Raw genomic sequence first — 57,086 nt, forward strand, 5'->3', positions numbered from 1 at the left:
CGTTGCGGCCGTTGCGCTTGACCATCTGATCCCACAAAGGATCGGCGCGCTGTGCACGCCCCGCGTCGGTGTTCCCACGGGGTATCCAGAGGCCCTCTTGCCAGCGCACCGCCAGATGCGGCTTGTCCCGGTTGATGCGGATCCACACCGTCAGCGCCGTCGATTCCAGGTCGTCGATCTCGGTGACGTCCGGATCGGCGAACACGCCGATCACGTAGCCGTGACCAGCGTTGCCCCACTCGCCCTGCCCGGCGTCCCGCGCGGTGAACAACATTCCGGCTGCGGTCGCGGCACCGCTGTTCAGCCGCCACTGCTCATCTGCATGCATCAGACTCACCGCTGCGATCAGCGAGGACTTGCCTGCCCCGTTGGAGTCCACCGGCCCCTGGCCAGCAATCGTGATCAGCGTTCCTGGAACAAGCGGAACCGGATCAGTCGACAACCGTGAAATGTTGATCATTTGGATGCCGACAAGAACCCGGGAGCCCACGACGTCGCGTTCGCCCGCGTCGCCGAAGCCCGGACCGCTCGGTTCAGGAAAAGTCATCGGTCTCCCTCGGAGTTCTGAGAATGATTGCGTCGCAGCCGAATCGCATCGGCGAGTGCGGTCTCCGGGCCCGCCGCGAGGATGAGTTCGTCTTGCAACCGGGCCCGCGCTGCCGGCGTCAACCGGTGGAACTGAGGGCCAGGTACGTAAGACGCACCCGACACGCCCAGGTGCTTGGGGGTCGTGACCCGGCGGAGGAGACCTGCCGCGTGCAGGCGGGTCAGGGACTCCTGCACCGCTCCCTTGCCGAGCTGATTCAGCTCCTTGAGATCAACCGGCGTGGTCGGGTGCGTCGACACCCACTCGTCGCGCGCCAGGGCACCCTGCGAACGCGGGATCGCCACCGAATAAATGAGAACGACCACCAGCACGGCCCGATCGACGTCGGTGAGATGGTCACCACCCTCACTGACCAGCTCCGCCGCGATGTCGTCCCGATATCCTGATGTCCAGCGACCGTTACCAACTCGGATCAAGGTTCGACCGGAGATCGCCAGCAGCTCATCCAGTTTCGCGCGGAGCGTCACGTCGCGAAGTGCCCGCAACGACATCTCGGACGCGGGTTCCGACTGAGTCTCCACAGCGGCCCATGCAGCCACGACGTCGGCTCGGTTGGACTCGCTCAACGAACTCAGGGTGGACTCGAACGGATCGCTCATGCGCTGCTCTCCGACCTCCCCCTTGGCAGGGTGCGGCAGATTTCTGCGAACTGATCAAGGTCGGCCTGCGGCCACGTGGCGACTCGGGCGCCGAGACGGATGACGCCGGTGTCCTCGTCCCAGAGCAACCATCCGGATGCTGAGAGCCGGCGAGCGACTTCCGTGACCCCGTCACGCAGCTTCCCGCACGTCTGGGTGGGCCGAAGCAATGCCCGTACGTCGGTTACCGCGCCCACCGACGTGGGGATGCCCGGCCACGGGGACGAGGCGAAGTCGGTCCAGCACAACCGAAGGCAGCAAGCGAGCACCTCGCAGGTCAGCACCGAACGCTCCACTGTGGGCGGGCTCATCCCCAATTCGTGAAGCACGGCCGGGGTCACATCGTCGGGAGTGCCCGGAACCCACCACACCTGGTCACCGCCGGGCTCGATCAACCGTGACATGCCGACCGGAGTGCGTCGTCCCGCATCTTTTCGCTCAAGTCCGCGCGCTCGACTCCGCGCCCAGGCCAGCGCTTCCGAGCGCACCTCATCCATCCGGCAGCTCCGCCACAGCAGCGAGCCTTCGACCGAACCAGCCGTCCGTCACCCACGAGGGCGTTAGGCCCGGATCAGCGTCGAGACGAGGTCCCCACGACAGCTCGTAAGGCAAGTTGGATTCGTTAGCGATCGCCGTCAACTCCGCGAGTACGCGTCGGGCAGTGGGCCAGTCACCACAGTCCCGGAGGAGGTCATGCACCGCGATCCGATCGCGGCCATCCAGAACATCCTCGGCGATCTCCCGCAGTGCCTCACGGTCACGCATCGTCCGATCGTCGACAGACTCCGGTGACACCGGATCCGTCGTACTGGACCGGGGCGGCGCCGTGCGCTCCGTCGTCGGTCGGGCGAGCTGATCCAACGCATCGCGCATCTGTCCTGGTTCAATCCACGGCATCGGCGCATCGAAGACGAACGAGGTCAACACGGTGCTCAGCTGTTCCACCGTCGCGTGCTTCACGAAGCTCGTCCAGGCCCGCGGCGGCAACATCCCGAGTGCACGGGTTGTTCCTGCTGACGACTGCAACCGAGCACATGCCGATTGGGTGGCATCTCCATACGCCCGAATCGCCGCACGCAGCTCGGCGCACGGACGGGCGAGAACGGTCCACTTGTTCAGGATCACGCGGTGGACTTCGTCGGCCTGCGCCTTCAGCGTGTGCGCGTCCCATAGCAGCACCGCCTTTTCCCGCAGCCGCTCCTCGTCGTCCGCGACAACCAGGCTCGACAGCTCCGATGCGATCAAACGAAACACATGAGTCAGGCGTGCCGCAGCTGCCCGGCCGTCCGCTTTGGTCGCGCTATCGCTGTTGAGATTCAGTTGCTCCATCGCCAGTAGTTGATGCAACTCCGACTGCCCACCGCGGGCCATCATCCGACGCAAGAACAACAGCGAGACATATGTCGTGAACGACGCCCGTAACTGCCGTGCGTTCGGGCGCGGAAACATCGGCTGAACTGCACCGAGGTCCTTCAGGACGTTGAAGCGTTGAGCGAAGACCTTCTCCGGATACTCGCGACACGCATGCCGTGCCTGCTCGAACGTCAGCCCGTCGACGCCGGCCTCCGCGAACGCCGCAAACAGAGTGTCAGCGATCTCCACCATGACCGGATCAGTGATCACAGAGCCCGCATCCCGCCCCAACACGGCCACGATCTGCCGATAGATCGACAGCACGGCCTCGTCCTCGGCCGCGCTCTCCAACGCCAGCTGCGATTCGTCCACGACCGCGAAGGTAGAGAAAACGGCCGACAGCTCCGCGTCTCAAACACCCGTTCGGATCGCTGAGCGTAACTCCGATTGATCCATTCGGAGCTGCCTGCGCTCACCTGTCGCAGTGAGCGCAGGGAGTAGAAAGTGCCGGGGTGGCTCCGTTGTCACCGTCGTCGCGTACGTGCCCCCTTCAGGTGATCACCAGTGTCCTAGAACACACACCGAAAGCCCAATGGCGGTCCAGAGCCGATTCTGAACCGCTCCCAGAACGTTCGACGGACACTCCGCTGTGCCTTATACCGCGTCCTTGCAGTCCGCGGGATCACAGGGGCTCTTGTTAGGGGTGTGTGGCGACAGGGTGGCCGAGGAGAGGGGCCGCGGTGCGGCGGGCAGCGGCTCCAGGTCTGCCGCCGGCAGGCTTGGCCGCGCTCCGCAGCTGGGGTGGGCTGTGTTCAGCGAATGCGTGACACGTCTAACGGGGTGAACCTTTCCAGCGGATAGTGATGAGTCCAGTCGAGGTGTCGGCGTGTTCTGGCAGGGTGACCGGGTGGGTGCCGTGTCAGATCTTTCCTCCGTCGATGAGCTCCGCGCTGCAATGGTCGCGGAGATGCGAGAGCGGGGCTTTCTTCGTAGTGATGAGATCGCGGCGGCGTTTCTTACGGTTCCGCGGCCACGTGTTTGCGCCGGAGGTGTCGCTGGAGGCGGCGTACGCCCTGGATGTCGTGCGGACGAAGTTCGACAAGCACGGCAGCGCGATCAGCTCGGTGTCTGCGCCGCACATCCAGGCGATGATGCTTGAGCAGGCCCAGGTCACGCGGGGGATGCGTGTGCTGGAGATCGGGTCCGGCGGCTATCACGCGGCGCTGCTTGCGGAGCTGGTTGGCCCCGCAGGAGAGGTCACCACGATTGACGTCGATCCGGACATCGTCGCCCGCGCCACGCGCTTTCTTACTGCCGCGGGCTACGGGCAGGTGGCCGTGGTGCTCGCCGACGCCGAACACGGCGTCCTTGATCGTGCGCCCTACGACCGGGTGATCGTCGCCGTCGGGGCCTGGGACATCCCATCGGCCTGGACCGACCAGCTCGCCGAGAATGGTCGGCTAGTGGTGCCCCTGCGGCTGCGTGGCCTGACCCGCTCGGTGGCACTCGACCGGGCAGACGGTGATGGTCATTGGGCCAGCGTGGACCACCAGATGTGTGGCTTCGTGTCGATGCAAGGGGCGGGGGCCCGTGACGAGCATGTGGTGGCGTTGCACGATGACGTCTGTCTGCGCATTGAGGATGATCTCCGCGTCGACATCGAGGGGTTGCGCAGGTCTCTGTTGGAGTCGGCGGTGCAGCGATGGAGTGGTGTCGAGGTGGCCAATGCTGAGCCGTTCGACGGCTTGCACCTGTGGCTGGCCACCGCGATCTCTGGCTTCGGACGACTCGCGGCTGAGCAGGTAGCCGTGGACAACGGCCTCGTCGACCGCATGGCGCGCTGGAACACCCCTGCTGCGATAGACGGCGCCTCCTTCGCCTACCTTGCGACCCTGCGCCCGAACACCGACAACACGCGGCATGAGTTCGGGGTGCGTGCCCGCGGACCGGATGCCGAATAACTCGCCGACATCTACGTCGAGCAGATCCAGACCTGGGACCGGTACTACCGCGGCCGGCGGGCCCGTGTCGATGTATATCCAGCCACGACCGAGCCTCCGCCGCCGGCCGTCGGCCGCATCATCGACAAGCACCACGCCCGCGTCGTGCTGCACTGGCCCGAAGCCGCAGCCACATGATCTGAACCGCAGCAGCTGTGCCTGTGATTCGTAGTTGGCCCCTGTGATCGATAGTTGGCCCGTTGAGGTTGCTCAGTTTGGTGAGAGCGGGTCTGTGCCGGTGTCGCATCGTGCCGCGAGGTCGGTGGCGTATTGCTTCAAACGGTGGCGTAGTTCGAGTGAACCGGCGGTCTGGCGGCTGGGGGTGAGGAGCTGAGCGACCCGGTCGCTGACTCTGCGGGCCTCCGGAGCGTCGGTCCGGCGTAGAGCATTCAGGGAAGGGCACTGCAGGGGCTCGGCTTGGGTGACCTCAGACCACACGAGTACGGTGCCGATTAAGGGGTTCTGGGTGGCCATCCGACCCATCTTGGGAATGTCGGCGCAGAGCCGTTGCCAGTCGGGCTGGGGCATTTCCCAGGTGGTCATGGCGCGCCGCCGGTTGGCGTAGTTGATGGGTTCGGAGTTGTTGTCGAGGGTGCGGGCGATCTGTTCGACTGCGGTCTCGAACTCCTGCCACATGGCGTCGTTGGGGATCTGCTTCCTGAGGACGGCCATCGTTCGTGATGCGCTTCCCTTGGGCATGCCCAGGGTTTCGGCGCTGTCGGCCCAGTGGGTGCCGGTGGTCATTTCGACGAGCTTGAGGGAGGCTGCCCTGCGCAGGTGACGTGTCGTCCAGCTGTTGGTGTTGATCATGCGCTGGGTGAAGCCGGTGAAGTGGGCTTCGAACCATTTCTGGGGTAGCAGCGGGGGGATTTCCTCGGTGGTGAACAGGCAGTCGCGGGAGGGGACGAGTAGGCGAGCTTGTTCGCTGCCGTGGTGGAAGGTGAACACGCGGCGGATCATCGCGCGTGCCATACCTGGCGAGAAGTCCGCGCCACGAATCGCGTGGTAGATGCGTGCGGGTGCGCGGTCGTAGGCTGCCTGGATCAGCGGTTGGACTCGTTCGCGCAGCGAGGCAGGGTCGCGATCTCCCAGGACAGCATCGGCTGTCAGCAGGAGCGCTCCGCATTGAGCGGCATTGTCCGGGGCCGCCCAGAGGTCGGAGATGCGCCGGTAGGCTCCAGCGGCTTTCGAGGGTCGGCTCTCCAAGGCGACCGTGATCGGTTCGATGTGCTCGCTCAGGAGAGCGGCCGTCGCGTCGGAGGGTGCGAATGCCGATCCGGCAGGCCAGCTCACCTTGATCAGTTGGCTGGCGATGATGAGGTCGGGAAAATAGAACGCATCCGAGGTGTCCCCGGCACCGTCGTGGCGGTGCTGGTCGAGGCGCTGATCCAGGCGGTTTTGGAGGACAAGGAGGAGCGCCAGGTCCTCTGGCGGAAGTGTGGTCCCTGCTGAACGCGGAGCGGTATCGAGGCGTGCACCGCAGGACGCGTGATCACGTGATGCTGTCCCTGCCAGCTGGCCGCCAGGTGGTGCGTTGCGGCACTGCAGTGGGTGAAGTTCTCCTCTGCCTGGCCGGCGGATGAGACTGCCGCGGCCTCGGATGGACCCGCCCAGCGGGTTGCGGCAGGCCGGGCATGCGCTTTCCAGTAGCCGCTGATGCGGGGTGCACGCGAACGCGACGGGCAGATGCCAGCGGAGTCTCCAGGGTCCGCCGAGGCTGGTCTGGATCGGGCTTCCGTCGCCGGCGAGGCATTGGGGGCAGTAACGGCTGGAGTTGTTGAAGGCCCAGTTGTCTCGTTGTATGGCGCCGTTCCGGGTGGTGTGGGCTTGGATCTTCGCCAGAGCCGGGTAGGTGACGGCGTAGGTGTCGAGGGTGAGGGTGCGCGCCTCAGCGATGGACAGACGTGTCGTGGAGGCGAAGGCCGCAAGGTTGGGCAGGGTGACGCCGCTAATTGATTTTGGCCAGAGTTGCTCGCTGAAATTCCCCACTCGGGGGCGGTGGTTAGCGTAGCGGTTGGTGGGTGCCGGTGGTGGTTTTGCGGAGCGTGTCGGCGCGGGCTTGGTGGTCGCGGAGGCGGTAGGAGTCGCCCTCGAGGGTGAGCACGACGGAGCGGTGCAGGAGCCGGTCGAGCAGGGCCGCGGCGACGGTGGTATCGCCGAGGACCTCGCCCCAGGATCCGACGCCGCGGTTGCTGGTCAGGATGATCGAGGTCTTCAGATAGCGTTGGGAGACAACCTGAAACAACGCGGAGGCGGCCTCGGCGGGCAGCGGGAGGTAGCCCAGCTCGTCGATCACGAGGAGGGCCGGGCCGTTGAAGAAGCGCATGGTGGTGGCCCAGCGGCCTTCGATCGCGGCGCGGTGGCAGCGGGCGGCCAGGTCGGCGGCGGTGGTGAAGTAGGTGCGGTAGCCGGCTTCGGCGGCTTTGCGTGCCAACCCGACGGCGAGGTGGGTTTTGCCGAGGCCGGGCTGGCCGATGAGCAGGACGTTGGTGGCCGACTCGATGTAGCGGCAGGTGGCCAGCTCGGCGATGAGCTTGGGATCGACGGTGGGGGCGGCGTCGTAGTCGAAGTCCTCCAGGGTGGCGGGGGTGGGCAGCGAGGCGAAGCGCAGCCTGCCGGCCAGGCGGCGGGCCTCGGTCGCGGACACCTCGATGGAGCAGAGCCGTTCGAGGGCGGCGGTCAGGGTGAGACCCTCGGCGGTCGCGGACTCGAGGACACCGGGCAGTGCCTCGGCGGCGGCGTGCAGCTTGAGCGTCGCGAGGTGACCGCGCAGCTGCTGGTAGAGGCTGGCCTGCGCCGGTGTGGACGGGGCAGCGTCGAGGGTCGTGTTCGAGGTTGTTTTTGTTGCTGTCACTGTGTTTTCCTCTCTCGTTGTTACTTCTCGTCGGCCGGGTCGGCCGGGGGCAGGGTGGTGCGGGCGGCGGCTGCGGCGGCGTAGCGGGCGAGATCGATCACGACCTCACCACTGGCGTCCACGCCGCTGGTCGGCGCTGTGTCGGTGCGCTGGGCGCGCAGGGCGTCGGCGGCTGCTCGTGCGTCCGGTCCGGGTGGGATGCGCTGCTTGCTGCGGTGCGGCCGCGCGGTGGTGGTGGCGGCCAGGGCGGCTTTCTCGAGCGCTAGGACGTGGCCGTGGTCGCGGACCATGACGCCGGCGCCCTCGGGTGCCAGGGTGTGGCGGGCGATCACCGTCCCGGACTCGGTGGCGACATCCACGTGGCCGGCGCCGAGCCGGTGGGAGACGGTGACGGTGGCGCCGGCGAGTTCGGGGGCGACGCTGTAGCGGTTGCCGCGGAAGGACACCAGCGCCTGCGCCGAGACGATCCTGGTGACCGTCAGGGTCGCCGGGAACGGGTCCGCGGGTGGGGTGCGCAGCGGCTCGGCCGCGGCGACGGTGGCCACGCTGGCTTTGCCATCCGCGGTGGCGCGCAGCCGGGTGTCACCGCGCGTGGAGCACCAGGCCTCGAGCCGCTGCTGGGCCTGCTCGGGCGTGACATCGTCAGGCAGGGTGCGCCAGAACCGTTGCGCCGCAACATGATTAGCTTTCTCCACGACTCCCTTGCGGTTACCTCGCCGCGGTGGGCATGCCCGCACCGCGACACCATAATGCTTGGCCACGGCCGAGAACGAGGCCTGCACCCGACCGGACTCGGGGTTGATGACGGTGGCCATCCGGTCGAACCGCCACGCCCGGGTCAACCCGCCCAACGCGCGGGTAACCCGGTCCAGCCCATCGATCAGGTGCGGCTGATCAGTACTCGGGCACAGGACACCGCGCCACCGGCTCGAGTGCGACAGTGCCCCCACCAGCAGATGCGCGCATCCACCCCACCCCCAGTGCTCGGGTGGGTCGGGCAGATCAAGCCAGTCCCACTGCGTCTCATCCCCCGGTGGGTGCTCGATCACCGCCACCGCCCGGCCCTTCGCCGGTCGGCACGGCTCACACGCCGGACGCAAACCCCGGTCGCGGATCTGGCGGGTCAGCGTCGGATACGAGTGCGCATAGCCCAGCTCGTGCAGCTCGTCGTAGAGGGTGGTGGCCCACAGATGCGGGTCCTCGGCCAGCCGCGCCGAACAGTAGGCCACGAACCGCTCGAACGGATCCGGCCTCGCGCGGGCACGCGCCCCCGCCTCGCGGACACCGGACAGATAAGCGCGGATGGTCTTGCGGTCCCGCCCCAGGTGACGGGCGATCGCCGAGATCGTCCAACCCCGGGCACGCAGGGCGTGCGCGTCGATGTCTTCCTCCCGTGTGAGCATGAGACGTGGGGCTCCTTCGAGCTGGTGTGTGGTCAGAGACCGCCAGACTCGAAGGAGCCCCGCCCGTCTCGGCGGAGCCACGCCGGGTGGGGAATTTCAATGAGCAGGTCTGGGGAGATTCACCTGAGCGCCGTCAAGGGCGAGGAGGTGATCGGCGGAGATGCGCCTGGAATCGCTGCTCAGCCCGGTCAGCTCCGCGACCCGGACCGGGGACAGACCAAGTCGATGCGAGAGCCGGAGCAGAAACCCCGGGAGTGACTCATCACGGAGCGGGGCCAGGCTTCTGGCGAGGGGTTGTCCGGGGGAGGCTGTCACAGTCGTTCAGCTTGCGGTTTCGGAGGTTCCACGGTCGTCGAAGACTGTGTTGCGGGGCTTGGCGGTCTTGCGTGCCGACGCGGTGGGAGGCTCTGGGATGTGGGGGATCTCGCCGGATTCGGGGTCGAGGTCGGGCAGGTCGGCGGGGCTGAGGGCGAGTTTGTCCAGCAACTCGATGGTGATCTTCTCGTGTCCGGTCTCGATGGCGTACCGGCATCCGGATTGGATGAGTTTCTTCAGCAGTCCGACGACGCCGCCGGTGCGGCGGTAGAGGTATTCGGGCATGTCGCCCTCGCTGAGTATGCCGTCGTGGGCTTTCAGGAGCCGTAGTTGCTGCTCGATGCCGACCAGGTGGGCGGTCCAGGCAGCCATAGCGGGTTTGGTGTCGTAGGTGAACGGGCCGAGCTCCAACAGGTCGAAGCGCAGGTCGGTCTGGCCTGGGGCATCGATGTTGGCGCTCTTACCGCGGTCTTTGACCGGGGGGAACAGCCATTGGCCGGTGCGAGGGTCGCGGCGGCCGTCGCGCAGCAGCCCGGAGGAGGGGATGCCGACGCCGACGAGAATGAGGGTGACCGGCAGGCTCATCAGTTCACGGATCAGGTCCAGGACGTCCTGGTCGGCCTCGCGGTGAAGCTTCAACCTCGTAATGTCGTCGAGAACCAGTGCCTTGGTGGCGTGGTCGTAGATCGCGGTCTTGACGGTGCGGATGAGGTCTTCCTGGCGCATCCCTTTGTAGTCCTCGCCGTAGAAGTCCAGGATCCGCTGGCAGGTGGAGATCGGGGTCGCCTTGACCGGGGTGCGGACGTAAGCGACCGGGGCATGCAGGTCACGGGTCCCGGGGATGGCGCCGGGAATCTGGTCGTAAAGGCTCAGCCACGCTTCCTCGAACAGAGCCAGCACTTCGCAGACCGTCTCGGTCTTGCCCTGGCAAGGACCACCATTGACCATCGCGCCGGGCCGGGTGTCGGGACCGTGGTTGAAAGCGTTGTCCTCGATCAGCGCCCGCAGTTTCCACACGACGTTGGCGCTCATCGGGGTTTCCTGGATCACCAGGTTGGAGTGGGTGGCGATCCGGTGCAGATTGTGTACCCGCTGCTGCCGGTTGCTCAGGTCCTCGAACGCCTTGAGGGTGATCTTCGGGGCAGGGACGAAGTCGTGGCGGGCGCGCCGGAACCGGTCCCAGCCCGACCAGACCGTCCGATCCGGGATCGGGCCGGGCAGGAACATCGCCGGCGGTGGAGTCTGGCGCTCGGAGGCTGGATCAGGCTTCGGCCTGCGCGTGGCCACTACTGATCCTCCTCGGGGAGCAGCAGGAAGCTGGTGCGGCGCAACCGATCCCCCAGACGCTCGGGTGGGGCGGGCCGCTGCCGGACGGCTTGCTCGCGTCGACGGCGCCGTTCGACATCGACAGCGTCCCCGACCTCGCCCGCCCGGTCGGGCCAGCGCAACGGCACGACCCTGCCCCCGCCGTCCTCCCGGGGCCGATCGTCGGCGCCGGCCAGATCCAGCCCAGACCGTGGGGCAGGTACGGGTCCTGGCCGGTCGCTTTCCGCCTGGTCACTTTGGGCGACCTCGCGAGCCCGTTCCTTCTTCGCCTTCTTACCCAGTTGGGTCGGCCACTGCTCGACCGGAACCAGCCCACCCAGCAGCTTCAGCAGCACAGGCAACAGGTCGGCGTCGGACTGGGGAGACAGTCCACAGACACGGGCCTCGCGCAGCAATTCCTCGGCGGTCTTGTCGGAGAACGCGGGGATCTCTCCCTCGGGCGGCAGCCCGTTCCATCGCAGAACATGCCAGGCCGACGGGTCAGCGGGGTCCTGGAAGAACACCGTGCGCCGGTCACGGCGGTCGCTGCGGATCACCCATTTGCCCTTGTGCCGGCCACCCCGGTCCGACGGTTTACCGCGGTAGGGCTCCAACACCGGATGAGACTTGCCATACCACAGTCCGCCGATCTTCACTCCGCGGCGGCCGTGGATCTTCACATAGTGAGCCGGAAGGAGCTGGTAGTACAACTCCGGCTTCGGGATTTGCAACGCGAAACCGCCCTGGTTCATCGCGGCAGCGAACAGGGTATTGGGGCTGTGCTCCTCACCCGGACCCCAAGCCGGGGCGTGTTCACCTAACCGCCTGGACTGCCACACCCTGACGAGCCAGGTCGCGATCACATGCTCCATCTCGGCCATGGTCAGCACCGCGTCGACCTCGGGGTCGACGCCACGGTCGGCGACGTCCACGCCGGTGTAGCCGGGCAACTGCTCGAACAGCAGGCTTCGTAGGGCCCCGAAGGCCCTCTCGCAGGCAGCCTTGTCCTGCGGGCGCAGAGTGCGGGCGGGGAGGATGTTGCAGCCCAGTACCCTTTGAGCGTCCACAAGGGCGTGGTTTTTGTAGACGGCCCCGTGGTCGGTGGTGACCGTCTCTGGGGCGAAGAACGGCAGCGCGGCCACCTTGTATCCGGCGAAGGAAGCGACGATATCGGCGGGCACTCCCGGGTAGGGCCACTCCATCTCCGGGCCCCAGCCTTCGCGCATCGGCAGCGGCATCATCACATCGCGGAGCAGCATCGCGACATCGACCGAGGTGTCCGACACCAATGTCAGCCGGAACCCGACCACCGAGTGCGTGAACAGGTCCAGCGCGAGCGTCAAATGCGTCGATACCGGGTCGCCGAACACCCCGTCACGGACCTTCACCGGCAGGATCGTGGTGTCCAGGGCGACAACCTGGCCAGGCCGGTGCACCACCACATGAGCCTGCGAAGCGTCGACGGCCGCCGCCGAACGGACATAGCGCTGGCGGGTGCCGCTGGGTCCGAACCATTCCAGCCAGACCGCCCGCAGCGTCCAGTAACACGGGACATGCACGTGCGGCCCGAATTTCTCGGCGACGTACTGGTTGATCTGAACGCACCGGGCCTGCATGCTCATCTTCGAGCGGTGAAGACTCTCGGTCCGGACCGCGAAGATCGCCTCCCGGACCTCCTCGGTGATACTGGGATGGCCGCCTCCCGCCCGTAACCATCGCCCGTCGGCGCAGCCGATCGGGCCGCTTTCTCGCCAGGCAGCGGCCATCCGCTTCAGCGTTCGTTCGCTCACCCTTCCCAGCCCGAGAAGAGCAGCCTCATCAACACCGAGCTCGCGCAGTTCGGCGACCTTGGCTCGCCGCCGCTGCCCCAGCGTCGTGTTCTGCGGGTCATAGTCGGGACGGGGTTCACCAAGCTCAGGGCGCAACGGGTCTCCACCACGGAACCCCGTCTCGGTCTCCAGCAGGTGAGCAACGCGAAGCCGTACGACCTCCCGCTGATAGTCGGTCAGGTCATCCATACTCGCCGGCTGCCTGACCGGGCCAACCCCTTGCTCCGTCTCTGCTGGAACGCTCTGGCAGTCGCGGTGATGCGACAGCCACCGGATACTCCGCCACCGCTCGTCCTCTCCCGCACCCAATAGCACGCGGCCGTACTGAGCCTCGATGGCCGCCACCGTCCACTCCACACCGTCCAGCCGCAGCACCGAGCCCACCGACAGCTCCAACAGCCCAGCCTGGCTCGACATCAACATTCCTCCGCCGCCGACCACACCAGCGAGCGATCTCCCAGCGGGCAAGACAACTCGACCCCCAGTCGTCGATGCCAGAGCAGGTGCAGCGCGTGCGCGCGTGCGACCACCGGCAGCGCTGTCGCGGCCACCAGTTCCCCGAACGTGACCGGTCCCGCGCCCGCGACCCGCAGAAGTCGATCCTGCAGGCCCAACTGGTCCTCAAGCGCCCTGCGCTGCGCTGACAGGGCGTCCAGCACGCTCAACACATGCGGTCGCCAGCCGGTCACCACCGAATACCGCCACCCCGACGCCAGCGCTACCTCTCCGGCCGCCGCGAAGCATGGCTCGTCCTTCTCTTTGATCAGCCGAGCGGGGCGGACATCGAACAGCCACCTCGTGCCGTCTTGGAAGACTGCCAGGAAGTCGGGAGTATGCTCGCGGAATCCCTCGGCGACGGTCTCGAACCGTAGCCGGAACGGCTGCGGCAGCACATCCACCACGGTGCCGACAAAGTCCAGCGCGAGCAGTAATGACCGCTCCTCCAGCGACTCGAACCCGTGTAAACGGCCGGTGGAAACTAGGAACTGCAGCCCCGGTCGGTGGCGCTGCCGCGACCGCCAGGAGAACCGGCGCACTGGCACAGACTGCAAGGTAGGCATGGTCGCGAGGTCCCGGACCGGACAGACGATGTCACCCTCTGCCGTCTTCCATGTGGTCACCCATCGGCGAGGCCAGTCACCATCGAGGCCCAATTCCGACGCCGGCGTGCCTGGGATTTCGTACGGGTACAAGAGATCGTCCAGTCCGCACGAATGCGACCAGATCGGGCCAGAGATGCCGTCGGCCGGACATCGCGCTGGGTCCACCCGACGAGCACACCGCAACTTCGGTAGGTCATGCGGAGGACACGCCCGTGACTCAAACAGACCACTCGTACAGAGCAGCGTCACAGTGACCGACTACCGCCCGAACTGGACTCAAGCAAATCAAACCTGAGCCGCGGACCGAGGGGCCACCTATCGATCACAGGGGCCAACTACGAATCACAGGCACACTCGCCGAACAGATCCCCCTGGTGCGCCGCCCCAAACCACTCGGGCTACCCCTGGAGAAGCGGATCGCGGAGCTCACCGCACTGACCGACTGGCCTGCTGGCGCGGACCACCACCAACAGGTAGCCCGCGCCAGCGGCGTCATCAACGTCGCCGCCCTCATCGCCTCCGACATCGGCCTTGCACACCTCGCTGAAGACCTCTGCTGGCGTCTGCACACGATCTTCGCCGAGCCGCGGGATGTCACCCCCGATGTTGCGGTGATGGCACTGATGCCACTGACCAACACCGCGCGTCTACTCATCCGCGAAGGCAAGCTCACCGAGGCCTACGAACTGCTCCAGCAGCTCTATCACGCAGCACGACACCGCGAGGTGGCCACGATCCGCGGCCAGGACATCGACCTCTCGGCCTGGACTCACACCCGTGAACACCACCGCCGCGTCTGCACGGAACTGTGGAGCACGGTGCTCATCGACGGCGCCCGCGCCCTGGCGCGCGCTGGGTGCTGGACCCGCGCTGCCGAAACGATCGCCGCCCATCGCGGCATCGGAAACCGGCTCCTCGACGGCCGCCAAATCAAGATCATGGCCCTGCTCGAACAAGACCACCGCTTGCAGGCGACGGCCCTGATCGACTCCACCATCCCCAGCGAAACCTGGGAAAAAGCCGTCGGCCAACTCCTACGCCTGTCCTGCGGACAAGGCACCTCGACAACACTACGCGACCAAGTCTTTTCCGCGGTCGACACGGCGCTTGCGCTGATTAACGACACAGAACCCAGCATCACAGCGTTCCGAGTTCGCCTGGGGCTGACCACATTGGACCTGGTTGGCGACCGCTCCACCAAGACAATCACGCAGTTGCGACAGACAATCGTCTCCGCCGCGCTCTCCGACGCTTACGCCGCACGCGAAGCGCTGCGGAACCAGACGTTCTGTGCTCAGCTCACCACTGAACAAAAACACCAACTCACCACCGTACTGACCGCCTCAGGACTCGGCCAACGAACGATGTCCGCAGGCCAGGCCCAGGAGATCGCAACCGCGGTCCGCCACGCCGAAGAGCATCTGCGGACGCTGATCAACTTCCGATAACGGGCATGCCACTCAGAAGGGGCGTGCAGTTCAAGGCCTGGGCACCGGGCTCCGGTTGCTCTGGATGGGTGCTGTTGCACCCTTTGGAGTTTGATTGCGACCCCACGCGGCGTTGGTCCGGGGTCATCGCGGCTACACCCGAACTCGCCGAGCAGGTTGCCGAGGTGATCAAAGCTGACGTGAATGCCTGACGTGTTCGCTGCTCCAGGCATTAGGAGGCCATTGCTCTGTGGCGAGTTGCGCGCCGAGTTGTTCTAGAAGCACGGCTGCGTTTCGCATGCTGCGTCCGACGTCGCGCTCGATGCTGGTCAATGTGTAGGCGGACGTGATGCCGGACTTGCGGAGCCGCTCAGCTGGAAGTGTGCAGGTGCCCGCGATCGCTATCACCGGGACCCCGGCAGTGCGGGCGTGCTGCGCCACACCGGCTGGGGCTTTGCCGTGCAGGGTTTGTTCGTCCAGGCGTCCTTCGCCGGTGATGACCAGGCGCGCTCCCTGGAGTTGTTGTAGAAAGCCGGTGAGTTCGAGGATGACCTCCACACCGAGGCGCCGTCGTGCTCCCAGGGCAGCGAGTGCTGCAAATCCGACCCCGCCCGCGGCGCCGGCGCTCGGTGCCGTTACCATGTCGCAGTCGCCGCCTTTGGCGACTGCGCACGCCCACCGAGCCAGGGCGGTGTCCAGAAGCTCAACCTGGCTCGGATCAGCGCCTTTCTGCGGCGCGTATACACACGCTGCACCGTGCTTCCCGAGCAACGGGTTGTCCACATCAGACGCCAATACCACTTCGGTGTCAGCGAGCCTAGAGTCCAGTGTGGTGAGGTCGACTCTGGACACGTTCAGCAGTGCTGCTCCGCCTGGGCGCAGTTGGGTGCCGGAGGCGTCGGTGATGCGGGCGCCGAGGGCGGCGAGCATTCCGGCGCCGCCGTCGGTGCAGGCGCTGCCGCCGACGCCGAGTACGATGGTGCGGGCACCGGCGTCGAGTGCGGCGCGGATGAGATCACCGGTGCCGTAGCTGGTTGCGGTCAGGGGCGCGAGCTTGTGGTGGGGGACGAGTGTAAGTCCGGAGGCGGTGGCCAGTTCCACGATCGCCGTCGGGCCCTTGATGGCGATGTCGGCGTCGACTGGCTGGCCGGTTGGTCCGGTGACGCGCACGCGGTGTCGTTGCGCGCCGGCGGCCAGAGCGGCGGCGACTGTGCCCTCGCCGCCGTCAGCGACTGGGACCAGTCGCAGCTCGAGTTCTGGGCGAGCTTTGCGGATACCGGCTGCGATTGCATCGGCGACTTCAGGCGCGGAGAGGGAGCCTTTGAACTTGTCCGGTGCGATCAGTACGGATCCGACTGGAGCTTGTTCATGTCCCAGTTGGTGCTTCTTCTTGTCAATGCGGTCGAGGTCTTGATCTCTTGCGTGCGTAGGTGGAGTCATGACCGTTCGGTGTCGTTGGGAGTGAGCAGGGTTTTGACGTGCCGTTCCGGGTGGGTGGTCAGTTCGCGAACCGCCTGCTCGAAGTCCTCCAGCGCGTATCGTGCGGTGACCAGCGGGCTGAGATCGACGCTCTGGTGCTGGAGGAGGTCCAGGGCACGGGTGAAGTCGCGGCGGGTGTAGTTGCGAGCGGTCGCGATGCTCAGTTCCCGCGCGTAGAGGCGGTCGTAGTCGATGGCGAGGGGAGCGCCGGTGTGGGGCGAGCCCACCGCAACATAGCGTCCCCCAGAGCTGAGCAGTCCTAGAGCCGCGTTCGCCGAGGCGGTAGTACTGACGGTGTCGATGACGACATCGCATTCTGCCAGCGGATCCAGGGCAGCAGAGTCGTCGTCGCCCGGCCGGTGGATGACAAGCTCGGTGAGCCCGCATGCCGCCGCGACGTCGCGGCGGGTGTCGAATTGGTCGATCATGCTGACGCTGGCTGCGCCGGAGGCTTGTGCGGCAATACCGACGCTGAGTCCGATTACCCCGGCACCGAAGACAACAACATTGTCATCTGGTGCCAGGGCCGCTTGGAGGAGGATATGTGCCGCTACGGCAAGCGGTTCCAGCAGTGGTCCGGTCGTTTGTGCTGCTGCCGTGGGCATGGGAATCAGTTGTGATGCGGGCATGCGGAGGCTGGGTTGGAAGCACCCGTAGGGGTGGCTGAGCCCGAATACTTCCATGTCGGGACAGCGGTTTTCCCATCCTGCGTGGCATGCCGGGCAGGTCCCGCAGCTCACGGTAGGAAACACGATGGCGTAGGTGCCGGCAGGCAGGTTCGCCCCGGAGCCCTCGGTGACTTGCGCCAGGCATTCGTGGCCGAGGACGAGCGGGTAGCGGGCGAGTGGGTTAGTGCCGGTCAGCACTGACAGGTCGGTGCCACAAATCCCGGCACTGACTAGTTTCAGCTGCACCAATTCCGTGGAAGGGAACACTTCGGCGGCCTGGTCGCCGGCGGTGGAGGACCAACGCCAGCGACCAGGTGCCTCGACGTACACGGCCACTTACGGCCTCGCCTTCTTCAGGCCGCCGAGTCGTCCGCCTCGCGCCCAGTGTTCATCGTCGGCCTCGACGAGAAAGACCTGCACGGCGTCCGGCGAAACACCGTACGCCGTGACCACGGCCTCGGTCACCCGGGCGACCAGATCGGTTCGTTCGGCGAGGGTGTGTGGACGACTGTGCACGGTAACGATCGGCATGGATATCCTCGCGTCTCGGTGGATCAGGACAGGAGTCCGAACTTGCCGACACGCGTGCCGGTGCGGATCTGGATGGTCTTGATCTGGGTGTACTCTTCGAATCCTGCTTTGCCCATTTCTCGGCCATACCCCGAGGCCTTGTACCCGCCGAAGGTCAGCTGCGGAGAACCGTCGATGGTCGTGTTGACCCACACAGTGCCGCTGTGCAGGCGGCGGGTCACGGTGAGGGCCTTGTCGATGTTCTTGGTCCACACGGTGTTCCCCAGCCCGTACTCGACGACATTGGCGAGCTCGATGGCCTCGTCCGCACCGCTGAACCGGGTCACTGTCACAACGGGACCGAAGATTTCCTCCTGGAACACGCGGTCTGTCGGCGTGACATTGTCGAGGATCGTGGGCTGGACGAAGCAGCCCTGGGCATACTCGGGGTGATCGAGCTGGCCTCCTCCGGCGCGAATGCTGGCGCCTTCCTGCACGCCCACGTTGATGTAGTCCAGGACCTTCCGCATGTGGTCGGGGTGAATCAGCGCACCAAGGTCCGCCTCGTCGTCCGGTCCTCCGAGCCGCAGATCGCCTGCTCGCTTGGCCAGACGGTCAAGGAACTCGTCGGCGACGCTGTCTTCCACCAGGAGCCGGGCGCCGGCCACACAGCATTCGCCCTGGTTGTGGATTGCGGCGAACAAGACACCTTCGACGGCGTCGTCGAGATCCGCATCAGCGAAAACGATCTGCGCTGCCTTGCCACCCAGCTCAAGCGACACGCGCTTGAGGTTGCTCTTCGAGGATTCCAGGACTCGTTGCCCTGTGGCAGTGGAGCCTGTGAAGGACACCAGGTCGACGTCGGGATGTTCGGCCAGGCGCTGCCCGACGGGATTGCCGTAGCCGGTGACGACGTTGACCACGCCTTCGGGGATTCCTGCTTCCAGGGCGAGTTCGGCGACCCGAACGGCGCTGCCGGAGGTGAATTCCGACGGCTTGACCACGGCGGTGCACCCGGCCGCGAGCGCATAGCCCAGCTTCTGACACAAGATCAAGGTCGGGAAGTTCCATGGAACGATCAAACCGACAACACCGAGTGGCTCGCGGACGAGCAGACCGGTGAAGTCCGGCCCCAGATTGGTGTGAATCTCCCCGTGCAGTGTGCTGGCCAGCGAGGCGGCAAAGTCGATCTGACCGATACCCGCTTCGACTGGACCGCGTGCAACCCGCTGCGGTGTGCCGACCTCAGCAGCGTCGAGGGCGATGAGCTCATCCACATGGTTGCGGAGAACACTGGCGAGCCGGTTGAGCGCCCGGCCCCTTGCTAGTCCGGGCAGATCAGACCACACACCGCTGTTGAACGCGTTGCGTGCGGCGAGAACCGCTGCGTCGATGTCGGCTTCGGTGCCCGCTGCGTACTCGGCGACGACCTGCCCGGACACAGGGCTGTAGCGGGCAATCACCTCGCCGGACCCTGAGCCCGGCTTTCCGTCGATGAAGTGCTGGTACCGCCGGATGTCGCTACTGGTCGCGGGATCGCGCAGGGTGTCGGTCATTCTGGTGACTCCTTACAAATCGTGGACGGTCGTGGAGCTGGTTGTCCAACCTGGGATGGATCTGTCCCCTCTGGTCACAGGGCGGCCCGGTAGAGGGCCTCCAGATCGGATTTGGTGTTGCTACGGGGATTTCCGGGACGATCGATTTGGCTGAGTGCGTCATCGGCCAGGCGTGGAATAGCGTCCTCGGGGATGGAAAGTTCGGTGAGGGTGCGCGGGACTCCGACGTCGGCAGCAAGTTCGTGGACTGTGGCAGGCGCGCGTTTGGCGGCTGCGATGGTCGAGAGGTCGTCCACTCGTTCGCCGAGGGCATCGGCGATCGTGGCGAACTTCGGCGGGTTGGCTGCAACATTGAATTCCATGACGTACGGGAGAAACAACGCGTTGGCCGTGCCGTGGTGCACGCCGAAGTGGCCGCCGAGTGTGTTGGCCAGGGCATGTACCAAGCCCAGACCGGCGTCGTGAAAGCCTGCCCCTGCCATGCAGGAGGCGACGAGCATCTGGTACAGGGCGTCGCCGTCGCCAGCTACAGCCGGTCGGAGGTAGGTGCCGATCAGCTTGATGGCGGCCAGGTTCAATGCGTCAGTGAAGGGGTTCGCGCCCTTGGCGACGTACCCTTCGACTGCATGGGTAAGGGCGTCCATGCCCGTACCCGCCGTGATCGCCGGTGGAAGCGAGGCGACCATCCGCGGATCGAGCACTGCCATTGTCGGGAACAGCAGGTCGCTGACCACGACCATCTTGACCTTGGTTGCGGGGTTGGTGATGACAGCGCCCTTGGTTACTTCGCTGCCGGTGCCAACGGTGGTGGGAACGGCCACGAGCGGTAGGGGCGACTGCGTGAACTGGTCGACTCCCTCGTAATCCTCGACATTTCCCCCGTTGGTCGCGAGCACGCCGGCGGCCTTGGCGACGTCGATGGGGCTGCCTCCGCCGACCGCGATGAGCACGTCGCTGCCGGACTCCTGTTGCGCGTTCCGGCAGGCGATGACCTGCTCAACGGTGGGGTTTCCGCCGACGGCGTCGAAGACCGTGGCCTCGACTCCGTCGGCTTCCAGCGGCTTCGTGACGAGCTCGATGAGTCCGGTCGCCGCCAGCCCGGCGTCGGTGACCACCAAGGCTCGCTTGCCCAGCTGGCGGACCTGCGAGCTGACCCGGTCCAGCGCATCTGGGCCCATCACGACCTTGGTCGGTGACAGGAACTGCAACATCACATTTCTCCAATCAGGAGTATCCAGTACAGACAGAGAGCGTCTTTTCCTTGCAATGAAGGCGTGACGGCCTCCGCGTGTTACCTGTGAAGGGTGTATGGCTTCCCGGAAAGTTCCGGCCGGGAACGATGGTTGCTGTGACGAACCCCAAAAGACTAATTGAGGGACGCCAAATCCCTGCGATAGCAGGAAGTGTTATCGACGTGGGTGGGCCGCGTTGTCGTGGGCCTACTTATGCGGTGTCCGAGAAAGCTTCGGTGGTCAAACTGAGCTCCGATTCGCAGGAAGTGTCGTGTTCGCTCAGGCGGTGCGGGCGGCGCGCTTGTTGAGAAAGTCTGCGACCAATTGCCGTTGCATATCGGTCTGGCAGCACGCAGCGACAGCATCTGCCTCGACGAGTTGCCCCTCGGACAATCCCTTGTCGAGTCCGATGTGGATAGCGCGTTTCGCGCCGGAAAGCGCCGCCGGGCTCTTGGCCGCCAACTGGTCAGCCAGGGCCATGGCCGTGGAGAGGATCTGGTCATCGGCGACAACGCGGTTCACGAGTCCGATGCGGTGTGCCTCGTCGGCCCCGATCTGTTGGCCGGTGAAGATCAGCTCATTCGCCGTACCGAGGCCGACCAAGCGGGGAAGGCGCTGCGTGCCGGCCCAGCCAGGAATGTTGCCGAGCAGGATCTCGGGCTGCCCGAATCGCGCCGATCTGCCGGCCACCCGCAGGTCGCAGGCCATCGCCAACTCCAGGCCACCTCCGAGCGCGTAGCCGTTGACGGCGGCGATCACTGGGACTGGTAGTAATTCCAGGCGGCGGAACAGATCTTGGACCCTGCGCATGCGTGTGCGCGCGGTGTCCTCATCGAGGTCAGCGAGTTCATGAATGTCGGCACCAGCACAAAACGCCTTCTCGCCACTGCCGATGATCACCAGGGCTCGCGTGTCGTCGCCGCGTTCAAGCAACTCGACGTGACGTTCCAGCGCTGCTGCAAGTTCACTGTTGAGTGCATTGGCCTGGCGGGGCCGGTTCAGGGTCAGCAGGAGCACCGAGGCGTGGCGCTCGGCGACGATGATAGGAGCAGGGGTGTCCACGCTCATCGCGCACCTCCTGTTGGTTTGGGAAGCATGAGGTTCATGGGGGAGTTCCGCAGGATCGCAGGATCCACGGTGCGCAGCTGTGGTGCGATCTTCGGCCGGAAACCCATCTGTGCCACCACGTCGCGCTCGAGGTCTAATCCTTCAGCGATTTCGACGAGGGTGAGTTGGCCATCAACAAGGCCGAACACTGCGCGTTCGGTCACGTAGCGCACGTCCTGGCCGTTGCTGGCTGCGCGGGCGCCGGAGAAGCTGATCTGCTCAACCTCGTCGACGAACTTTGGCGTCGCACCGCCGTGGATGGTGATGCCTCCGAGACCGTCCAGTGTGCACTCCGCACCAGCGACGAAGGTTCCAACAAAGACGACCCGATGTGTGCCTTGGGATATGTTGATGAAACCTCCGACGCCGGGCACCCGGCCACCGAACCGGCCGACGTTGACGTTGCCCTCGGGATCGACCTGCGCGAACGACAGCACTGCAACGTCGAGGCCGCCGCCGTCGTACCAGTCGAACTGGTAGCCGGCATCGATCGTCGCGTGCGGGCTGCGGCATAGGCCAAAATCGCTGCCGCCGGCGGGAACGCCGCCGATGTGTCCCTGCTCCACGGTGAAGATGACCTGGTCGCTGAGTCCCTCCTCGGCCAGGACTGCCGCGACGCCGTCCGGCATACCGAACCCGAGGTTGATCACGTCTCCGGAGACCAGTTCCAGCGCCGCGCGACGGGCGATCACTTTGCGGACGGTCAGCGGCATGGGTTCGCAGTGCGTGCCGGGATGCCGTAGGCGACCGGTGAGGTAGGGATCGTCGGTGGTGGCTGCCGACAAGCGTTGTTGCGGCGCGACCACGACGGCATCCACCAGCGGACTCGGCACCTTCACCCGGCGAGGATCGAGTGCGCCAGCGGCAGCGGCGGCGCGGACCTGCGCGATTACCACACCTCCGGTGTTTTTGGCGGCTTGGGCTGCGGACAGCGTTTCTGCGAACAGGCCCTCGTCGTCCATGCTGATGTTGCCGTGCTCGTCGGCGACGCTTCCCCGAATGATCGCGACGTCTATCGGAAACGCGGGAGTAAAAAGCCATTCCTCACCGCTTAGCTCGGCAAGATGCACGATGTCGTCCTTGGCTGCGGTATTGAGCCGTCCGCCATGCTGGCGGGGATCGACGAACGTGCCCAAACCGATCTTGGTCAGCACCCCGGGGCGATGACCAGCGATCTCGCGCACGAGTTGGGACAGGGTGCCTTGAGGCAGGCAGTAGGCCTCGATTTGCTCAGCCATGGCGAGATCCTGCATCGGCTTGGACCAGCCCCAGTGGCCACCAATAACCCGGCGAGTCATCCCTGGATGAGCGAACCGGCTCAGCCCCGAGCCCATCCCATCGCCCATGCCGGACACGTGCACCACAGTGAGGTCTCGGGGCGCTTGTTCGGCGATGAATCGACACTCGAGAGCGGCGAGGATCTCGTCGGGCTCGTTGACCCCGCCACCCGATCCGTCAACGAAGACGGTGGCCGCATCGGGTACGAGGGCAGCGGCCTCGGTCGCGCTACAGAACTTCATGCGTACCGACCTCGATCAAACCGGCGCGCTTGACGGCGTCGAGCATCTGACTGCGATCATCGCTGGTGAGTGGGAGCAACGGGGGCCGCACGGTGGCGTTGCCGATCACTCCCAAAGCGATCAGGGACTCCTTGAGCCGTGCGCGATTGTTGCGCAGTGGCTGAGCAAACATTGCCTCCGCGAGGGGCTGCATCCGTTCTCGATTGATCTGCTCAGCGGTGGCGTAATCCCCAGCGCGTACCAAATCGAGCACCTCTCTGGTCAGACCGGGGGCCAATCCGGCGAACCCGAGCAGACATCCGTCTGCGCCAAGCACGAACGATTCGTAGATGAAGTTGTCGCAACCGCTGAGCACCGCGGCAGGCCGCGCGGCGGCGCGAACCGCATTGCGGGTGTCCACAAAGGTCACCGGGTCGAAGCTGGCGTCCTTGACCGCGACGATCAGCTCGTCGTTGATGAGCTTGGTCAACAGTTCCGGACCGAGCAGAGCGCCACCGAGCTCCCGGGTCAGGGAAAACGCGATGGCAGGGGATCCGAGCTCGGCGATGGCCGCGTAGTAGCGGTAGACCAACTCGTCGGGCAAGGGCTGGCCGGCGAACGCGGGAATCGAGAACACCAGCAGCCCGTCAGCTCCAGCATCCAGCAGCTCGCGGCCGTACTCGACGGCCTGCGCAGTGTGGGCGGCGATCAGCCCCGACACGACCGGTACCGTCTCGCCGGCCACGTCCTTGACCGTGCTGATAACCTCGGTGCGCTCCTCCAACGAAAGGTGGGCACCTTCGCCGGTGTCCGCGTTGACTGTCAGCGCGTCCGCGCCCTGATCGACCACCCAGCCGACATAGTCCCGCAGCGCGGGAAAGTCGGGCTGCGCCCGCCGGGTCATGGGCAGCGCGATACTCGCGTTGACCCCATGGAGATGCAAATCGGTCATGATCTCTCCGTTTCCGGAATCAATCGGTAGTCCAGCCGCCATCGACGACGAGGAGCTGACCGGTCATGTAGTCGGATGCCGCAGAAGCAAGAAAAACAAAGACCCCAGCCAACTCGTGTGGTTCGGCGAAGTAGCCCAAAGGAATTCGATCGAGTAGTTTCCGTGTTCGCTGCTCGTCGCCCCACAGCCAGTCCGAGGTCATCGTGGTGTCCACGTAGCCGGGAGCGATCGCGTTGACGCGGATCCCGTAGCGGGCGACCTCACGGGCGAGGCTCACGGTGTACTGGGCGACGGCTCCTTTGGTGATGGCGTAGGCGGTGCGCCGGTCCAACCCTGTCACGCTGCCCAGCGAACCGAGGTTGATGACCTTGCCATGGCCAAACTCGATCATGTCGGCCAGAAGTTCCTGGGTGAGGGCGAAGGTGCTGCGAACGTTGATCGCCCACAGCCAGTCCAGGTCCTCGACCGTGGCCTCGGTGATCTCGGTACGTCGCACCGCCCCCGCGGCATTCACAAGAATCCCTACGGCACCGAAAGGACGGGCGGCGTCGTGGATCTGTCTGATCGCGTCCTGATCGGTCAGATCACACGGGACACCATGTGATTCATAGCCTTCAGCGGAAAGCTGCTCGACCGCGTCTCGCAGCTCGTCCTTCTGCTTGTCCACGAGAATCACGCGCGCACCATGCTGCGCAAGCGCACGAGCAGCCTCTCTGCCAATGCCGCGAGCGGCCCCTGTTACGACGGCGAGCTGTCCGGCTAGGTCGAACAGACCATGTTCAGGTCGAGGCCGGCGAAACGGCGAGTGCGGCATCGCGGAGCTGCCTGCCGCGTCCATTGGTAGGTTCATGCGCCCTCCCCATTCCGGGTCGCCACGCTGGCCCCGAGTCTGTATTCGATGCCGCGGGCGGATTCCAACATCGTCGCGACCAGCCGGTTTGCTGATCGGGAGCTGATTCTCTGTGCGGGTCCGGCGATGGTCAGTGCGCCCACTACCTGTCCGGTGTAATCGCGTAAAGGCACCGACAGCGAGCACATGCCGACCTCGTACTCCTGCCAGTTCGTCGCATACCCGCGTTGTCGGGTCGTTTCCAGGTCCTTGATGATCTGGTCCGGGTCCGTGACTGTATTGCGTGTAAAACGACGCAATGGTCCGCCGAGGACACGCTCGAGCGTCTGTTCTGGCTGCCAGGCCAGCAGTACCTTGCCGCTCGCGGTGGCATGCAAAGGGGAACGACGGCCCGTATCGGCGACGATCCGGATCGTTCCTGTCCCGCCTGTTGCGCGATCGAGATGGAGCACGCTGTCCGCGTCGTAGATTCCTAGCAGTGTCGTCTCACCCGTGGCCTCTGCCAACTCGTCCATGAAATGCCGAGCCGCTTGAGCAAGATCGGAAGTCCGTGCCACGCCGGCGCCGAGCTCGTAGAGTCCCCAGCCCAGGCGGTACAACGGCTGAGTTGGGTTGCGCTCCACCAAACGCCGGCTCTCCAGTGTGGTGAGAATGTTGTAGACGGTCGCTTTGCTCATCCCTGTTTTTCGTGCCAGATCACTGACTCCGATTTCGCGACCTGCCTCCGACATAGCCTGCATGACGTCGACGGCGTGCAACAAGGCACGCACCTGGCGTGGGCCCTGACGGACCGCCTTGGGGGCGCCGGACTCGGAACCTTGAGGCGCCATGTTTACACCTGCCAAACAGTGTTTCCAGTAGGTGAAGCTAACCGTAAGTCTCATCATGGGCGGCGTCCAGATGTCAGATGCAATAAGCGTTTGGCACTGGCAAACAGCACGGCTCGAGTGAGCATTCCGCGTCTGATCGCGCACATCAGGATCCTGCGGTTCTCGCGTGATCCCACCCCAGGGCAAAGGCAAGATCACTGTGTGTTGCGCCCCGCAACTTGGAGTGACAGGACGGGGAGTGTTCGTGTGCGGTCCCTGCTGATCCATTCGGTTGTCCGGCGGATGTCGTTGTGTCCAGTTATGCGAAGCATCGATATTGCGGTATTCCGTAATGTTGCCAGTATATGGGCGCCGGTGCCGGTATAGATTTGTTGTGCGTCTTCGTGGTATGTTGTGTCACGGACATGATGGCTTTTGTTGTCGGGTAGGATCGGCGGGTTGCCCCGCCGATCCCCCCTCAGAACCGTGCGTGCCACTCGTCGCGGCACACGGCTCAAGCAGCCCGTGTGGGCGGCAGACATCATGCGTTCACTGGTCGGTGTCGTGTGCCTGATCGCCGGGGTGGCGTCGGGCGCAGTGGACGTGCACGAGGCGGCGGGTCGTCCGGCCGCTGCCGTGTTCGGCGATGGCCTTGTGGGCTATTGCCTTGCGTATCCCGCGATACCAGGTCTCCCACTGGGTGGGGGAGTCTGGTGGGCGGTCGGCGTAGAGCAGCGGCTCCCCGCAGAGCGGGCAGCGTCCTTGTTGGATCCGCAGGTCGCGTTCCCAGGATTCGGCCAGCTGCGGGGGTCTGCGTTTGCGTCGCCGGTCGGCCCAGTACTGGGCCAGGGCAGGGTCATCGGGTGAGTGTCTGCCGGGGACCGGGGCATGCCGGACGATCTTCGTCCAGGCGTACCGGTGGAGGTAGGCACCGCTGTCGCGGTCACCGAAGACCCACAGGTCGCGCCTGGTCGGATGGAAGGCCCCGAAGTATCGGGTGGTAACCCAGCGTCGGGGCTTGCGGGGGTGTCTGCGGCGCGCCCACTTGTAGAGGTGTTGCCACAGATGGTCGTCCAGGGCCTGGTAGGACTTCTTGGACGCCCCGGGCCGGTAGTAGTTCGCCTGGCCTCGGATGATCGGGTTCAGCGTCCTGATCACCTCGGCCGGGGTGGAGCTGCGCAGGGTGCGCAGCTCCTGGGCGTTTCGCCGCCGGATCTTGGTGAGTGCGTCGCGGCTGGGCTTGGTGAGTACCTTGGTGCCGCCGCTGACGTAGTAGCGGCGAATGGTGAAGGAGAGGAAGTCGAACCCGGCATCAATCCGCCCGATTCTCGTCTTTTCCTGGTTCAGGGAAAGACCTCGTTCCTTCAGCCAGGTGCTCAGCCGGTCCCGGACTGTCTCGGCCTGTTCGCGGGTGTGGCACAGGGCCACGAAATCATCCGCGTAGGTCACGACGGTCGGGCATCCGGCCTTCACACAGCCACGGGAGTCGTATTGGACTCCCGCGGCTGCTTCCATTCCCTGCAACGCGATATTCAATAGCAGCGGTGAAATCACACCGCCCTGAGGGGTTCCCTCAATGGTCGGTGAGTACCGGCCCTGATCGACCACTCCGGCCTTCAGCCAGCCACGGATCTGTTCCGTGGCTGGGAACGTCCCGATCCGTTCTAGAAGATAGTTGTGGTCGATTTTGTCGAACGCGGATTTCAGGTCGGCGTCGAGCACCCACTCACGTTTCGCGTTCTTGGCCGCGAGGGCGCGGTGGATCATTTCGATCGCGTCGTGGCATCCGCGACCCGGCCGGAACCCGTACTGCTTGGGGTCCAGCCGGGCTTCCCACTCCGGCTCCAGCGCATTGCGTACCCGCTGTTGCTGGGCGCGATCCGCGATGGCGGGAATGCCCAGAGCGCGCTTGCCGCCTTTCTTGGGGATGTACACCCGTCGCACCGGCAGCGCTTGACCAGGGCCGCCGTGACGGTGCAGCAGCACCGCCAGTTCGGCTCGGGCCGGGGAGGTCATCGCGACCTGCCCATCGACGCCTGGGGTGTGACGGCCCGTGTTGCGCTGGGTCACCCGGCGCACGCTGACCAGCGTGTTGGCCCGGCTGCGCAACATGAGTTTCTGCAGATTGCGGACCTGTTTGAGGTCGCCTGCCTGCGTCGCCTTGAAGATCCGGTGCCGTAGTCGCTGTACTTGCGTTTCCTGGCCACGCCAGTCGATGGCGTCCCAGTCAGGCAGGTCCTCCGGTCCGTTCACCACATCGCCGAGAGCCGCAAGATCGACCATAACGGCCGTCGGGTCCTGCGATGTGGTGTCTAACTTACCCATATGGTTCCAGCGTTTCGTTGGCAGTGATTCGTCAAAGGGCCACCCGGCTCACGTCAGCTCCCTTGCGGGCCCAGGCACAACGGCCTGGTATACGGCCAGTTATACGAGAACGACTGTTTGGAGGTTCAGCCATGCGTCCTCGCTTTCCTGCTGCCTTTCGGCCGCCGCCATTCGCTTCTTGGCCGTCCTGTCCCGCCACGGATATCCGCTTTCCTTACGGTCGGCCTACCGATGGGTGGTCTTGCCCACCGGACCATGACGGGGTTTCCATGTTCCACACTGGTGAGACCCGACCGGTGTCGGGCGCTCCCTATACCCCGGGACCGTGGTGCTCTCATGGCCGACATAGAAACTTCGGCCACCACTGCCATCTTCCAACGGCGGGTCCTTTTTCTCCGGTGCTACTTCCCATCTCCCGGAGTTCTGGATAACGAGGCTTACAGGAGTTCACGCCATTCGCCCTTCCGGTCTTCCCCTTGCCTGTGACCAACGGATGGAACACCGGTCCTTGGGCTTCCTCCCGGGCTTCACACCCCGCCGTTACCAGCGACGCATGCCAGGAGCGGGGACGAGCGTTGAGCACTCGCTCGGAGCTAACCGTCGATATTCGACCCTCCATTTCAGTTATCTCACTCAACCAGTGCGACCTCATGTCGCACTTCTATTCCCCAGTGGTCGCGGACTTGGTCGTGTAGGTCTTCGGCGGTGACTGTGGTGGTGTTCTGGCTGGTGATGATCCAGGCGTGCTCTTTGCTGACGAGTTCTCCGGAGAGGGTTGTTTCTTCTCGTTTGACGCAGGCTACGGAGCGCGCGTGTGGGAAATCGATTCCGTCGGCGTCGGTAATCCAGGTAGTCCAGCGGCGTATCCGGCCGTGGGTGTCATCGACGACGCCATGATGCGGGGTTTTCCGCAAGAACGGAAGAGTGCGGTCGTATATCTTTTTCTTAAGCGCTGCTTGGAGGGTTATTCACGCTGAGGCGAAGAAATGCAGGGCGACAACGGTGGAGATGGTTTTACGGAAGGTCTCGATGGGGCGCCGGTAGTCGGTGTGCAGGATGCGCCAGGTCTTGAAGTTAGCGATCACCTGCTCGATGACGTAGCGAATCCTGTTGATCTGCGTGTTGAATTCTTTCTCCCAGTCCAGCAATTCGCGGCATTCAGGTTTCTTGATCGGCGTGAGCATGTCGTTGCCAACGTATCCTTTGTCGCCTATCCAGTTCGCGGGCGTCAGTGTCAACAGCACGCCAGATTCACCGAGGCAGTACGAGTCGTGCCGGCTGCCATCAATCGGATCGGAGATCCACCTGAGATTGCCGTCGACCGTACAGGCGATCTGCACGTTCATACCGGTGGTCTTGTGCTTGCCCGAGTACAACTCCGGGTGCGAGGACCAGGACCAGCAGGGCAGCAGCGTGCCGTCGACGATGTACTGCTGCCGGTCGTCCAACTCGTCGGCGGTGGGCACGAACCTCGCGAGCACCTGGTTGATCAGTGGCGTCACTGTGGTAACCGCACGACTGATGGACGGCTGGGAAACTCCGTAGGTTTCTGCGATTTCCGCTTGGACCCGATTGCGCCTCATATAGGTCAGCGCAACGACCACAGAGTTCCACAATCCTAGAATCGGTGGCCACGGCTGATTCTCTTGCCCGGTTTCCATCCTGATCAGCTCGCACAAGTCGGCGATCTGTGGCACGGTGAGGCCGGTGGTATGATACATATAGGTGGTCCGCTTTCTTGCGATTTTGAGTGTGGTAACCCAATTCTCGCATTAAACGGACCGCCGCTTATGTCAACACGCCGGTCGGCGACTGAATTTTGATGCGCCTGAATAATCCTCTTGATTTCCCTTTACTGTCATGACGTAGTCGAATCCGCGTTCGCCGGCGATGTATTCGGCGGTCTCTCGCTGGGTGTGCACGGCGTCCATGGTGACCACCACACGGCCGTCCACACCGCGGGAGACACCGTCGAGCAGGGTCTTGACCTGGGTGATCTCGTTGGTGCCCGAGGGAACGGCCACTTGGGCGACGGTGACACCATCGCAGTGGATCATCGCGGAGAACAGCGTGAACGACTCGTGATCCCCGATCCACGAACCGCGCAGCACTTTGCCGTCGATAGCCAGTCGCAACGTGCCGCCTGGGATAGGCCGGGCATGACGCAGCAGCCACGGCCCGATCAGTCCTTCCAGCTTCGCTACATCGACATTTTCCAGTGCGCGCCGGATCGTGGACGTATCCGGGACACGGAAAAACCCGCGGAACCAGCACCATCGTCCACCTATTTTCCGCAGTAACGACGCCGGCAGATCGGCGACCTGGTCGGCGATCTGCCGGAAATTTGACGCGCCCGCCAGCACCGCGATCAACGACGCCGCGAGAAGGAACGTCAAACTGTACACACGGCCCTTCCGCTTACGGCGATCCGGCACCTTGCCGAGCAACTTCATCAGTTCCGCCAGATCGGCATCATCACCGTCGGCGCTACCCGGAAACGACGCCCATGACGAGCTATGAGAAAATGACAACGGATGGCCTTCTTCTGGAGTTTGGTTTTTTCGCAATTTCCATGATCCCAGAAGGAGGCCATCCTCCATCTCCCGGCCCAGCACGCCAACCCGGCCGGCTACCCTACGAGCCGAGTTGATCACTCCGCGCGATCTTGCCTTAGCCCTGGATCCCACCCCCAGCGGCGAGGTGCCAATGCGCAGCGGCGGTTGCGGGCGTTTGGCTATGGTAAACACTTTTTGCGAAAGCCATCTAGACCGGGATTTCACACGACTCTAACGTGTCGTTCACACGGCAAACACCGTTTGGCAGGAGTGAACATGAACTTCAACGACGACCCTGTGTCAGCGGTCCACCCGGACCGGACCTGTGCGAGTCCGTATCCGGCGCGGGAAGCGCATTGATCACCGTTCTCCGCCCCCAACGTGGACGCTGGAGGAAAGCGAATCGATCACTGCCATTTGTGGCTGGGATCGCCTGTATTGCCGTCCACAAGGGGTCTCGACGGCCTATGTCCGTCGACTGTTGGCCAAGCGTGTGAAGCGTCGACTTCCAGACGCTGCGCTTCTCTCGCCGACAGACACGACGTCCCTACTCGTCACCCTCCTCCACACAGCCGGAGGTCATCTATGACCACTGAAACCCCAGCCAGCCACGAGTCACGATCAGCAGACCGGACTGACGCACAGGACCAATCGGGATGGCAGATCCTGGTGCGCATCCTGCGCAAGGGCACCATCGTGTGGGTCCTGCTGCTGTTGATGGTCATCGCTCACATCGCCACGCCCGATTTCCTGACCGTCGACAACCTGCTCAACGTCACTCGGCAGACCGCGCTGATCGGCATTCTGGGCGTGGGAATGACCTTCGTCATTCTCACCGCTGGCATTGACCTGTCGGTCGGATCCGTCGTGAGCGTGGTCTCAGTCGTCTCCGCCACGCTCCTGCTCGGCGGGTATCCTATCCCGTTGGTGCTGTTCGGAGGGCTCGCCGTCGGAGCCGTCCTTGGCGCCCTCAACGGGCTGGGAGTCACGCTCGCTCGGGTACCCCCGTTCATCATGACCCTCGGCATGCTCACCGCTGGACAAGGACTTGCCCTGACGTTCTCCAACGGGCAACCCGTGGGTGCAGGGCAGGCAGCGAGCAGTCTGGAATGGCTCAATTCCGGGAGCATGCTCGGCATCTCGACGCCGATCTGGGTTTTCGTTGTCGTCGCGATTCTCGCAGCGTTCGTCCTGCGGCGCACCACTTTCGGTCGCCGGGTGTATGCCGTGGGAGATAATGCCGAAGCTGCGCGGCTGTCGGGAATCAACGTCAGCCGAACCGTGTTCAGCGTCTACGTCATTGCGGGAGCGCTGGCCGGTTTGACCGGTCTCATCTACCTCGCCCGTCTGACCGTGGGCGAACCGACCGCGGGACAGCTGCTGGAACTCGACGCGATCGCCATCGTCGTCATCGGTGGTACGGCCTTGTTCGGGGGCCAGGGAGGAATCGGCGGAACCGTCGTCGGTGCCGCGATCGTCAGCGTCCTGTCAAACCTGCTCAATCTGCTCGGCGTCAGTCCGTTCACCCAGGACATCGTCAAAGGGGCGATCATCGTCGCCGCTGTCGTCCTCGAGCGGATCCAACACCGCCGTCGAGGTTGAACTGCCGTTTTTAGCGGTGGCGTCAACACTCTTCGCCCAACCCATCACCACTCTCGCAATCTTCTCGTGGAGTACAACATGCACATCGTGAGACGCCCAGGTCGGCCTCGACGTATTCCGGCCGCCCTGGCCCTGATCGCAGCCCTCGTGATCGGGTTGTCCCTTGCCGGCTGTGGACGCTCGGAAAAGATTCTCATCGGGTTCTCCCAGGCGACCATGAACCATCCGTTCCGGGTCGCAATGGTCGAGGACAACAAGACCTACGCCCAGCAGCATTACAAAGACGTTGAACTGGTGGCGACCGACGGCGAGGACAAAGCCTCGAAACAGGTCGCCGACGTGGAAGCGCTGATCGCACGTCGACCCGAGGTCCTGATGCTCTCTCCTGCGACTGCCGACGCGCTCACTCCTATCACCAAGAGAGCTATGGACGCCGGTATCAAGGTCGTCACCCTTGACCGGCAGATCAACACCCCCGTCACCGCTCACATCGGGGGCGACAACCGCAAGATCGGTGCGATGGCGGCCCAGTTCATCGCAGGAAAGCTCGGAGGCAAGGGCAACATCGTCGAAATCCAGGGAACTGCGGGCTCCTCGGCCACTGTCGAACGGGCACAGGGTTTCCAGGAGGAGCTCAAGAAGTACCCCGAGATTCGCATCGTGGCCACCACTAACGCTGACTACAAGCGGGACAAGGCCATCACTTTCATGGAAGACACCATCCAGCGGCTGCCCGCAGGACAGATCAACGCTGTGTTCGCGCAGAACGACGAAATGGCCCTGGGCGCCCAAAACGCCCTGGCCCAGGCCAATCGAGTCCAAGGCGTCACCGTGGTCGGCACCGACGGGGAAAACGAAGGCATCCGAGCCGTCGCCGATGGCAGACTCGCAGCGACCTTCACCTATCCCTGGTGTGCTCCGGAAGGGATCCAGACCGCCTACAAGATCGCCAAGGGAGAGACGGTGCCCGATCACACCACTTTGCCTTCCTTCCAGGTCGACTCGAGCAATGTTCAGCAGTTCCTCGGCAAGGGATTCGGCTGAGACGTGCGGTGAAAGCCCATTACGAACACGGAATGAGGACTCCCGATGCCCGCTCGTGATCAGAGAAACGATACCGCTGAGACAAGCATCCAACCGAACGGGACCTGCCACGCAGACGCCTCCCGCTCCGAGATCCTGCTGGAAATGGAGCACATCGGGAAGCGCTTTGAAGGTGTTGTCGCGCTCGACGACGTCGACTTCACCGTCGGCCGTGGCGAAGTCCACGCCCTGGTCGGAGAAAACGGCGCCGGAAAATCCACCCTGATGAAGGTGCTCGCCGGCGCCCACCAGGCCGACGACGGCAGGATTGTCATCGATAGCCACCAGGTGCAGGCACCGACGCCAGCACGCATGTTGGAGCTCGGCGTGACCGTCATCTACCAGGAACTGACGTTGGCGCCGCACCTCAGTGTCGCAGAGAACATCTTCCTTAACCGGCTACCGAAGGGCCGGTGGGGACATGTCGACTGGTCGGCGTTGCGGCGCCGAAGTGCCGAACTGCTCGAACGGCTCGGCATCGCTCTCGACGTCGACGCACGCGTCGGCACGCTGTCCATCGCTCAACAGCAGATGGTCGAAATCGCTCGAGCGCTCTCTCGTGATGCCCGACTGATCGTCCTCGACGAACCATCAGCGGTGCTCGGAGACACAGAGATCGCTACGCTCTTCGAGATCATTCGCGGTCTGCAAGAGCGTGGCATCGCTTTCATCTACATCAGCCACCGGCTCAAGGAGATTTTCGAGATCGCCGACCGCATTACTGTGCTCCGCGACGGGCGCAGCGTGGCAACCCGGCGGCCCGACCAGCTCACGGCCGACGATCTGGTCGGGCTCATGGTCGGCCGTCAGCTCGACGAGATCTACCCGCCCCGCGACCGCGTGTCCGGTGAGCCAGCACTGGCCGTGGAACACCTCAGCCAGGGCAACAGATTGAACGACATCAGCTTCACCGCCTACGCTGGAGAAATCCTCGGCATCGCGGGCCTGGCCGGAGCAGGTCGCACCGAGCTGCTCCGCGCCTTGCTTGGGGCCGATCCACACGACGGCGGCCGAATCCTGCTCCATGGCAAGCCAGCGCGGTTCCGCAGCCCACGGGAAGCGATCGCTGCCGGTGTCGGCCTGCTACCCGAAGACCGCAAGGACCAAGCGCTGTTTTTGAATCAAACGATCCGGTTCAACATCGGAGTCGGGGCTCTGTCGGCAGGCTCCGGCGGCCCCGTACTGCGAACCCGGTCCGAGCGTGCGGCTGTCACCGATCTCGCCAGGCGGCTCGACGTGCGCGCCCCCCATCTCGAAATGCGCATTCGCAACCTGTCCGGCGGCAATCAACAGAAGTGTGTCCTCGGCCGGTGGCTGGCCGCCGACTGTCGCCTCCTGCTGGTCGACGAACCCACCCGAGGAGTCGACGTCGGCGCCAAGCAAGAGATCTACCGACTGCTCCATGAACTCGCCCACACCGGAGTCACCATCGTCATGGTCTCCAGCGAACTTCCCGAGATCCTGGGGCTCTCTGACCGGATTCTCGTGATGCGCGACGGCACGATCGCCGCTGAGCTGGCGGCAGCTACCGCCACCGAAGAACTCATCATGCGGCATGCCACCGACCACGGCTCGGCCACTGCACGGGTGTGAGCCCCGTCCCCACCGGAGGAATCCCGGATGAACAACCGAAAAAGTGATCGGGGCGCCGCTCGTAGAGCTGTCGCCGCCGGGATCGTGGGAAGCGCCCTGGAGTGGTACGACTTCTCGCTATATGGCAGCGCTGCGGCGCTGGTGTTCGGCCCGTTGTTCTTCCCGAACTTCAGCCCACTGGCTGGAACGTTGGCGGCGTTTGCCACCTACGCGGCCGGGTTTCTCGCCCGGCCGCTCGGCGGCATCCTCTTCGGCAATCTAGGCGACAAGATCGGCCGGAAGGCCGTTCTGCTGACCACGATTCTGTTGATGGGATCCGCGACCGTCCTGATCGGGCTTCTGCCGACGTACCAGACCATCGGCATCTGGGCACCGATCTTGCTGCTGCTCATGCGGCTGCTGCAGGGTCTGGGCTCTGGAGCCGAGCAGGGCGGTGCCATGTTGATGGCCGCAGAACACGCTCCTGTGGGCAAGCGGGGGCTGTACACTAGCTTGCCGTTCGTCGGGATCTTCTCCGGGATCCTCCTGGCAGCCGGGATCTTCGGTGCCTTCTCGTCGATGTCCCAAGAGCAGTTCCTGGCTTGGGGATGGCGCGCTCCCTTCGTGCTCAGCATCGTTGTCATCGCGATCGGCCTCTACATTCGGCTCCGCGTCGGCGAAACTCCGGCCTTCACCCAGGTCAAACAAACCCGTGTCGAGGCGTCCATCCCGATGGTCGACGCCGTACGCAGCTCCTGGAAGCACATCCTACTGGGCATCGGTGCGCGCATGGGAGAAACCGGCGGATCGTATTTGTTCCAGGTCTTCATCCTGACCTACGTGACACAGATCGGCGCCGCCGAAAACATCGGGTTGATTGGAGTATTGATAGGCTCGGCCGCAGCACTTGTGGCCTTACCTCTCTTCGGTGCGCTTACGGATCGAGTCGGTCGGCGACCGGTGTACGCCGGTGGTGCCCTCTTCGCCGCGTTGTTCGCCTTCCCATACTTTTGGTTGCTCGACTCGCGAACGCCAGCACTGATCTGGCTGGCCGGCGCCGTGAGCATCGGCGTATGCATCTCCTCGATGCTCGCCGCCCAGGCCGCCATGTTCCCGGAGCTCTTCCCCGCTCGGGTCCGCTACAGCGGTGTCGCGCTGGCACGCGAACTGTCGGCACCCATTTCCGGTGGTATCGCACCGTTCATAGCAACAGCTCTGCTCGCCGCCTCCGGTGGTGACCCCTGGCCGGTTGCGGTGTACCTCATCGTTCTCCAATTGATCACTCTCACGTCGGTGATCTTCCTTCCGGAGACCTACCGGATCGACCTCACACCGTCCGTGGACAAAAACGACGGATCCCGAGCGAGGACCGAGCACACCTGAAGAGGCACTACTAACCCGCGGCGGTCTCGTCGCCGGGTTCGGCGGTTCCCACACACAAGGGCAACCGCAGTGATTTGGCGAACCTTGGGCCGCGGCCGCCGCTGGCCTATCCCTTCCTGGAGGTGTAGGAGTTCGCGGGCGCCGCGGCCTTGCGGTCGAATGGGGTGGAGGCGCGGTCCGGACCGACCTCCCCCGTGGCGCGGAGGGTGCTGATCTCGGCCTGGCTGTATCCCAACTCAGCCAGGATCTCAGTGGTGTGTTCGCCGACGTTCGGGGGCATCAAGCGCAGTACCGGAGCGGCTCCGTCGTAGCGGAGGGGGTGATTGAGGACGCGGATCCGGCCGGCGCGCGGCAGGTCGAACTCCAGAATGGAATCGTTCGCGGCGATCTGCGGGTCGGCCTCGACCTCGTCGTACTCGCGGACGCGGGCGTACCACAACCCGACCTCGTCGAAGACTTTCTCCCACTCGGCAGTGGTTTTGGTGGACATGTGTTCGGCGACCCGTCTGTTGATCTCCTCACGCTGTGCGAACTGGTCGCCCCTGCTCCACTGCGCGAACTGTTCGTCGGAAAAGGCGGTCGCCAACGCCGGACCGTCGCACAGCGACAAGGTGATCCAGCTATCAGCAGTTCGGAACACGCCGTAGGGAGCTTGATGGAAGCGAGAGGAGATACCGGACTCGCTTCGGTCGTAGAGCCGGGTGCCGTTGAGGTGGTAGTTGAGCGGTTCGATCTGAAGGTCAAGTGCGGCGGACAGCAGATCACTATCGACCTTGGAGCCATTGCCCGTGCGGTTGCGTCCGAACAGCGCCGCAACGATGCCGAGGGCACCCAGCGCTGCGGCGTGCTGGTCGACGACCGCGGTGCCCATCAGCGTCGGCGGGTCGCTTGCCTTCCCATTAAGCATCGCAAGCCCGCTCAGCGACTGGATCAGCAGATCCTGGCCAGGCTTGATGGCCCCGGGGCCTGTCGAACCGTAGCCGGTGAGTGAGCAGTAGATGATGCCTGGATTGCGCTGCTTGACCGCGTCGTAGGAGAAGCCGCGGTTGTCCAGCACGCCAGGGCGGAAGTTCTCCACCAGCACGTCGGCATTCTCGATCAACCGCCAGAGGACCTTGCTGCCTTCCTCGGCACGGAAGTCCAGCTCAATGCTGCGCTGATTGCGGCCTGCCAGAAGGAAGAAGACGCTTTCATCACCGACGAAGGATTCCGCACCGGCCCAGTGACGTTCGTAGGCACCGCCGATGCGCTCCACCTTGACGACGTCGGCACCCAGGTCCGCGAGGAATTGGACGCAGGACGGCCCTTGCAGGTAATGCGTCAGGCTGACGACCTTGACTCCGGCCAACATCCCGCCCATCAGGAGGTCCTTTCGTTCGATGCGTGATCCCGGCGTCCGGCGGTGAAGCGTGGTGCCCGTTTCTCGAAGAATGCGGCCACGCCCTCCGCGATGTCCGGGCCAGTGAAGACCCAATGGCTGTAGTCCAACGTTCGTTGAGTGGCCTCGGCAGTGTTCTGCGTGACCGACTCCCGAACGGCCGCGCGCATCAAGCTCAACGCCAGCGCGGGCTTGCTCGCCAAGGTTCGGGCCAACTTGAGAGCGGACTCCAGCGCATCGCCGTGAGAGGCGACACTGTTCACGAGCCCAATCCGATACGCCTCGGCGGCGTCGATCGGCTCGCCTGTGTAGAGCAGCTCGTAGGCACGGGCGACTCCGACGATCCTCGGTAACCGGAACACCCCACCGCTGCCGGGGAAGACACCGAGATTCACTTCCGGGAAACCGATGCGGGCCTGTTCGTCGATGATGCGAATGTCGCAGGCCAGGGCGATCTCAGCGCCTCCGCCGAGTGCGCTGCCGTTGAGTGCGGCGACCACCGGCTGCGGCAACTGCTCGATTGCCGTGAACGCACAGTTCTCCTTGCGGAGCTTCTTGGACACCACGTCATCGCGCACCTCTGCGAACTCACTGATATCCGAACCCGCACAGAACGCGCGATCACCAGCACCGGTGACGACCACGACGCGCACCCGGTCGTCGTCGGTGAGCGTCCGGCATGCCTCCAGCAGCTTGTCGATCGTGCCGAGCGTGTTCAGGTTCAGTGGCGGGTTGTTTAGCATCAAGACCGCCACGCCATGTTCGTCGACCTGGTAGTCGACCAGGTGGCCGTTCGTCATGAGTGCAAGTCCTCCAACCGCGGTTCGGCGACCCCGTCGGGGTCACCGGCCAGGTTCATGGGCAGCAAGAGCAGACACACAACGGAGATCGTGCCGAGCAGGGCCACGTACGCGGCCACCCACCAGGAGTTACCCCCGCCCGCTGCGAGCAGCGCCGAGGCGATCAATGGAGCCAGACCGCCGGCGACCGGCGCGGAGAATTCGCGTGCTAGCGAAATGCCGCTGAACCGGTAGCGGGCGGCGAAGATCGAGATGAACAATACCGAACCGGTATGTCATGGCGCCCAAAGTCGGTATTAGACCGCAGCTCAAAGCCTATATATGGCTGGGAAGGCGACCACGTCAACGATCTTCATCGAACACCTCTCTGTCATCTGCCAGCAGGACGCCATCGCCGCGCTGGAGGACGGAGGGATCGGGTCGGGGGACATCGTCGTTCTACGCGGCCTGGGCCCCAAGGGCGGACCGGGCATGGGCTTCGCGTCGTGGTTCACTGCGGCCCTGAGCGGCACCGGGCTCGCCAGTGAGGTCGCGGTGCTCACCGACGGTCAGTTGTCGGGGCTCAACCGGGGCCTCACCATCGGTCAGATCACCCCGGAGGCAGCGGCAGGCGGCCCTATCTCTCTGGTCATCGACGGAGACCGCATCACGATCGATCTCGATGCCCGCTCGGTCCATCTGGATCAGGACGCGGAGGAGCTCGACCGACGCCGGCGAAACTGGCGACCGCCACAGCATGGACGGGAGAGGGGTTGGCTCGCGATCTACGAGCAGACCGTCCAGTCGCTGGCCCAGGGAGCGGTGCTCGGTGCTCGGCATCGTCCAGCCGCAGCGGACCCCCGGCCCGAGCATCCGGAAGGGATGTGACAACGATCGTGCCGACCGTTCGATTGGCCTACGGCGACGCCGGGCTGGACGTCGAGATAGCCGACGACCGCGTCACTATCGTCGAGCCCGAGTTCCACGAGGGGGCCGCGGATCCCGCCGCCGAGGTGCAACGCGTATTTCGCCAACCCGACGCAGGCCCGCCACTTCGGGAGGTCGTGCAGAAGGGGCAAACGGTCGCTGTTTCGCTCTGCGACGCGACACGACCACAACCGCGTGACCTGATGATTCCAGCGCTGTTGGCCGAGCTCGACGGTATCGTCCGGATCGAGGACGTCGTCCTTCTCATCGCGACCGGCACCCACCGGGCCAACACGGATGAGGAACTGCGCGCGATGTTGGGCGACGACGTGGTCGACACCGTGCGGATCGTCAATCACGACGCCGCAGACCGGTCTTCGTTGCAGTGGTGCGGGTACCACGGCGACGACGTTCCGGTCTGGCTCAACCGGGAGTGGACAGATGCGGACTTCCGCGTCACCACCGGATTCGTGGAGCCGCACTTCTTCGCCGGCTTCTCAGGCGGCCCCAAGATGGTCGCTCCGGGACTGGCGGGCCTCGACACGGTTCTGGTGCTGCACGACGCCGCGCGTATCGGCAGCCCCCGGGCAACGTGGGGGGTGTGCGAAGGAAACCCCGTCCACGACGACATCAGAGCTATTGCCGCTGCCGCTGATGTCGGATTCTCCACGGACGTGATCCTGAATCGCAATCACGAAGTCGTGAGCGCGTACGGTGGAGAACTCAGCGCCATGCACCGGGCTGCCCGTCGGGCGGCACGCGCGATCGCCATGCGCGCACTACCACACCGGTTCGAGGTAGTTGTGACGACCAACTCGGGCTTTCCTCTGGATCAGAACCTCTACCAGGCGGTGAAGGGCATGTCGGCCGCCGCCGAGATCGTTCGAGAGGGTGGCACCATCATTTGTGCCGCCGAATGCCGCGACGGCTTCCCCGACCACGGCTCCTACCGGAGCGCACTCTCTTCGGCGGAGTCGCCAGTTGGCCTCCTGGCTCAGATCGCGGACCGCGAGCAGACGATGACCGACCAGTGGCAGGTGCAGAAGCAGGCACAGGTCCAGAATTCGGCTCGCGTACTCGTGCACAGCGATTATCTCTCAGACCACGACCTGCGCTCAGCACACTTCACCCCGTGCGCCGATGTCAGCGAAGCGGTGGAGCAGGCACTCCACGAGGCCGGACCTGATGCACGGGTCTGTGTACTGCCCGACGGGCCTCAAACCATCCCCTATGTGATCGAGGACGGCCCTTGATCGCTGTGGGACAGCCTCCCAGGCCAACTCCGACACTCGGCGCGGTTCGGTCCGTGGGGCTGGAAGAGGCAAGGACGAGCAGGCCATCTGACAGCGCCTCGAGCAGGGCGCCAAGACAGTACCGCTGGCCATAGTCGCAAGCGATGTGCTTGGCGACGGTGCGCTAGAAGTGACCGCGGTCTGAGCCTTCAGACTGCTGAACGGCTCGCCGTCCGTGAATTCGCACTAGCGAACGGCACCCCACATCGAGGTGCGCATCGATGATGCCGAGCGTCCCGAATGACGTGCGTCGAGATCCGTACGACCGCCGAGTCAGGACGCCCCAGCTTTCCGGATCACCACCCCATCCGCTGAGTAGGCAAGGAGCGCGGTGCCGGGATTGCTCGTGGTCCGTTGCTCCTGGCATCTTGCCGAACCCGCCGTACGCCTCTCAACGCAACGGGCTCTCCACGGTGTCTGCCGGTGCGAGTGGTTATGCAGGCCAGGGAGTTGGGGATCGTGTTGGCGCGCCAGCGATACCCGATCACCGGGATGGCTGCGATCTTGCGCATTTCAGTTGCGGGCTTGATGTGGATGACGTGCCGGTCATTGGGCGTCACCTTCCCGTGGGTGTCGCGGATCGGGACGCCACGCTCGTGCAGGCGCTGGCGCACCGTGCCCGCGGCGACATCCATGCGCGCGGCGATCCTGGCCAGCGACCACCCCTCGTTGTAGAGCCGGACCGCATCGTCGATCTGCTCCTCGGCCAGGCCGCGGCGGCGCATCGGAACACCGTGGCGGTGGAGGATCGTGCTGACGGTGCGGCGCTTGATGCCGAACTGATCACCCAGTTCGTAGACGGTGGCGCCCGACTGGTAGCCCTCGATCAGTTGCTGCACCTGGTCGCTGTCGAGCTGCCGAGCGCGGCCAGGCTTTGCACGCTTCGGTGACGGTTGGGGCGGTGTAGCCAGGTCCGGCAGCTTCTGCCGCAGTGTTTCCAGGGCGCTGACCTGGTCCTTTGTGTCGAGTAAGCTCCCCCAACCTCCAGCCTGGCGAGGCTTGCAATCTGGTCAGGCCCGATTGGCGACGGCGGGGCCGTTTTGGCGAGAAGGAGGCTGCTGGAGGGGAGTCAAGGTGCCTCGTGCGAGGTTTCCGAGACCACTCGGACCTAATCAGCTTTCCGGGCGGATAGAGAGCACAGTGTGACGAAAGGGGCATGACCTGCGGAGACACGGAAACGTCAGATCAGTCCTGGTAGACTCCTTTACTGTGCTGGTTAGACTTCACAACGACCTGGGAAAATGGGCTTGAGCATGCCGGTGAGGTCCCACTTGACTGGCAGTCAAGGGGTCACGGGTTCGAATCCCGTCAGCTCCACGTTGGCGGAAGCCCGCTGATCGGCACGTAAGTGCAGGTCAGCGGGATTTTTCGCGTCTGTTGTGGATCTTGTGGTGATCCTCGATCAAGATCAAAAAGCCCATCCAGGAGCGAATCAGGAGCGCGGCCATCAAGTTTTTGACTGAACGCGCAAATGGGGTCGCCTTTGCTGGTCACACTGTGTAGTAATTGGTCAAGATTCGGCAATAGATTCGAACTGCGTTGAAGTGCCCGAAAAGGTTTTTTGCCGGTCGGTGACGGTTGCTGGATGCTGAGCTCGGTCGTGAGTGGACGGGGTCCGTTGCCAGCGGTGTCGTGCAGAAGGTGCCTTTTGCTGGACCCTGCCCGCACGGCTGATCAAGCCCAACTGCGCCGGTGCGCGCGCCGCGGCTGACCGGCTGCAGCCGGTCGGTGCCGAACTCGGTCACTCCCAGATTGTGAAGGTCGGCCACCGTCCGGCCGCTGCGCTGGCCTTCCCTGTCCCGTTCGGAAAGTCATCGCTGCAGCTCAGGCTGCGTATCGGTACTATTGATCACGCCGCCGAGAACCACGGGTGCGGAGAGGTTGCCGGGCATCGAGGCTGTGGACGGGAGCTGGTTGTTCCTGGCGTGCGGCAGGCAGTTGACCTCGACCTTGGTGTGGCCGATGTTCATTGAAGTGCCGTTGATACTCGGCCAGTACGCGGCGAGCATGGTTCTCGCTCAGGATGAGGGTGTGGTCGAGAACCTGTTGACCGGCGTCAAAATGAGTACCACGTCGGCATTGAAGATGAGTACGAGCCGGGTGTCGTTCGTGCTCAGCGTGTTGTGGACGTGCTCACGCTGTCGGCGACCGCCGGTCATGCCGGTGACCAACTCCGGCACAGTGGTCCCCTGAGATCCCTCTGTTGATCATGGTGCAGCGAGCAGACGCCCTGCGGTGAACGCCCCCGATCAGCGTCCACGCCTCAACCGGTCGGGTGAACCGGCGTCGCCAGGCCAGTACGGCAGCGGCCAGCGCGCACAACGCATCCCCAACGCCGTGGCCTGCGCCACCAATCGGCCAGCAGGTCCTGGTCCAGCTCGAAGGTCCGCTGCACGCCCTGCGCCGCAGCCACTCCACCTGATCGCCACGAACGCTGCGCAGCCAACGGCGCACTGTGGAGACCGGGCGGGCCAGGTCACGCGCGATCGTGCGATATTCCTGCCCGCGGGCCTTCGCGACCAGCGCGGCCCCTATGACGTCGGCCGCGTCCGCGCGCCGGGGCACGCACCCGGTCGGCAACAGCACCTGCGTGGCCTGACAGTCCGAGCAGCGTTCCCGGCGCGGCCGCAGTAGCTGGTACGAGCCGTCGCGCTGCCGGATCCGTCGCGCGGACGCCGACGACCACGGCCGCAGCACAGCCCGCGCAGCGTGGACAGCGCAGCACACCCGCGCGCAGGTCCACCTCGGCCTGCTCGACGTCCAGCACGACGATCACGGCAGTGGTCTCCTCGCACAGTGGTGCAGCATGCCTATCACGCTGCCGTCGATCCAGGGGCCAATTCGCGTTGCTGTCCGCCGTTCCGGATCCTCCACAATCGACGGATGGCCGGAGGATGTGTCGTCGTCACGATGAGCATGACCTGCCGGGAGCAAGCAGCGCTGAGTTGGGCCGGCACCGCTGGTGTTCATCGTGCCGCCGCGCACCAAGCCCTCGGTACGTGCTCACCGTCAATGCCGCTAACCGACCTGTACGTCCTCATCCACAACGCCACCCAACAGAACCTCGCGGCGGATGCTGCCGATGACTCTTTCGCAGTGAGCGTTCGTCTTGGGTGCCCGGGGGACTTCAAGATCTCCATGTCCTCGGCTTCGATGATCGCCTCGAAGGCGTTGGTGTACTTCGCGTCGCGGTCACGGAGCAGGAAGCGCAGCGACTGGACGCGCACCCCCAGGCCGGCGGTCACGTTGCGAGCCTGCTGGGTCACCCGGTCTGAGGTCGGGCGAGCGGTGACGCAGGCGATGTGCAGTCGGCGGGTGGTGTGTTCGAGGAATGCCTGGGCGTAGAGACGTTGGCCAATGGCGGTGTCCAGGTGCATGAAGTCGTATGCGATCAAGCCTTGGGCCTGGGCGTTGTGGAACTGCTTCCACGTGGGGCCATTTCGCCGCGGGGCAGGGTCGAACCCTGCCGGGGTGAGGATCTCCCAGACGGTGGATGCTGCGATCGGGTGGCCAAGTCCGGCCAGTTCACCCTGGATCCGGCGATGTCCCCAGCGGGGGTTCCTCGACCAGGCGCATCACCAGCTTCTTGATCGCATTGTGGGTTTGTGGCCTCCCGGTCTTGCCTGGGCGGTGGATGTAGTCCCACTTCTTGGCGATCAGCTTGCGGTGTCAGTTCCGCAGTGTGCCAGGTGTGGCGGGGAAGCACTGTGTCCAGCGGTGCTGTGAGGTTCCCCCCGAGTGGTGGACAGGGGGTTTACGGGGATTCAGGCAGCTGCTCGGAGTGAGCTCTCGTAGTCCTCGGGACTGAGCATCCCGATCGCGGAGTGCCTCCGGACAGCATTGTAGAAGCGAACCCAATTGTCAACTGCGACAACGAGTTCCGTCTGTGTGGCGTAGGTATGCCGGTAGTAGTGCTCGTGTTTGAACGTGGACCAGAACGATTCCGCAGGGCTGTTGTCCCAGCAGACCCCAGTCGCGCCCATCGACCGGCGCAGCCCGTGCCGGAAACACGCTTTCACCGTTAGATGACCGGTGTACTCACCGCCACGATCGGAATGCAGGATCGTGCCACGGCACCGGCCGCCCCGGGTAGCGACGGCGGCGTCGATGGCCTCGGTGACCATCTCCGAGCCGATGTGCTCGGAGATGGTGTAGCCGAGCACCTTCCGGGAATGCCCGTCCCGGACCGCGCACAGATACATCTCACTCTCACCACAGGACAGGTAGGTGATATCGGTCAGCCACACCGCGTCCACGCGGCCCTGGTCGAATTCCCGATCGACGAGGTCCGGCGGGAACGACGCCTTCGGGTCGGCCACGGTGGTTTTCACCTTGAACGTGCGCGGGCTGATGCCCTCGATCCCGATGCCGGCCATGATCTTGGCGACGGTCTTCTCGCTGACCACCTCGCCCCGCGCACGCAGTTCGGCGGTGATGCGGGGTGACCCATAGGTGCCGCCGGATTCTTTGTGTACTCCGGTGATTTTCACCTCGAGGTCAGCCCGGCGCTGCTTGCGTGGTGTCAACCTCCGCGCCGCCGCGCGTTTGACATACGCGTAGTAGCCCGACGCGGACACGTCCAGAAGTCGCGCCATACGACGCACCGAGAACGGCCTGGCGGCGTCTTTACTGCCGTCGGTGTCGGTGTCGGTGTCGGTGTCGGTGTCGGTGTCGGTGCGGGTCTCGGCGAGCGTGTCGGGGCCGGCGTACTTCACCATCAGATCGAACCGTTCGGCTCTGCAAGCCGGACGACCACGGAGTGTCCGACTTCCGTCCACGTGAAGGCGAGCCGGGTCACTTGCGATACCCACCGAAAGTGTGCACACTATCCGAGCAGGTGCTCGTATAGTGAGCACTGAGGAATCGCAGGGGTGAGATGAGCAGCCTTGACAGCCTCCCGTCCACTAGGGAAGCCAACGACGGCGAGCCGGTGTTCCTCGACGAGGACACCAGGCTCCACCTGTACCGGACGATGGTCCTGATCCGCGGCATAGAGCACGGGATCGAGACGTGCCACAAGAAGTCGATGATCGACGGTTCGTTCCACTCGTCACTCGGCCAGGAGAGCTGCGCGGCGGGCGTGTGCGCGGTACTGCGGCCGACTGACATCGTCACCAGCAACCACCGTGGTCACGGTCATGCGATCGCGAAAGGCGTCTCCCCAGACGCGGTGATGGCCGAGTTGTTCAAACGGACCACGGGGACCAGCGGTGGCCGCGGAGCGTCGATGCACCTGCACGACCGTGCGAGCGGGTTCTACGGCGAAACGGCGATCGTGGGTGGCGGCCTTCCCTGGGCGGCCGGAGCGATCTGGGCGCGACGCAGGCTCAAGGGAACCGATGACGTCGCCGTCGCGTTCGCGGGCGACGGCGCCTTCGCCAACGGCGTGTTCAGCGAGACCTTGAGGACCGCCAGGCACTGGTCCGCGCCGGTTCTCTTCGTCTGCGAGAACAACGGCTGGGCCCACTCGATGCCGACGGAACGCGTGTTCGGACCGCCCGGCAGCATCGCCGCGACCGTCCGCTCCATGGGCATCGCCGCGGAAGAGGTCGACGGACGCGACGTGACCGCGGTGTATGCCGCCACGCAACGGCTGCTGTTCACGGTTCGCGCGGGGCAGCCGGCGTTTCTCGAATGCCGTGTCTACCGGGTCCGCGCGCACAGCATCGCCGACGCCGAATACCGCTACCGCGGGAAGACCGATGGCGCGGACTGGCTCGCCGGCAACGACCCCGTCGCGGCGCTCCGCGCCACGCTCCCAGCCGACGAGGCCGACGCGGTCGACCGGTCGGTGGCCGCACTCGTGGACGACGCCATCGTCAAGGCGGCCCAGGCCCCGAAACCCGGACCGGAAGCCGCCTACGCCCACATCTACGCGACCGAGGAGTTCACCACGCATGCCCACGCTGAAATTCGCTGAAGCGATTCGCCAAGCGCTGAGTGACGAGATGGACGCGGACCCTTCCGTGGTCGTCATGGGCGAGGAGGTCGGCGCCCTCGGCGGAGTCTTCACCGTCACGAAGGATCTCGTGGACCTGTTCGGCCCCGATCGCGTTATGGACTCGGTGCTCGCCGAAGGTGCGCTGGCGGGCTTCGCGGCCGGCGCGGCTTCCGAAGGGATGCGGCCGGTCGTGGAGATCATGTTCTCCGACTTCGTCATGCTGGCCATGGACCAGATCGTCAATTTCGCGGCCAAGGCCCGCTACATGAGCAACGGCCAGTTCCGTATGCCACTGGTCGTGCGCCTGCCGGGTGGCGGCGGAACCAACCACGGACCACAGCATTCCCAGGCGTTGGAGAGCTGGTTCGCCCACGTTCCGGGGCTCGTCGTCGCGATGCCGAGCACCCCAGATGACGCCTACCGCATGATGAGGGACGCGATCCGCACCGATGATCCCGTGCTCTTCTTCGAGAACAAGGCGCTGTACCTCAGTCAACGCGGTGAGGTGGAAACGGGTGACCGGCCCTGGACGCGCACGGCTCGCCTCGCCCGGCAGGGCTCGGAAATCACGGTGGTCAGCATCGGGCGCATGGTCGGGCGCTGCTTGGAGGCGGCGGATGTCCTTTCCGGCGAGGGAATCTCCTGCGAGGTCGTGGATCTGCGTTATCTCTGGCCGCTGGACCGGGACACGCTGCGAGCGTCGATCCTGTCGACCAACAGGCTCGCGGTGGTGCACGAAGCGGTCGAGTTCTGCGGCTGGGGCGGCGAGGTGGCCGGTTGGACGGCCGACGAGCTCTTCGAGCACCTCGACGCTCCGGTCGCCAGGGTCGGGAGCCTGCGCGTGCCGATTCCGGCGGGGCGCGAACTGGAGGACCAGGTCATCCCGACGACGGCCCGCATCGTCGAATCGCTGCGCATGCTCGCGTCCTACTAGATCGACCAAAACCGCAAACCGACAGGGCATTCAGGAACTAGGAGAACGGAACCCATGTCCGACGACGTCCGCGTGGAAGAGCTGACCTTTGCCAGTGACGACAACCAGTTGGCGGCTGATCTGTACCTGCCGGCGGAGCCGGCGCCGCACCCGGCCGTCGTGATGGCGGGCGGCTGGTGCTACGTCAAGGAACTGGCACAGCCGACCTACGCCCGTGCCCTCGCGGCGAGTGGCATCGCCGCGCTCGTGTTCGACTACCGCAACATGGGCGCCAGCACCGGGCAGCCTCGCCAGCACATGGATCCCTGGCAGCAGGTAGCCGACTACCGCAACGCGGTGTCCTACCTGGAACAGCGGCCGGAGATCGACGGGGACCGGCTCGGCGCCTGGGGGATCTCCTACAGCGGCGGGCATGTGCTCATCCTCGGCGCGCTCGACGAGCGTATCCGTGCTGTCTGCGGCGTGGTACCGGTGACCGACGGGTACGAGAACATGCGCCTCGCCCACGGCACCGTTGGTTTCCGCCGGTTCACCGCGGCTCTGCGTGAGGCGCGGCGGAAGCGCTACGCCACGGGCGAGATCACCTACATCGACCACCAGCCCGCCACCGAGGGAGACCTCGCGACCTGGCCCTTCCCGAAGAGCAGGGTCGCCTTCGCAGAATTGAAGGCGCGAGAGGCGCCCCGCTACGAAGGCAGGTCGACCGCCGAATCAGCCGAGCTTCTGCTTGCCTACAACGTCTTTCCCTACCTGGGCCGGCTGCTCGGCAAGCCCACGAAGTTCGTGATCGCCGAAGGCGACGACCACACTCACTGGGATCTCGCGCTCCGTGCTTTCGACCAGATCCCGGGAACCAGCAAGGAACTCACGATCATCTCCTCAGCGAACCACCTCACGCTGTACTCCGACCGCGACCGCCAGAACAGCACGGCGACGGACATCGCCCGCTTCTTCACCGAGTCGCTGTGACACACGGAAGTACCCGGCCACGCCCGAAGATGCCGCCCGACGGCGATTCCTTCGTCCTGCGCAGCGGATGGGTCGCCACGATGGCCGCCGGCACGGGAGATCTGCCGGGCCACGACGTCCGGGTCGAGGACGGCGTGATTACCGGCATCGGTCCCGACCTGGATTCGCACGGGCTTCCCTCGATCGACGCGCGGGGCTGTCTCGTCCTGCCCGGCCTCGTCGACACCCACCGGCACACCTGGGAGACCCTGGTGCGCGGGGTGGGTGCGGACTGGCTGCAGGGCCACTACTTCGCCGGGATACACCGTGGTGCCCGCCTCCGCTTCACCCCTGATGACGTGCGGCTAGGCACTCTTCTCGGGCTGCTCGACGCCCTCGACGAGGGGGTCACGACCGTGGTCGACTGGTCGCACATCATCGAGACGGCCGAGCACGCCGCCGCGGCGGTCGATGCGATCACGCAGGCAGGGCCCCGCGTCGTGTTCGGTTTCGGCGGGGGCACGCGGCAGTGGCAGGACCTGCCGAGCCCCATTCCCCTGGACGCGGACCTCGCCCGGCGCATCCGCGCCGAGCACTTCGCCGTCGGCCCCAGGAGTCTGCACAGTATGGCGATCGCCGCACGCGGCCCGGAATTCTCGGACATGACGGCGGTCGAGCACGACTGGCGGCTCGCGGACGAACTCGACCTGCCGATCAGCGTGCACGTGGGTGGCGGGCTCAAGGCACTGACCTACCGCCCCATTGCCCGGCTGCGCGACCACGGTCTCCTCCGGCCGGGCACGACCTACATCCACGGCAACCATCTCAGCGATGAGGACTGGGCCCACATCGCCGGATCCGGCGGGCACGTGTCGCTGGTACCGGAAGTCGATCTCATGATGGGCATCGGGGACCTGCCCACCAACAGGGTCCGAGCGGCCGGGCTGCAGCCGAGCCTGTCGACCGACGAGGTCGCCAGCGGCTCGGGGTCGCTGATGACCGCGATCCGTACCGTTCTCGCCGCCGAACGTGCCCGGGCGAACGGGGCGGCGCTGCGGGCGGGCAGGTCGCCCGCCACCGTCACGCTCACCGCCCGGGAGGCCCTCGAGTTCGCCACCGTGGGCGGTGCGGCCGCCTGCGGACTGGCGGACCGCACGGGTTCGCTCGTCCCCGGAAAGGACGCCGACCTCCTGGTGGTGAACCTCGGCGCCCTGAAGTTCTCCCCGGTCAACGATCCGGTGGACCAGTTCATCCTCTCCGGCGACCGGTCCGATGTGGAGGCCGTCGCCGTTCGCGGGCGCTTCCTCAAGTACCGCGGAAAGCTCGTCCAGCGGGATCGCGGCGTCCTGGACGCCGCGGCGTCCGCCCGTGACCGGATCTTTCGCGAACTCGGCAAGCAGGTCGGACGGCACTGGCTTCCACGCGACCTCGACGCGCCGGACTGGTTCACCACACGCGGTGCGGCAGGAGAGCCGGCGGCACCCGGGGACGCGGAGGACACGAGATGACCCGCCAGACGAACTCGGTCGCCGACGAGCTGAAAATCCGCTCGGTAACCATGCCAAACCGGCTCTGGATGGCACCGATGAGCCAATACTCCTCGCCGCCTGACGGAGGCGTGGCCGACTGGCATCTCATCCACCTCGGGGCCAGAGCGGTCGGTGGTGCCGGGCTGATCCTCACCGAAGCGACAGCGGTGACCCCAGTGGGCCGGATGTCCGAGTCGGACCTGGGAATCTGGTCAGACGACCACGTCGACGGGCTCACCCGGCTGACCGGCGCGATCGAGGCATCCGGAGCCGTCGCCGGGATCCAGTTCGGGCACGCGGGTCCCAAAGCATCCGCGCACCGGCCCTGGGAGGCGCGCGGCATCCGCGTACCACCCGAAAACGGAGGCTGGCTGCCCCAGTCCCCATCCGCGCGCCCCGGCGGAAGCCCGGTACACGAAATGTCAGCCGCCGAGATCACGGACATCGTCACCGCGTTCGCGGACGCGGCCCGGAGAGCCCTCGCGGCGGGATTCCGGGTGCTGGAGATCCACGCCGCGCACGGCTACCTCATCCACTCCTTCCTCTCCCCCGCGACCAACCGCCGCGACGACCGCTACGGCGGCGAGCAGGGCCGCCGCCGTCTGGCCATCGAGGTCGTGACCGCGGTCCGGGAAGTGTGGCCGGAGTGGTTGCCGTTGTTCGTCCGGCTATCCGCCACCGACTGGCTCACGCCCGAGAACGGACGCCCAAACGGGCTGGACGTCGACGACGTCATCGACGTGGTTCAGGCATTACTGCCACTCGGTGTCGATCTCATCGACGTGTCGAGCGGAGGACTCCTGCCCACGAGACGCATCGACACCTATCCCGGCTACCAGATCCCGTTCGCCTCGAAAATCCGCCAGGCGACGTCAGCGCTCGTGGCCGGTGTCGGCCTCATCGAGGACGCCCAGCACGCCGAATCGATCGTGCGCGGCGGGGCCGCCGACGCTCTGTTCGTCGGCCGGGCGATGCTGCGCAACCCAAACTGGGCACGCGACACCCTCCACCAGCTGGGACACCGGCCGGCCTGGCCCCGGCAATACGACTGGGCCATCGGTCCGCGCAAGGTTCTCGACTGACGTCGCGCCGCGGCCCGATTCACCGACAAACCACCGCAAGTGAACAGGATTCGAACGAAATGGCATTCTCCGTTCAGATGCCCGCTCTTGGTGAGGGCGTCACCGAGGGCACCGTTACCCGATGGCTCAAGGCCACAGGGGACCGCATCGAGGCTGACGAGCCACTGCTCGAGGTTTCCACGGACAAGGTCGACACGGAGATCCCCGCACCGGTAGGCGGCGTTCTCAAGGAGCTCAAGGCAGGCGCGGGCGAGACCGTGGAGATCGGCGCCGAGCTCGCCGTAATCGAAGACACGACCGCCGCCGCGCCCTCGACGCAGGTGGACCAGGCCGCACCAAGTCCCGCCCCGCCGGTGGCCGCGGGCCGACGGAGTTCGGCCACCGCGCCCTACGTCACCCCGCTCGTCCGTAAACTCGCCGCGGAACACCGCGTCGACTTGAGTTCGCTCACGGGGACGGGCGCCAATGGCCGCGTCAGGAAACAGGACGTACTCGCCGCGGTGAAGGCGGCCCCGGCCCTCGCCCTGGCACTCGTCCAGGCGCCGGTGGTTCCCGCACCCGCACCTGCGCCAACTCCGGCGGCGGCTGGCACCGCGGCACCACGAGCCGCCACTGTTGTGGCGATGCCGCGGCTTCGCCAGGTCATCGCCCAGCGGATGACCGACTCCTTGCGGATCTCCGCACAGCTGACCGCCGTCCAGGAAGCCGACGTCACCCGTATCGCGCATCTGCGGGTGCGGGAGAAAGAGGGCTTCCTGGCGCGGGAGGGCGTCAAGTTGACCTACCTGCCGTTCTTCGCCAAGGCCGCGATCGAGGCGCTGAAAGATTTCCCGGCTATGAACTCCTCGCTGTCAGAAGACGGCAAACACATCGAGTACCACGACGCGGTCCACCTCGCGATCGCCGTGGACGCCCCGCGCGGCCTGATCGTCCCGGTTATCAGAAGCGCCGACGATCTCTCGCTCGCCGGCCTGGCACGCAAGATCACCGACGTCGCGGCGCGCGCTCGTGCCAACGAGATCGGGGCGGACGAACTGTCCGGCGGCACCTTCACGATCACCAACATCGGCAGCGCGGGCTCGCTGTTCGACACCCCGATCATCAACCAGCCCCAGGTCGCGATTCTCGGCACCGGCGCGATCGTCAAGGAGCCCAAGGTGGTGGACGGCCCCGACGGCGAGGACGTGATCGCGGTTCGCCAGGTCTGTTATCTGCCCCTGACCTATGACCACCGCGTTATCGACGGCGCGGACGCCGGCCGGTTCCTCGGCGCGATCAAGGCGCGCTTGGAGGAAGGCCAGTTCGCCGCCGAACTCGGCGGATAGGCTGCCCGCCAGCCGTTCACGATGTTCGGTCCTCGCCGATCAGCAGGCGTTCAATGCGCTCGGCGGTGCTCCGCAGCAGCGGTCCGAGTTCCTGCTCGGGCTCGCCGGGGCGGAACGGTCGCGTCAGGGCGACGTTGATGGCCGCGGCGGGACGCCCGGTGGGATAGCGTACCGCGGCGGCCACGCCACGCAGGCCGTGCGCGAGTTCGCCGTCGTTGACCGCATAGCCCTTGGCCCTGATGTCTCGGATCAGCGTCCGGAGCACCTTCGGGTCCGTGACCGTGGCCTCCGTGCGCGGCGAAAGATCCGCGGTGTCCAGGAAACCAGTGAGCTCCTCGTCCGGCAGCTGCGCGAGCATCGCGCGGCCAAGCGACGTGCAGAACGCGGGCAGGCGGCTCCCGACCTGGAGCCGGATGTCCAGCAGGCCGGAGCCCCGAAGCCGGATGACATAGACGATGTCGTGCCCGTCGGGCACCGCCATGTTCACCGTCTCCTGCAGTTCGGCCTGGAGTGCGATGAGTGTTGGCCGGGCGAGCTCGGCGATGTCCATGCCCAGGATCGCGGCTTGTCCGAGCGTCATCGCGCGTGGCCCTGGCCGGTATCCACCGTCGGCCGCCGCGTCGAGATAGCCGACGTGCAGCAGCGTCTGACAGAAGCGATAGACCGTGCCGCGGCTTAGCCCGGTCGCACCCACGATCTCCTGCTCGGTCCAGATCGGACGTTCGGCCGTGAAGAGATCGAGGATGGCTGCGAGCCGCACGATCGACTGGATCATCCAGGTCGGCTGCGAGCGGTCGCCGTGCTCGGTGCTGGGGGGCAGATCAGTGGTCACGACGTCGAGCGTAGAGCGCCGACAAGGGCTTTGAGGCCCGCGGGCCGACATCGGGGTGAACCCGCGCACCGCTACGCTTGACCACGTGTGATCGCCATGCGAGCATATGCTCGAAATACGAGCCACTCGATACGGCACGTGGGGGCAGGCCGCATCGGTGACCTTCAACGAGGAAGGCGGTCATCGCGATGCCCAACCAACGCTCGGCCGAGACCAGGGAAATACGCCGCGTCGCACTGGCGGGAGTAGTGGGCAACGCCCTGGAGTGGTACGACTTCTTCCTCTACGGGACAGCCGCCGCCCTGATCTTCAACAAGCTCTTCTTCAGCACGTTGAGCCCGCTGTCCGGCACGCTCGCGGCGTTCGCCACCTATGCGGTCGGGTTCGGCGCCCGTCCGCTGGGCGGCATGCTGTTCGGGCACATCGGAGACCGGGTCGGCCGCAAGTACACCCTCATCGTGACACTGGTCGTGATGGGCGTGTCCACCGCGCTGATCGGCTGCCTGCCCACCTACGGCAGCATCGGCGCGGCCGCGCCGATCCTCCTGGTCGTCCTCAGGCTGGTCCAAGGCGTGGCGGTCGGCGGCGAATGGGGCGGGGCGGCGTCGCTGGTCGCCGAGCACGCCCCACCGACCAAACGCGGGTTCTGGACCGGTTTGAGCCAGTCCGGTGTCTCGTCCGGCTTCGTCCTGTCGACGCTGGCGATGGCGCTGGTCACCCTCATGCCGGAGCAGGCATACATCAGCTGGGGATGGCGGCTTCCGTTCCTTTTCAGTGCCGTGCTCGTCGTCGTCGGCTTGCTGATCCGGGTCGGCGTCGCCGAATCGCCCGCCTTCCTGGAACTGTCCGGTTCCGCGCCGAAGGCTCGCTTGCCGCTGGTCGAAGCCGTCCGCAAGCACCCGCGTGAGCTTCTCGTTGCGATCGGTGCCCGACTCGCGGAGACAGGCGGGGCTTACCTGATCGAGGTGTTCATCCTCTCGTACGCGACACAGGTGCTCCACCTGTCCCGCTCGATGATGCTCTGGGGACTCTGCGTCGCCGTCTCCATCGAACTCGTCACGACCGTCGCGTTTGGAGCATTGTCGGACCGCATCGGCAGGCGACCGGTCTACCTGGCGGGCGCCGCGCTCATGGCCGCGTTCGCGTTCCCCCTGTTCTGGCTCGTCGACTCCGGGACACCGGCCCTCGTCTGGTTCGCGCTCATCTTCGGGATGGCGGTCTGCCACGCCGCAATGAGCGGTGCGCAGGCGTGCTTCTTCGCGGAGCTCTTCGACAGCCGGGTGCGCTACAGCGGCGCCTCGCTCGGACACGAGATCGGTGGCTTGCTCGCCGGCGGGTTCGCGCCGCTCGTGGCCACCGCGCTCCTCGCCGCGACGCAGTCGGCATGGCCGGTCGCATTGTTGCTGGCCGGTCTCTCACTGCTGACCTTGGTCTCCGTGGCGGTCGGTCCGGAGACCAAGGATCGCTCGCTCATGCCCGGGATAACGAGCGACGAAACCACGGCGCTCGCGCCGGACCCCGGGCGTTGAAGAACGCGTGATGACGCCAGACGGGAAACAGGGCGTCGTTGGAGTTCTTGTCCTTGACTCTGCGCACGACTAGCCGCAAGGCCGGGTAGTTAAGGCGTGAGCCGGTTTGTCAACCCCCCGGGAACGGGCAACGGAGTCCCTGCTAGAACGGTGCCGACCAAGATCACCAGATAGCAGGAACTCCGTTGGATACCCAGTCTGTCATCACCCGCACGATCACCGTGTCCGGGGGCCGGTTCGCACCCGGCCACCTCGGTGAACTCACCCAGCACCTGCCCTTCGAGATGGTCGATGAGGCCCTGACCGCCACCCGCACCACGCAGTCCCGGCTGCGGGATCTGCCCTCACGGGTGGTGGTCTACCTGCTGCTGGCCGCGTGTCTGTTCCCCGAGATCGGCTATCCCGGTGTATGGCGCAAACTCACCGCCTCCCTCACTGGCCTGCCCCTGGTCACCCCCACCACCAGCGGACTCGCGCAAGCCCGCCGCAGGATCGGCGTCGCGCCCTTGCGATGGTTGTTCGACCTGCTCCGCGGACCGGCGGCCACGGTGGGGCAGCGCGGAACCTGGTGGCGTGGCCTGCTGGTCTGTGCGATCGACGGCACCATCCTGACCGTGCCCGACAACCCCAGAATGCTGGCCCGTTTCACCAAACACCCCGGCAACCACGGTGGCACCGGTTATCCCCAGATCCGGCTGGTGGCCCTGCTCGCCTGCGGCACCCGCACCCTGATCGACGCGGTGTTCGGCCCCACCACCACCGGCGAGACCACCTACACACCACACCTGCTGCGCAGTCTGCGACCAGGGATGATCCTGCTGGCCGACCGCAACTTCGGCGCCAAAGACCTCATCACTGAGATCGCAGACACCGGCGCCGACGTCCTCGTCCGGCTGAAAAACGGCCGCAAGATGCCAGTCCTGGCCCGATACCCCGACGGGTCCTACCTGTCGATGCTGGGCCGGCTGCTGGTACGGGTCGTCGAGTGCGAGATCACCATCTCCACCACCGCCGGCCGGCACACCGGTGTCTACCGGCTGGCCACCACCCTGACCGATCACCATCACTACCCGGCCGCCGAGTTGATCACCTTGTACCACCACCGTTGGGGTGCGACGTGAGGTCGCACGATGTGAGTGGTCACGTTGTTTGGAGGTTCCCCTAGTGAAGACGTGATCCGGTCCAGTGTCCGCGGGATCGTCTCCGCCTTGGCATGCGTCGTGGGTAACCGCGGGGTTAGTGAAGACGTGATCCGGTCCAGTGTCCGCGGGATCGTCTCCGCCTTGGCATGCGTCGTGGGTAACCGCGGGGTGTGAAGCCCAGGGTAAAAGCCGAAGCTGCTGCTGTTCCACCCAGCGGCAGCGGGCGAGGAGAAGGCCGGACGGGTGAATGTAGGTGAATCTCCGCATGCTTCGTAATAGTGGCTTCCGCCGGTGGAATGTGTCAGGCGGATGACAGGGCTGGCCGTTGAGAAACGGCAGGTGCCGATCGGAGACCCAGCGCTGATCGGGAGGACACCACCGCCCCGGAGTATAGGAGGCACCCACCCCGGCCGCATCTCACACGTGCGGAACATGGAAACCCCGGCAGAGTCCTGATCGCCTGGGGGCGGGCAGGTAGGCCAACCGCGAGGAAGGCGGAATCCTCTGCCGGGAACAAGATGCCCAAGAAGCAAAAGCCGGTCATGCCGATAACGGCGTCATCGTCATCGGGAGAAACCCTGGTGGCGGTGGACGAAAGTCAACAGGAAACCAGCGGCAACACGACGGCACCTCCCGGCCGCCGCCACTGGATAACTGGCCGGATACCGGGCCTGGTGCCCGGGCCTTGAAAGAGGCGCTGACGTGGGCAGGTGAGCCTTTGAAGACAAGCAGCCGAAACCCTGGAACCGAAGGACAAGTTAGACACCGATGGTGAACGGACCCAAGGACGTGACCCTCGACTGGGCCGCCATTGACTGGCGCCTGCACGAGGAAAACGTACGGCGGCTACGGCAGCGGATCTTCAAGGCGGCGCGGGAGGGTTCCCTGGCCACGGTCAGGAACCTGCAGAAACTCATGCTGCGGAGCTGGAGCAACACGCTGGTCAGCGTGCGGCAAGCGACGCAGTTGAACGCGGGACGCAAAACCGCCGGGGTCGATGCGGAGGTCGCCTTGACTCCTCAGGCCAGGATGGAGCTGGCGGTGCGGGTGCATCGCGAAGCCGCAACCTGGCGTCCCCGGCCGGTGAAGAGGGTTTATATACCCAAGGCGGGAAACCGTGCAAAGCTGAGGCCGCTCGGAATTCCGGTCATCGCGGACCGCTGCCATCAAGGCAGGGTCCGTAATGCACTCGAAGCTGAGTGGGAAGCCCAGTTCGAACCCAAGTCTTACGGGTTTCGACCGGGGCGAAGCTGCCATGACGCGATCGGGGCGATCTTCCAGACCTGCTGTTCCGCCAAGACCAAGCGGGTCTGGGCTCTGGACGCGGACCTGGCAGCGGCATTCGACAAGATCGACCACAACCGGCTACTGGAAGCACTCGGGTCTTTCCCGGCCAGGGACCTGATCCGGGAATGGCTGAAAGCCGGTGTGA

The 57,086-nt window shown here is 65.3% G+C and carries 53 protein-coding genes, 1 tRNA gene and 1 pseudogene (2 of these 55 running past the window's edge); 21 read left to right on the plus strand and 34 right to left on the minus strand.

What is annotated here, in order from left to right; translation table 11 throughout:
- The 4 genes in view from ACRXBZ_RS32925 to ACRXBZ_RS32940 are tightly spaced (each overlapping or abutting the next) and all read right to left on the minus strand, a layout consistent with a single transcriptional unit that may run on beyond the window.
- Positions 1–547, minus strand: the beginning of a protein-coding gene (locus tag ACRXBZ_RS32925) for a coiled-coil domain-containing protein (protein ID WP_433882378.1). 2,576 nt of this gene lie to the left of the window's left edge; only the first 547 of its 3,123 coding nucleotides appear in the window; it begins with the start codon at positions 545–547; the stop codon falls past the left edge of the window.
- Positions 544–1,206, minus strand: coding sequence for a hypothetical protein (locus ACRXBZ_RS32930; protein WP_168587644.1), 663 nt, complete (start codon positions 1,204–1,206; stop codon positions 544–546). The genes ACRXBZ_RS32925 and ACRXBZ_RS32930 overlap by 4 nt, the downstream gene beginning before the upstream one ends.
- On the minus strand, positions 1,203–1,742 hold the full coding sequence (locus ACRXBZ_RS32935) for a hypothetical protein (protein WP_433882379.1): 540 nt from the start codon (positions 1,740–1,742) through the stop codon (positions 1,203–1,205). Before ACRXBZ_RS32935 ends, ACRXBZ_RS32930 begins: the two co-directional genes overlap by 4 nt.
- Positions 1,735–2,970 (minus strand): hypothetical protein, encoded by a 1,236-nt coding sequence (locus ACRXBZ_RS32940; protein ID WP_433882380.1) that lies wholly within the window; start codon positions 2,968–2,970, stop codon positions 1,735–1,737. Before ACRXBZ_RS32940 ends, ACRXBZ_RS32935 begins: the two co-directional genes overlap by 8 nt.
- Positions 2,971–3,632: 662 nt before the next feature.
- Between ACRXBZ_RS32940 and fxlM the strand changes: the two genes are divergently transcribed.
- Positions 3,633–4,559 carry a methyltransferase, FxLD system gene (fxlM, locus tag ACRXBZ_RS32945; RefSeq protein ID WP_433882381.1) on the plus strand — a complete coding sequence of 309 codons (927 nt, stop codon included), beginning with the start codon at positions 3,633–3,635 and terminating at the stop codon, positions 4,557–4,559.
- 249 nt (positions 4,560–4,808) lie between these two features.
- Here fxlM and ACRXBZ_RS32950 read toward each other — a convergent pair whose 3' ends face one another.
- Positions 4,809–5,891: a hypothetical protein gene (locus ACRXBZ_RS32950; RefSeq protein WP_433884168.1), complete on the minus strand. Its 1,083-nt coding sequence runs from the start codon at positions 5,889–5,891 to the stop codon at positions 4,809–4,811.
- A 9-nt stretch (positions 5,892–5,900) separates the two neighbouring features.
- Between ACRXBZ_RS32950 and ACRXBZ_RS32955 the strand changes: the two genes are divergently transcribed.
- A complete protein-coding gene (locus ACRXBZ_RS32955; protein ID WP_433884169.1) occupies positions 5,901–6,050 on the plus strand; it encodes a hypothetical protein in 150 nt (49 codons plus the stop codon).
- Positions 6,051–6,254: 204 nt separating this feature from the next.
- Here the strand turns inward: ACRXBZ_RS32955 and ACRXBZ_RS32960 are convergent.
- The 3 genes and pseudogenes from ACRXBZ_RS32960 to istA all read right to left on the minus strand — a co-directional run.
- A pseudogene (locus ACRXBZ_RS32960) lies at positions 6,255–6,587 on the minus strand (TniQ family protein); the annotation flags it as partial.
- A 13-nt stretch (positions 6,588–6,600) separates the two neighbouring features.
- Entirely contained in the window at positions 6,601–7,452 is an 852-nt protein-coding gene (gene istB / locus ACRXBZ_RS32965; protein WP_433880700.1) for an IS21-like element helper ATPase IstB, read from the minus strand.
- A gap of 20 nt (positions 7,453–7,472) precedes the next feature.
- Entirely contained in the window at positions 7,473–8,855 is a 1,383-nt protein-coding gene (gene istA / locus ACRXBZ_RS32970; RefSeq protein WP_433877707.1) for an IS21 family transposase, read from the minus strand.
- Positions 8,856–8,954: 99 nt separating this feature from the next.
- Between istA and ACRXBZ_RS32975 the strand changes: the two genes are divergently transcribed.
- The gene (locus tag ACRXBZ_RS32975) at positions 8,955–9,113 is read left to right on the plus strand and encodes a hypothetical protein (RefSeq protein ID WP_433882382.1); all 159 of its coding nucleotides are present in this window, start codon (positions 8,955–8,957) and stop codon (positions 9,111–9,113) included.
- A gap of 63 nt (positions 9,114–9,176) precedes the next feature.
- On the opposite strand, the gene ACRXBZ_RS32980 is transcribed toward ACRXBZ_RS32975, so the two are convergent.
- The 4 genes from ACRXBZ_RS32980 to ACRXBZ_RS32995 form a co-directional block, all read right to left on the minus strand.
- The gene (locus ACRXBZ_RS32980) at positions 9,177–10,457 is read right to left on the minus strand and encodes an AAA family ATPase (protein WP_433882383.1); all 1,281 of its coding nucleotides are present in this window, start codon (positions 10,455–10,457) and stop codon (positions 9,177–9,179) included.
- Complete coding sequence (locus ACRXBZ_RS32985; RefSeq protein WP_433882384.1) at positions 10,457–12,721, minus strand: COG3415 family protein; 2,265 nt, start codon at positions 12,719–12,721, stop codon at positions 10,457–10,459. Before ACRXBZ_RS32985 ends, ACRXBZ_RS32980 begins: the two co-directional genes overlap by 1 nt.
- On the minus strand, positions 12,721–13,365 hold the full coding sequence (locus tag ACRXBZ_RS32990) for a TnsA-like heteromeric transposase endonuclease subunit (protein WP_433882385.1): 645 nt from the start codon (positions 13,363–13,365) through the stop codon (positions 12,721–12,723). The genes ACRXBZ_RS32985 and ACRXBZ_RS32990 overlap by 1 nt, the downstream gene beginning before the upstream one ends.
- A 440-nt stretch (positions 13,366–13,805) precedes the next feature.
- Complete coding sequence (locus ACRXBZ_RS32995) at positions 13,806–13,976, minus strand: hypothetical protein (RefSeq protein ID WP_433882386.1); 171 nt, start codon at positions 13,974–13,976, stop codon at positions 13,806–13,808.
- 54 nt (positions 13,977–14,030) lie between these two features.
- Here ACRXBZ_RS32995 and ACRXBZ_RS33000 point away from each other — a divergent pair, with 54 nt between their 5' ends.
- Positions 14,031–14,855, plus strand: coding sequence for a hypothetical protein (locus ACRXBZ_RS33000; RefSeq protein WP_433882387.1), 825 nt, complete (start codon positions 14,031–14,033; stop codon positions 14,853–14,855).
- Between the two features lie 168 nt (positions 14,856–15,023).
- On the opposite strand, the gene ACRXBZ_RS33005 is transcribed toward ACRXBZ_RS33000, so the two are convergent.
- The 11 genes from ACRXBZ_RS33005 to ltrA (ACRXBZ_RS33055) all read right to left on the minus strand — a co-directional run bounded on the left by ACRXBZ_RS33005 (position 15,024) and on the right by ltrA (ACRXBZ_RS33055) (position 27,821).
- Complete coding sequence (locus ACRXBZ_RS33005) at positions 15,024–16,274, minus strand: glycerate kinase (RefSeq protein WP_433882388.1); 1,251 nt, start codon at positions 16,272–16,274, stop codon at positions 15,024–15,026.
- Positions 16,271–17,317, minus strand: coding sequence for a zinc-dependent alcohol dehydrogenase (locus ACRXBZ_RS33010; RefSeq protein ID WP_433882389.1), 1,047 nt, complete (start codon positions 17,315–17,317; stop codon positions 16,271–16,273). The genes ACRXBZ_RS33005 and ACRXBZ_RS33010 overlap by 4 nt, the downstream gene beginning before the upstream one ends.
- Entirely contained in the window at positions 17,318–17,512 is a 195-nt protein-coding gene (locus ACRXBZ_RS33015) for a tautomerase family protein (RefSeq protein WP_433882390.1), read from the minus strand. It abuts the gene before it with no gap.
- Between the two features lie 23 nt (positions 17,513–17,535).
- Positions 17,536–19,047, minus strand: a complete 1,512-nt coding sequence (locus ACRXBZ_RS33020) for an aldehyde dehydrogenase family protein (protein WP_433882391.1) — start codon at positions 19,045–19,047, stop codon at positions 17,536–17,538.
- A 74-nt stretch (positions 19,048–19,121) separates the two neighbouring features.
- Complete coding sequence (locus ACRXBZ_RS33025) at positions 19,122–20,258, minus strand: iron-containing alcohol dehydrogenase (protein WP_433882392.1); 1,137 nt, start codon at positions 20,256–20,258, stop codon at positions 19,122–19,124.
- Between the two features lie 300 nt (positions 20,259–20,558).
- Positions 20,559–21,347 carry an enoyl-CoA hydratase/isomerase family protein gene (locus ACRXBZ_RS33030; protein WP_433882393.1) on the minus strand — a complete coding sequence of 263 codons (789 nt, stop codon included), beginning with the start codon at positions 21,345–21,347 and terminating at the stop codon, positions 20,559–20,561.
- On the minus strand, positions 21,344–22,906 hold the full coding sequence (locus ACRXBZ_RS33035) for an acyl CoA:acetate/3-ketoacid CoA transferase (protein ID WP_433882394.1): 1,563 nt from the start codon (positions 22,904–22,906) through the stop codon (positions 21,344–21,346). Before ACRXBZ_RS33035 ends, ACRXBZ_RS33030 begins: the two co-directional genes overlap by 4 nt.
- Positions 22,893–23,837, minus strand: coding sequence for a dihydrodipicolinate synthase family protein (locus ACRXBZ_RS33040; protein ID WP_433882395.1), 945 nt, complete (start codon positions 23,835–23,837; stop codon positions 22,893–22,895). Before ACRXBZ_RS33040 ends, ACRXBZ_RS33035 begins: the two co-directional genes overlap by 14 nt.
- A gap of 19 nt (positions 23,838–23,856) precedes the next feature.
- Positions 23,857–24,675 (minus strand): SDR family NAD(P)-dependent oxidoreductase, encoded by an 819-nt coding sequence (locus ACRXBZ_RS33045; RefSeq protein ID WP_433882396.1) that lies wholly within the window; start codon positions 24,673–24,675, stop codon positions 23,857–23,859.
- A gap of 8 nt (positions 24,676–24,683) precedes the next feature.
- Positions 24,684–25,448: an IclR family transcriptional regulator gene (locus tag ACRXBZ_RS33050; protein ID WP_433882397.1), complete on the minus strand. Its 765-nt coding sequence runs from the start codon at positions 25,446–25,448 to the stop codon at positions 24,684–24,686.
- 597 nt (positions 25,449–26,045) lie between these two features.
- Positions 26,046–27,821 carry a group II intron reverse transcriptase/maturase gene (gene ltrA / locus ACRXBZ_RS33055; protein ID WP_433882398.1) on the minus strand — a complete coding sequence of 592 codons (1,776 nt, stop codon included), beginning with the start codon at positions 27,819–27,821 and terminating at the stop codon, positions 26,046–26,048.
- A gap of 743 nt (positions 27,822–28,564) precedes the next feature.
- Here ltrA (ACRXBZ_RS33055) and ACRXBZ_RS33060 point away from each other — a divergent pair.
- Positions 28,565–28,798, plus strand: coding sequence for a hypothetical protein (locus tag ACRXBZ_RS33060; RefSeq protein WP_433882399.1), 234 nt, complete (start codon positions 28,565–28,567; stop codon positions 28,796–28,798).
- Here the strand turns inward: ACRXBZ_RS33060 and ACRXBZ_RS33065 are convergent.
- Together ACRXBZ_RS33065 and ACRXBZ_RS33070 are read right to left on the minus strand one after the other, a co-directional pair.
- Positions 28,790–29,425: a transposase family protein gene (locus tag ACRXBZ_RS33065; protein ID WP_433882400.1), complete on the minus strand. Its 636-nt coding sequence runs from the start codon at positions 29,423–29,425 to the stop codon at positions 28,790–28,792. The two genes, ACRXBZ_RS33060 and ACRXBZ_RS33065, sit on opposite strands and share 9 nt — an antisense overlap.
- Positions 29,426–29,614: 189 nt before the next feature.
- Positions 29,615–30,436, minus strand: a complete 822-nt coding sequence (locus ACRXBZ_RS33070; protein ID WP_433882401.1) for an ISAs1 family transposase — start codon at positions 30,434–30,436, stop codon at positions 29,615–29,617.
- Positions 30,437–30,961: 525 nt separating this feature from the next.
- On the opposite strand from ACRXBZ_RS33070, the gene ACRXBZ_RS33075 reads away from it, so the two are divergent.
- From ACRXBZ_RS33075 to ACRXBZ_RS33090, 4 genes are all read left to right on the plus strand, one after another.
- Positions 30,962–31,978 (plus strand): ABC transporter permease, encoded by a 1,017-nt coding sequence (locus ACRXBZ_RS33075; RefSeq protein ID WP_433882402.1) that lies wholly within the window; start codon positions 30,962–30,964, stop codon positions 31,976–31,978.
- 78 nt (positions 31,979–32,056) lie between these two features.
- Positions 32,057–33,022: a substrate-binding domain-containing protein gene (locus ACRXBZ_RS33080; RefSeq protein ID WP_433882403.1), complete on the plus strand. Its 966-nt coding sequence runs from the start codon at positions 32,057–32,059 to the stop codon at positions 33,020–33,022.
- Between the two features lie 144 nt (positions 33,023–33,166).
- A complete protein-coding gene (locus ACRXBZ_RS33085) occupies positions 33,167–34,654 on the plus strand; it encodes a sugar ABC transporter ATP-binding protein (RefSeq protein ID WP_433882404.1) in 1,488 nt (495 codons plus the stop codon).
- Between the two features lie 27 nt (positions 34,655–34,681).
- On the plus strand, positions 34,682–36,016 hold the full coding sequence (locus ACRXBZ_RS33090) for an MFS transporter (RefSeq protein WP_433882405.1): 1,335 nt from the start codon (positions 34,682–34,684) through the stop codon (positions 36,014–36,016).
- Between the two features lie 106 nt (positions 36,017–36,122).
- On the opposite strand, the gene ACRXBZ_RS33095 is transcribed toward ACRXBZ_RS33090, so the two are convergent.
- Genes ACRXBZ_RS33095 through ACRXBZ_RS33105 form a run of 3 tightly spaced genes read right to left on the minus strand, consistent with a single transcriptional unit; the run spans position 36,123 to position 38,454 of the window.
- On the minus strand, positions 36,123–37,376 hold the full coding sequence (locus tag ACRXBZ_RS33095) for a CaiB/BaiF CoA transferase family protein (protein WP_433882406.1): 1,254 nt from the start codon (positions 37,374–37,376) through the stop codon (positions 36,123–36,125).
- A complete protein-coding gene (locus ACRXBZ_RS33100) occupies positions 37,376–38,194 on the minus strand; it encodes an enoyl-CoA hydratase/isomerase family protein (protein WP_433882407.1) in 819 nt (272 codons plus the stop codon). The genes ACRXBZ_RS33095 and ACRXBZ_RS33100 overlap by 1 nt, the downstream gene beginning before the upstream one ends.
- A complete protein-coding gene (locus ACRXBZ_RS33105; RefSeq protein WP_433882408.1) occupies positions 38,191–38,454 on the minus strand; it encodes a hypothetical protein in 264 nt (87 codons plus the stop codon). The genes ACRXBZ_RS33100 and ACRXBZ_RS33105 overlap by 4 nt, the downstream gene beginning before the upstream one ends.
- Before the next feature lie 61 nt (positions 38,455–38,515).
- Here ACRXBZ_RS33105 and ACRXBZ_RS33110 point away from each other — a divergent pair, with 61 nt between their 5' ends.
- Together ACRXBZ_RS33110 and larA are read left to right on the plus strand one after the other, a co-directional pair.
- A complete protein-coding gene (locus tag ACRXBZ_RS33110; RefSeq protein ID WP_433882409.1) occupies positions 38,516–39,061 on the plus strand; it encodes a dihydroxy-acid dehydratase domain-containing protein in 546 nt (181 codons plus the stop codon).
- 8 nt (positions 39,062–39,069) lie between these two features.
- Positions 39,070–40,353 (plus strand): nickel-dependent lactate racemase, encoded by a 1,284-nt coding sequence (gene larA, locus ACRXBZ_RS33115; protein ID WP_433882410.1) that lies wholly within the window; start codon positions 39,070–39,072, stop codon positions 40,351–40,353.
- Positions 40,354–40,688: 335 nt separating this feature from the next.
- On the opposite strand, the gene ACRXBZ_RS33120 is transcribed toward larA, so the two are convergent.
- Complete coding sequence (locus ACRXBZ_RS33120) at positions 40,689–41,231, minus strand: hypothetical protein (protein ID WP_433882411.1); 543 nt, start codon at positions 41,229–41,231, stop codon at positions 40,689–40,691.
- Between the two features lie 406 nt (positions 41,232–41,637).
- Between ACRXBZ_RS33120 and ACRXBZ_RS33125 the strand changes: the two genes are divergently transcribed.
- A tRNA-Ala gene (locus tag ACRXBZ_RS33125) sits at positions 41,638–41,709 on the plus strand.
- 494 nt (positions 41,710–42,203) lie between these two features.
- Here the strand turns inward: ACRXBZ_RS33125 and ACRXBZ_RS33130 are convergent.
- The 4 genes from ACRXBZ_RS33130 to ACRXBZ_RS33145 form a co-directional block, all read right to left on the minus strand.
- Complete coding sequence (locus ACRXBZ_RS33130; RefSeq protein WP_433882412.1) at positions 42,204–42,401, minus strand: hypothetical protein; 198 nt, start codon at positions 42,399–42,401, stop codon at positions 42,204–42,206.
- Between the two features lie 467 nt (positions 42,402–42,868).
- Positions 42,869–43,168 carry a hypothetical protein gene (locus ACRXBZ_RS33135; protein ID WP_433882413.1) on the minus strand — a complete coding sequence of 100 codons (300 nt, stop codon included), beginning with the start codon at positions 43,166–43,168 and terminating at the stop codon, positions 42,869–42,871.
- Between the two features lie 190 nt (positions 43,169–43,358).
- The gene (locus ACRXBZ_RS33140) at positions 43,359–43,787 is read right to left on the minus strand and encodes a hypothetical protein (protein WP_433882414.1); all 429 of its coding nucleotides are present in this window, start codon (positions 43,785–43,787) and stop codon (positions 43,359–43,361) included.
- A 369-nt stretch (positions 43,788–44,156) separates the two neighbouring features.
- Positions 44,157–45,110 carry an IS3 family transposase gene (locus ACRXBZ_RS33145; RefSeq protein ID WP_433882415.1) on the minus strand — a complete coding sequence of 318 codons (954 nt, stop codon included), beginning with the start codon at positions 45,108–45,110 and terminating at the stop codon, positions 44,157–44,159.
- A gap of 158 nt (positions 45,111–45,268) precedes the next feature.
- On the opposite strand from ACRXBZ_RS33145, the gene ACRXBZ_RS33150 reads away from it, so the two are divergent.
- Genes ACRXBZ_RS33150 through sucB form a run of 6 tightly spaced genes read left to right on the plus strand, consistent with a single transcriptional unit; the run spans position 45,269 to position 52,151 of the window.
- Entirely contained in the window at positions 45,269–46,312 is a 1,044-nt protein-coding gene (locus tag ACRXBZ_RS33150; RefSeq protein WP_433882416.1) for a thiamine pyrophosphate-dependent dehydrogenase E1 component subunit alpha, read from the plus strand.
- The gene (locus ACRXBZ_RS33155; protein ID WP_433882417.1) at positions 46,290–47,267 is read left to right on the plus strand and encodes an alpha-ketoacid dehydrogenase subunit beta; all 978 of its coding nucleotides are present in this window, start codon (positions 46,290–46,292) and stop codon (positions 47,265–47,267) included. Before ACRXBZ_RS33150 ends, ACRXBZ_RS33155 begins: the two co-directional genes overlap by 23 nt.
- 54 nt (positions 47,268–47,321) lie before the next feature.
- Positions 47,322–48,236: an alpha/beta hydrolase gene (locus tag ACRXBZ_RS33160; protein ID WP_433882418.1), complete on the plus strand. Its 915-nt coding sequence runs from the start codon at positions 47,322–47,324 to the stop codon at positions 48,234–48,236.
- A complete protein-coding gene (locus ACRXBZ_RS33165; protein ID WP_433882419.1) occupies positions 48,233–49,723 on the plus strand; it encodes an amidohydrolase family protein in 1,491 nt (496 codons plus the stop codon). Before ACRXBZ_RS33160 ends, ACRXBZ_RS33165 begins: the two co-directional genes overlap by 4 nt.
- Entirely contained in the window at positions 49,720–50,826 is a 1,107-nt protein-coding gene (locus tag ACRXBZ_RS33170; protein WP_433882420.1) for an oxidoreductase, read from the plus strand. The genes ACRXBZ_RS33165 and ACRXBZ_RS33170 overlap by 4 nt, the downstream gene beginning before the upstream one ends.
- 59 nt (positions 50,827–50,885) lie before the next feature.
- Positions 50,886–52,151, plus strand: coding sequence for a 2-oxoglutarate dehydrogenase, E2 component, dihydrolipoamide succinyltransferase (gene sucB / locus ACRXBZ_RS33175; RefSeq protein WP_433882421.1), 1,266 nt, complete (start codon positions 50,886–50,888; stop codon positions 52,149–52,151).
- Positions 52,152–52,167: 16 nt separating this feature from the next.
- Here sucB and ACRXBZ_RS33180 read toward each other — a convergent pair whose 3' ends face one another.
- Entirely contained in the window at positions 52,168–53,034 is an 867-nt protein-coding gene (locus ACRXBZ_RS33180; RefSeq protein WP_433882422.1) for an IclR family transcriptional regulator, read from the minus strand.
- Between the two features lie 137 nt (positions 53,035–53,171).
- Between ACRXBZ_RS33180 and ACRXBZ_RS33185 the strand changes: the two genes are divergently transcribed.
- The 3 genes from ACRXBZ_RS33185 to ltrA (ACRXBZ_RS33195) all read left to right on the plus strand — a co-directional run.
- Positions 53,172–54,512: an MFS transporter gene (locus ACRXBZ_RS33185; protein WP_433882423.1), complete on the plus strand. Its 1,341-nt coding sequence runs from the start codon at positions 53,172–53,174 to the stop codon at positions 54,510–54,512.
- A gap of 185 nt (positions 54,513–54,697) precedes the next feature.
- Positions 54,698–55,633, plus strand: a complete 936-nt coding sequence (locus ACRXBZ_RS33190; RefSeq protein ID WP_433882424.1) for an IS4 family transposase — start codon at positions 54,698–54,700, stop codon at positions 55,631–55,633.
- Positions 55,634–56,422: 789 nt separating this feature from the next.
- Positions 56,423–57,086: the beginning of a group II intron reverse transcriptase/maturase gene (gene ltrA, locus ACRXBZ_RS33195; protein WP_433882425.1), read on the plus strand. Its footprint extends 1,001 nt past the window's final position; the window shows 664 of its 1,665 coding nt (coding positions 1–664); its start codon is at positions 56,423–56,425; its stop codon lies beyond the right edge, outside the window.

It is taken from the genome of Saccharopolyspora hattusasensis (assembly GCF_050972075.1).
GTDB classification, from domain to species: Bacteria; Actinomycetota; Actinomycetes; order Mycobacteriales; family Pseudonocardiaceae; genus Saccharopolyspora; species Saccharopolyspora hattusasensis.

Bases quoted from the DNA above. Each gene is read 5' to 3' on its own strand.
- ACRXBZ_RS33090 (WP_433882405.1), top strand. From the start codon at position 34,682: ATGAACAACCGAAAAAGTGATCGGGGCGCCGCTCGTAGAGCTGTCGCC.
- ACRXBZ_RS32975 (WP_433882382.1), top strand. From the start codon at position 8,955: ATGAGCAGGTCTGGGGAGATTCACCTGAGCGCCGTCAAGGGCGAGGAG.
- ACRXBZ_RS33000 (WP_433882387.1), top strand. From the start codon at position 14,031: ATGCCACTGACCAACACCGCGCGTCTACTCATCCGCGAAGGCAAGCTC.
- ACRXBZ_RS33155 (WP_433882417.1), top strand. From the start codon at position 46,290: ATGCCCACGCTGAAATTCGCTGAAGCGATTCGCCAAGCGCTGAGTGAC.
- ACRXBZ_RS32990 (WP_433882385.1), bottom strand. From the start codon at position 13,365: ATGCCTACCTTGCAGTCTGTGCCAGTGCGCCGGTTCTCCTGGCGGTCG.
- ACRXBZ_RS33030 (WP_433882393.1), bottom strand. From the start codon at position 21,347: ATGAGCGTGGACACCCCTGCTCCTATCATCGTCGCCGAGCGCCACGCC.
- ACRXBZ_RS33100 (WP_433882407.1), bottom strand. From the start codon at position 38,194: ATGACGAACGGCCACCTGGTCGACTACCAGGTCGACGAACATGGCGTG.
- ACRXBZ_RS33005 (WP_433882388.1), bottom strand. From the start codon at position 16,274: ATGACTCCACCTACGCACGCAAGAGATCAAGACCTCGACCGCATTGAC.
- ACRXBZ_RS33035 (WP_433882394.1), bottom strand. From the start codon at position 22,906: ATGAAGTTCTGTAGCGCGACCGAGGCCGCTGCCCTCGTACCCGATGCG.
- ACRXBZ_RS33130 (WP_433882412.1), bottom strand. From the start codon at position 42,401: ATGCTCGCCGCGTACTGGCCGAGTATCAACGGCACTTCAATGAACATC.
- ACRXBZ_RS33170 (WP_433882420.1), top strand. From the start codon at position 49,720: ATGACCCGCCAGACGAACTCGGTCGCCGACGAGCTGAAAATCCGCTCG.
- ACRXBZ_RS32935 (WP_433882379.1), bottom strand. From the start codon at position 1,742: ATGGATGAGGTGCGCTCGGAAGCGCTGGCCTGGGCGCGGAGTCGAGCG.
- ACRXBZ_RS33075 (WP_433882402.1), top strand. From the start codon at position 30,962: ATGACCACTGAAACCCCAGCCAGCCACGAGTCACGATCAGCAGACCGG.
- ACRXBZ_RS33025 (WP_433882392.1), bottom strand. From the start codon at position 20,258: ATGTTGCAGTTCCTGTCACCGACCAAGGTCGTGATGGGCCCAGATGCG.
- ACRXBZ_RS33160 (WP_433882418.1), top strand. From the start codon at position 47,322: ATGTCCGACGACGTCCGCGTGGAAGAGCTGACCTTTGCCAGTGACGAC.
- istA (WP_433877707.1), bottom strand. From the start codon at position 8,855: ATGCTCACACGGGAGGAAGACATCGACGCGCACGCCCTGCGTGCCCGG.
- ACRXBZ_RS32985 (WP_433882384.1), bottom strand. From the start codon at position 12,721: ATGTCGAGCCAGGCTGGGCTGTTGGAGCTGTCGGTGGGCTCGGTGCTG.
- ltrA (WP_433882398.1), bottom strand. From the start codon at position 27,821: ATGGGTAAGTTAGACACCACATCGCAGGACCCGACGGCCGTTATGGTC.
- ACRXBZ_RS33110 (WP_433882409.1), top strand. From the start codon at position 38,516: ATGGCTGGGAAGGCGACCACGTCAACGATCTTCATCGAACACCTCTCT.
- ACRXBZ_RS33180 (WP_433882422.1), bottom strand. From the start codon at position 53,034: ATGTCGGCCCGCGGGCCTCAAAGCCCTTGTCGGCGCTCTACGCTCGAC.
- ACRXBZ_RS33145 (WP_433882415.1), bottom strand. From the start codon at position 45,110: ATGGTGAAGTACGCCGGCCCCGACACGCTCGCCGAGACCCGCACCGAC.
- ACRXBZ_RS33045 (WP_433882396.1), bottom strand. From the start codon at position 24,675: ATGGACGCGGCAGGCAGCTCCGCGATGCCGCACTCGCCGTTTCGCCGG.
- ACRXBZ_RS33085 (WP_433882404.1), top strand. From the start codon at position 33,167: ATGGAGCACATCGGGAAGCGCTTTGAAGGTGTTGTCGCGCTCGACGAC.
- ACRXBZ_RS33095 (WP_433882406.1), bottom strand. From the start codon at position 37,376: ATGGGCGGGATGTTGGCCGGAGTCAAGGTCGTCAGCCTGACGCATTAC.
- ACRXBZ_RS33040 (WP_433882395.1), bottom strand. From the start codon at position 23,837: ATGACCGATTTGCATCTCCATGGGGTCAACGCGAGTATCGCGCTGCCC.
- ACRXBZ_RS33020 (WP_433882391.1), bottom strand. From the start codon at position 19,047: ATGACCGACACCCTGCGCGATCCCGCGACCAGTAGCGACATCCGGCGG.
- sucB (WP_433882421.1), top strand. From the start codon at position 50,886: ATGGCATTCTCCGTTCAGATGCCCGCTCTTGGTGAGGGCGTCACCGAG.
- ACRXBZ_RS32930 (WP_168587644.1), bottom strand. From the start codon at position 1,206: ATGAGCGATCCGTTCGAGTCCACCCTGAGTTCGTTGAGCGAGTCCAAC.
- ACRXBZ_RS33150 (WP_433882416.1), top strand. From the start codon at position 45,269: ATGAGCAGCCTTGACAGCCTCCCGTCCACTAGGGAAGCCAACGACGGC.
- ACRXBZ_RS33080 (WP_433882403.1), top strand. From the start codon at position 32,057: ATGCACATCGTGAGACGCCCAGGTCGGCCTCGACGTATTCCGGCCGCC.
- ACRXBZ_RS33015 (WP_433882390.1), bottom strand. From the start codon at position 17,512: ATGCCGATCGTTACCGTGCACAGTCGTCCACACACCCTCGCCGAACGA.
- ACRXBZ_RS33185 (WP_433882423.1), top strand. From the start codon at position 53,172: ATGCCCAACCAACGCTCGGCCGAGACCAGGGAAATACGCCGCGTCGCA.